The organism is Mycobacteroides sp. H003 (genome assembly GCF_001440135.1).
GTDB classification, from domain to species: domain Bacteria; phylum Actinomycetota; class Actinomycetes; order Mycobacteriales; family Mycobacteriaceae; genus Mycobacterium; species Mycobacterium gwanakae.
This window is the reverse complement of sequence record NZ_LJYL01000017.1, coordinates 1-56,303: the sequence shown is the minus strand read 5'-3', so window position 1 is coordinate 56,303 and position 56,303 is coordinate 1. Positions and strand designations below refer to the sequence as shown.

The window sequence follows — 56,303 nt, the reverse complement described above, 5'->3', positions numbered from 1 at the left end:
CACCGCCGCCCCACCGTCTCTCACCGCGACCGTCCCGACGGTCGCAGACCCGGTATGCGCAGAATGGGCGCCTGCTACGAGCAGCTACCTCGCGAAACAGAAAGGTTGGCTGAGTACAGACCCAAACATTCCCGCGGATCGCTGGTCGCCAGAGCAACGCGCCCAGGCGAGTGAAGTGATTCCTGTGCTGAAGTCCGAGGCGCAAGATCTCAACAGTTTCGCGGACAAGGCAACAAACCCGGTGCTGCAGTCATTGCTGAAGACACAGTCCCAGTACATCTCGTTGTTCGCATCTCGCCTTCCTACCTACGTCCCCGGTGACGATCGGTTGTGGCAGGCGGCGAATGACTTCGGGAATGCAATCAACAGCATGTGCTACGCATTGGCTCCCCGTTAAGGCGCGCGTGTGATTGAGAAGCCAGAGTCTCCGCATGATCTTGTTCCGTTTTGGCCCGATATCGATGAAACGCAGCTGGCGTCGATCGGGACGCAGTACGGGAAGCTGAGTGCCACAGCGACGCAAGCGTTGAATAAGTCGCGGGATGATTCGAAAGACCTCAACCGGGCTTTGGTTGAGGGTTTCGATACTCAGGTGAGCGGTGTCCTGCTTGTGGGCGGGCAACACTCGAAGATGACGGAATTCGGTTCCATGTCTGCAGAGGTGATCGCTGACGCGGCTGTGGCTTTCACCGAGGCGAAGACGCAGATCGTTGCGACAACCCACGCTTATGAGTCACTGATTTCAGTGCGGGAGTTCGAGATCCAGTTACTGACGGCCTCGCCAATGTTTGGAGCACTGGGCGGTGAGTATAAGCGAGCTCGTATCGACCAGCTCAAGCGTGAGATCGAGCAACTGATCAAGGCAGCCCGCAAGATGAACGACGCCCGATACGAAGGCATCTTGCCACCCGTGGAGCAGGCCGCCCCCGGCTTGACCCCGTTGAAAAACCACGCACCGGCTGGGCCATCAGACCATTTCAAGGTCAAACCGATCGACAACGGCCACCGCGACGGGCCAAAGTCCCCTGGAGACACTCACGCTCTCGACAGCCGCAGGAGCGGTCAGCGTGATCCCGCTGAAAAGAGCGGGCCATCGAAGGCCACACCAGAATCGCATGCCTGGGACAAGCAGCGGAACCCGGACTCGGCAGAAAAGAATTCAAATTTCGGTGCCCAGAAAACGCCCGGTGTGGGGAATGCTGCGTCTTCGGGTGATGTGATGGGTAAGGCGTCGTCGTTGCCGACGTCGCTGCCGTCGGCGCCCTCTGGTGGTTCAAATCCGGTGTCTAGTTTGGGTTCTGGTGGTGGGTTGACGTCGATGATGCCTAAGGGCGGGTCGTCGATGCCGAACATGGGTTCGTCGGGCAATATGGGTAGTGGTCTGTCAAGTATGGGGTCGGGTTCTGCAGGTGGGTTGAATCCGGCGCAACAGTTTCTTTCTGGTGCGGCGCAAGGGTTTTCACAGTCTTCGCCGTCGACGGCGTCGGCCGCTTCTGCTGCTGCGGCGCAGTCGTTTAAGCCGCCACCAACCTCGACGATGCCTTCGACTCCGGTGACTGGCGCTACGGCTCCGTCGACGCCTGCGGCGCCGGCTGGTCCGCAGACGGTAACCGCGGCGCCGTCGAATGTGGGTGCGGTTCCTCCGGCGGCTATGGCCGGTGGAGGGGTGCCGTTGACGGCTCCGCCTCCCGCGGGTGTGCCGGCGAATCCTGTGGTGCCGCCGTCGGCGGCGGTGGTTCCTCCCGGCGGTGCTGGTGGTGCGGTGGGTGGTCCGCCGCCAGTTCCGCAGCCCCCCAATGTCATGGGCATGGGGGCGAAAACTACTGCGATGAAAGCGTTTCAGCTCGGTCAGCAGGCCACGGGGGAGGGGTTGCGGGCCACTCCGGAGTTTTCGGCGGCGATGGCGTTGGTGTCGGCGTTGAATGATCCGGAGCGGCCGGCGGGCTCGCTGATTACTGGTGGCTGGTCGGTTGCGGTGTTCGGCGCAGGGTCAAACTCGGTGCGGTTCGTGGCCGCTGAGCGCCACGGATTGTCCTGGATTCCTGCGGGTGTGTACCTGCCGGCCGGGGTGTCGATCGCCCACCTGGACACCCGCGTGCCGGCTGATGTGCGTCACAGCTGGCGGGGTATGGAGCCGTCGGCGTTGGTGTTGGCCGAATATGCCAGGGCCATTGGTGAACAACCATCCATCGTTGTTGCGCGCGCTTATCATTCGGGTCTGCCTGGGTGGTTCGATCGGCAGGTTGTGGTTGTTGCCGATGAGACTGATCATGTGATCATTCCGAATCCGTTGCATGAGCCGAAGGGTCGGCACCGTCTTGAGATCGCGGCGCCGGAGCATTGGCAGTGGGTGATGAGTGTGCCCGAGGAGCACATTGAGGCTGAGGTTCGTGAGGTCGCGGGCTGGCTTGTCGAGCAGCATGACCACATGTTTGAGCAGTGGCCCGGCAACGATGAGATGGCCAAGCTACGGGCGGCGGCGTTGGCTCAAGTCGGCCGCGAAGGCGGCTCAACCGACGTCGCGAAGCTGCTGGCCGGCAAGATGGGCGAGTTGGCATCCCGGCTGATGGGCACCCCGCTGGTCGGGACCCCGCAATGGACAACGCACACCTACTCGGAAATGCAGTTACGCGGCTGGGAAACGCTTCTGCTCGGGCTGGGGGCATCATCGCGGACCGTCCTCGCCGATATGCAGTACGCGGCTCTGATGGCCACGCACCCGGTCCTGCCGCCCCTGGTCGAGGCCGTGGCCTAAAAAGCGTTCTGATGAGCCATAACGAGTCGCCGCCATCGGGCGACTACGCCCTGTACACGACAATCCCTATCCGGGACGCACCCTATCCACACGGTCTGGGAAAGCTCGACCATCAAAAGCTCCAGTTCTCGATGCAACGCTTACTGGGGGCCCGCTGGCAGAATCAGGCGGCCAACGAGGCCGCCTTCTGGACAGCGCCGTACCAAGAGTTGCTCGAGAAGTACTTGAAACCGTTTTTCGATCGCGAGGGCGATATCGTCGAAGCCGCCAGACAGGCCACGACGGTAGGGCGCCGGAATCTGCTTCTGGGACAACGGCTCTTCCACGATGCCGATCCGAATCCGCGCTCCCGGTACTGGGACGCGTGGCCAGATGCCGCCACCACAACCGAGCTTGCGCGAGTGATCAGGAGCTGGGTTATTTGGCCGCTACATTTCACGCAGTACTCCGACGGCAAAACCAGCTATGCCAATGGCCGGCACCGTATGAGCTTTCTGAGATCTCTGATCCAGCGACAGGACCCTGAGTTCGAAGTCTTAGTCAGGATCGATTACGTCGACCATCCCAAATACAGTTAGCGGCAAGGGATATCGTGCGACCTGTTCTTGGGGACAAGCTACGCCACACTCCGGGATGCATCGAACAACTCGAAAGTGAAGCCGCACATCCAGAAGACGCCACCGAGTTCAGTTGGACGAATCCCACCGACGACAACGAAAAGGCTCTCTGACGTACCGAAATCGGTTGAGCTGCTCGATATCGCTGATCTGAACCGAGCTATTGCGCAGGGTTCTGTACGCTCGCGCCGTCACCCTCGGCTGCCGCGGGACTGGCAGTGATGATCGCGGCAGTCGCGGTCGGCTTTATCACGCAGAGGCAGTGCACTGGGCGCTGCACTGTGACACTTCGAGGACGAAGGCCCTGGGGCTACGGGTCGGTCGTCTTGAATACAGCCATCGAAGGCAGGAAGGTTGATGGGTGAACATGAACGAGCAGACGGCATTGATTCCGGGGCAGGTTGAGATTCACACTGCGTCCATCTGCCCGCGTGGCGGCGTGGACCTGACTATCACAGTCCCAGATGAGATAGGCAGGAAACCTCTCGGTGAGCTGGGGTCGCCGGAAGGGCTGCGGGCGGTAGCTCGCGTCCTCACCGCCGCAGCCGACGAGATCGATCCGCGATAGGTACTCAACAAATGGAAGGCTAATGCCTGTGGACACAACGACAACAACAGCTGAGGTGCCCGATACATTGGGAGTGGTTTCTGCGCATCGGGCGGTGTTGATCGGGGCGTCGCTCAAAGGCCAACGACGTCAGGTTGTTTTCCATTTCGGAGAGGACGTAGCCACCGTTCATATTGCTGGTTACGGCCACGGGCCGTCTTCGTATGCCAGGGACGATTCCGCTTCGCTGTGCGTGTCTGGGGAACCGTCCAGCGGTGGCCTCACCGCCATTGAGGTGCACGCAACACAGGAGCAGGCCGACTATGCCCGCCGTGTGCTGACGTTACTTTTGCCGTACCTTCCCGACGAGAGCCACGGGTCCGGAACGTGGATCGGGGAGTGCGCGCAGACGTTTATCGCTGCACTGGCCGCTCGCGCTGAGCGACGCGTGTGGTGCATTCGAGCTGACACCGGACGCATTCTGCATGCCAGCGCTAGCGAATACAGCGACAGCGACTTCGATCACGCGGTTGATTGCCTCGAAATTGACGACATCGGAATCGAGGAGGACGACGACCGCGACGAGCACGTCCGGGTCGAGCGAATCCCGCAAGCTGACGTCCCTGACGACATCACGATTGATGGGGCGCGCTGGCTTCAACGCTAACGCCAGAAACGTCCGATAGACGAACCGAAATCCGAAGTGAGGCAATCTAATGAACAAGAAGAGTTCAAACGCAACAACAAGCGAATCTAGTGTGGTGCCAGACAAGTTGGGGCCAGTGTCGGTGACCACCTATACCGAGCCTCATGTGATCGGCGAGTACCACTACGGTGAGTACCACTGCGTGGTGATCGGTGCCGCCTTAGAGGGCGATAATTGCCCGGTGGTGGTCTTCGAGTATCGGGCTCACACCGCGACATTGCACATCTCTGCCACAGGGGAAGTGCGCCGCTATGACGCGGCCGGCCTCGATACCGTTCTGTTAATTGAAGATCTCAATGGAGGCCTCTACTCCACAGAGATGTACGCATCGCCTGGTCAGGCGGATTACTGCCGTCGAGTTCTGTCGCTCCTAATCCCGCACATGTGGGATCTCGATTACAGCGACGACCCTCCCGCTGTGGCCGAATGCCTTGTGCCCCGGCTGGTTGCTCGCGCGGAGCGTCACGTCTGGTGCGTGAGAGACGACCAAGAAGGCGATGTCATCCACGCGAGCGCTCAGGAGTACAGCGCTAGCGAGTTCGACCTCGTACGCATCGACTACGACGATGCTGCGCATGAGCGCTATCTGGATGCTCTCGGCGACGATGAGGACGACGTGTTTGAGCCGCAGGGCGAGCACCGCCTCAAGATTCATCGCGTCCCAGAATCGGATATTCCCGCACATGTCGAGATCAACGGCTGTCACTGGCCTCGCGATTTGAACAACGAGAAAGACCGCAGAGTCTCGGAACTCGCGAGCACGTCTGCATAACGTAGCCCGTAAGAGAGGCAGGCGAATCGTCGTAGCGCCGACCCGGCGAAGAGGAGGTGTCGATGGACGCATATGAGCGAGAACAGCACCTGCCGCTTTGGACCGATGGTGAAGTCCGAAACATCAACGATTTCCAGAGGTCGGGAGCTATACATCCGTATACGTGTGGCTGCGGCCCGTCAGATGATGACGGTTTCGATTGGCCAAACCGCGTTCTTGTCGCGCACAACGATGGACTGCACTGCCCGAACGACCGTTGCCCAGTACAGACCACCCACATCTACCAGGACATCATGGACGGCTCCCTGGTGCGCCAGGTGCAAGACGACTGGCGCGAAGCCAGGAAAGCGACGCAAGACATTCCTGAGCAAGATGATTGGGACTTCTGATGCGTGTACATCTAGGAGACTGGTGGACTCCCGACGACGACGGAAGAGTAATCGCGCACCGCGTCGGCGCAGTGTTCCCTGACTTACGGTCCGTGGAACCAAGCGATGACCGGCGACCGAAGCCGAGCGTGATGCTTGCCTACGACCACAGCTATTGGGTGCCGCTCTGCACGAGTCAAACAGCCGGATCAGCCACTGGGAGCGTCGGAATCCCCGCACTGTTCTCCACCTACATGCCCTGGGAAGACCACGAACGGTGCTCCGCATGCGAAGTACTCAGCCCTGCATTCGACAAATGGCTCAACGACGGTGAATCCCGGAGGAAACGATGAACAAACTCGCCCGGCTGGCCAGACGAGTTGCAGATTACCGCGGTCAAAGTGCAGGTGGGCGACTTCCTGGTGCAGCCGTGAACGGACCCGCATGGGCGGGGCGCGCACTGCGGCTGCCGGTGGCCCCGACGGCGGATCACGCCGCTGAGCTGGCCAAGTCTGCCGTTGACGCCGAGCAGAACATCTCCGGTATCGAGCTCGACTACACCCCGGCCTCGTTGAACCGGGTCGACGAGGTCTTAAGCAAGTTCCGAGAGCCCGGCTCTGACGCTGTCGCCGAGTCCATCTTCGTGTTCGGCTGCTACGTCGGTGAAGTCCTCGTCCGCAACGCGGGCTACGAGTGGGTTGACAGTTCCCCGGAGGTCGCGCGCTGGGGTGGTCAGCTCACGGTGTACCGCGACTCCGACAAAGCGCATGCGAGCCCGATTTGGAAGGCATTCAAGCGCGTGAACAACGGAGAGGTTGACAGTGTCGCCTACTACTACCAGGTGTGCGCCGTGCTCGGGGACGGCGCCCGGCCGACTTTCAAGGAGTCGTTCGCGGCACCGCCTGACACCACGAACCGGCCTAAGTGAGGCGCATTTTGAAACGACTGCCTTTTTTCATCGCGGCGCTCGCCGCGGCAGCTCTTGTGTGCAGCTGCAGCTTCCACGCAAGCATGGGCCCGAGCCACAGCATGCCCAAGCACGATCTCGAGGCCGGAATCGGGCGTGTTTTGGCGCGCTGGAATGTTGATACCCGCTCGGTCAAATGCGATGGCGATCTACCCGCGCAGGTCGGGAAGGAACAGACCTGCTGGGCCCGAATGAGTGACGGGTCGAACTTGAAGATGGTGAGTATCACCACGAAGGTCGACGGACAAGACATCAGATACGACGTCGAGGTGGACGGCAAAGTGGCTGAACCCAGGAGGGGCAGGAAATGAATAGTGCTGATGATGCGGTGTTGCATGTCGTCGCAGACGATCTCGACGGCTGGACCACGTTCGTAATTCCGCCCTCGATGACGGCGGTCAAGTGGCTCTTCTGCGCGTACGGGATGGTGAGCATCGCTGTGTCGATGGTCGACTTCATGGGTTGGTTCTGGGCGTCGCCATGGGTGGGCGCGTGCGCCTGGGCGGCTATTTGGTCTGTGCGCCTGGGCTGGACGGAATGGAAAGCGTGCCGGCACGACGACGGCCCAGCCATTGAACGCATTTACTCCGACTGACATAACGAGCAAAGGGAGATGGCGGCGAAAGTGGTTGTGGTGGAGGCATTGTCGATGTTTGGAGAAGTTCCAAGTTGGTTCGGCACCGTGGGCACGGTAGGGGTCCTCGTGGGGATTCTGCTGGCCATCGGGGCGGTTTGGTTGAGACACAAGTTTGCGACCGGCGTTGTTTTACTCGGTTTGATGTGCTCCGCGGCAATGGTATTGCTGGCATACACGCCAGGTGGCATCGACACAGTCCATTGATCGTACGAGCCACGGGGACAAGGAGGTTGTGGTGACTGAGCTGGTATTGACGTTGTCAGTGAACGGCGTGCTGGGCGCTATCAGCGATTGGGCGCCAGTAATCGGGGGCGTGATAGCGGTGGTCTTGGGTGTGGTCTATCTGGTGCCAGCAAGGAGGCGGGCGTCGGCCCGCTGCCGGTGGATTGGCGTCGCAGGGTTGGTTATGGGTGTAGGGCTGATTGTGTTGTCGCCAGTCATAGATTCCAGAACGAATATCACCGTGCCCGTTGAGCAGCGGACCATACATACTCCGGTTGTGTGATATCCGGGATTGCTAATCAGAAGAATGGAGACATGGGACATGAGCAACGGCCTACCAAAGCGGACAGCATCGATTCTCGGGTCGAGTCGAATCCACATGACATATTTCATTCCAGATAGAGGAGATTTACAGCAATGAGTGACCCCATACCTTCAATGAAGGACAGTTCCGAAGCCTGGGAGACCACCTCGATCGCACCGTTAGCGCCCGGTTTACGCACCGCAGGTGGTCACCCCGCGGTCGCCATCCTCGTCCAGGACCATCGATCTAACGGTAGTCAACGCGTCGTCCTCGGCTATGCCGATCACTTCGGTCGTGTATGGCCTATTGACGGCGAGTATGTCGAGTTCAGTGCAGCGTGGGTGCCCCCGGAGTTGCCACACACTGAGGGAGATGCGTCTTAGCGCGGTACCGACAGGAACAACGGAGAAGATGATGGCAGGTTTGGTGGTGCTGACCGGTGCAGGGATCAGTGTCGAGTCGGGGCTGTCGGCGTTTCGGGGCCCTGATGGCCTGTGGGAGGGGCACCGAGTTGCGGATGTGGCGACACTAGAGGGTTTCGCGGCCGATCCCGTGACCGTTCAGCGGTTCTACAACGGCTTGCGTCGGCGATCGGCCGAGGCTGAACCCAACACGGCTCATTACGCGTTGGCCCGCCTGGAGTGTGTGTTGGGTGAGAGCATGCACCTGGTCACTCAGAACATTGACGATCTTCACCAGCGGGCGGGGAGCAGCCGGGTGACGGCGATGCATGGGGAGGTCGGCAAGATTCGGAATGTTGAGACCGGTGAGGTCCTGGACTGGACGCACGATGTTCTGGAAACGGAAGTGTCGTGGCGGCCGCATGTTGTTTGGTTCGGCGAACGCACGATCGGGCTGGATGCTGTTGTTGAGAAGCTTTCTGCTGCTGAATTATTCGTTGCGATCGGTACTTCCGGGACTGTGCATCCGGCCAGTCAGTTCGCCATGATCGCGAAGGCGGCAGGCGCGACGACGGTGGAGATCAACACCGAGCCGACTGGCGGGCTGTTTGATGAATGTTGGACAGGTCCTGCCACGCAGCGTGTTCCCGAGTTGGTCAATCGGATTCTCGAGAACGTATCCAAGGGACCGCGGGGGCCGGTCGCGGGTGTGTCAGCTGGTCCAGGTGTGGGTGAGCAGGGCTGTGCGGGGGAGTAGTGATTGCGCGGATGGGCCTGCGGCCCAGGTGGTTCGGTCGCTGGTGTCGATGAGGTCCAGGGCGCTCATCAGGGAGCGTTGTTGTTCAATGTGCAGCTGCACATCGAACGCGGTCAAGGGCGCACCGTCGCGGACCCAGCCCGGGCCGAGGAGCGCGAATATGCGGGATCCGAGTTCCCGCACCGGGATAGGGCCGTGAGCGGCCAATGAGGCAGTGGTGAGTTCGGTGAGGACCGTTGTGAAGGTGTGGGGCTCGTAGAGGGTGCGTAGCCGGCGTACAACGGCCAGATCATTGTCGGCTGCCTTGGTGGGTGCCAGGACGCCGTGGCGTAGCTGCAGCAGCCCGCAGGTGCGCAGCACTCCGTGTAGAACCAGCAATGGGTACAGATCTTCTTCGAGAGTGGCGGGACGATCATCGAGCTGCCAGTGGGGGCGGTGCTGTTGCATGTGACGCACGATGGTGCGAGGCAGTCGGGCACCCGGAGTCAGTCGCACTCCGCCGGCTACGGCTTGCAGCAGGATGCTGACCGATTCTGGAACCGTGCCGACCACGTGTTTGACCCAGGTGTCGGTGGCTACCTGGTCGAAGGGGCGCAGCCTTGTACCGACCCATGTGCTCATGTGGTCGTGATCGGGGTGTCCGGGGTCGTAGAGGGCGTCGAGGAGCTCGGTGTAGCCTCCGGGGCCGCCGCAGTCCTCGGGCGGGCAGCTGCCGTAACCGTCCACACATCCAGGCACCGGGTCTCCGCGGCCTAACAGGGTGATGTGGTGGTTCCAGTTATCGCCGAAGTCGTACCGGTAGTTGAATGTATCGCCGAGGTCGGCCAGGGTGACTCGGTTTTCGTCACGCTGGTCCGGTGGGTCTACTTCCTGGCCTGGCAGGATCGGACCGTACACCGCGTCGGGGGTCTCGAACTGGTGCAGATGTGAGTCGGTCCATCCAAACCCGGCCTGCAACAGCTCGTGTAGCTCTGGCAGCGTCGTGGAGGCGGGCACATCCAGAACCCGCTGCACCGGCGGCACCACCTCGCGCAGAACCGCCTGTAGCCGTAGGGTCCTCACCGCGTCGGCCCCGGCCCGACCTGAGATGCCGCTTCGGATACGTTGTGGCGCCTTGCGCTGGGGAATGGGCGGCTCGGCGGAGCGGGAGTCTCGCGTAGCCACTGTGCCAGCGCTGCTGGGTCGTCCCATTCGACATCGGATACGGCCAGTCCGGTGGAGGTTGCGCCGAGCACTGGGCCATCGAGAATCGAGCAGCGCACCGCGGGGCGACCCGGCACTGCGTCTTTTTGCCGTCCCACGATCTGGACGCGATGGCCGCGCAGCGGTGCGTCGGGATTGCTGATGACGGTGCCTTGCAACGGTTTCATGCGCTCGGTCTCCTAACGCTGCCCTTTGCGAATCTTCATGACGGCCGTGAGGGCACCGGTAGCGATCTGACCATCGCTCGTCGCGATGGTCAGGCTCCGGCGTGCCGCTTGCGCGACGATCACCCGGTCGAAGGGGTCTTTGTGTGCCCAGTTGAGTTGACCGGCCATGATCGCGTCGGCGGACTCGATCGGCAGAGCGGAAGCGTTGATGGCCGCGAGCGTCTCATCCCAGGCCGACAGCAGCGGCCCACCGTCCAATCGTCCAATCCGAGTCTTGATCGCCACCTCCCACGCCGAGGCTGCCGAGACGATCAATTCGTTGGCCGGATCAGCCAACGTCTGTTGTGCAGAGGTGACGATCTTGTCCGGGGTAGAGACCAGCCACAGCAGCGCGTTGGTGTCCAGCAGGATCGCCGTCACGACGCCGGTTCCCACGCCGACAACTCATCAGCTGGAAGCGGATCATCAAATGTCTTCGGCACCACCAGGTTCGGGAACTGGCCGAAGGTGCGCGGCGTCGCCTGCGCGGGCGATAACACCGCGACGGGTCGGCCGTGGCTAGTGATGGTGACCGGCTCACCGGTGCGCTCCACTTCCGCCAACACCGCATTCAGGCGGGCCTTGGCGTCGGTGCTGGTAATCGTCTTCACACAACAACTCTAACTCCAATAGGACTAGTGCGACTAGTCCTAACTCATGATCGGATCGGGCCTGCATGCCCGAGCCCCCGCCGAGTTTCCAATTTCCAATTTGGAAATTGGCTTCTCGCTATTTAGCCAGAGGGGAGTGTCAGTGATTCTGTCGACGGATAGCGGGACTGTGCACCGACTGGCGGCTGTCAGCGCTACGTGTTCTTCGGCGGTTCTGCTCGAATGATGTTGACGCGCTGTCGTTTATCGAGCGGTTTGTCTGCGGGTCCTTTGGTGTGTGGCCACACGAAGATTAGTTTGCGTTTGCTGTTTTGCGGGCCGTAGGGCTGCATTTTGTAGTGTCCTCGTACCCACCACCGATGGTCGTGTTCCTTGCGGTTGCGTCGTGTCCAGTTGCCTGATGCTTCGCGTGGGGGCCGCAGTAGGTCGATCAGTATGACTTCGTGGGGTTCTGAATCGGGGCCGGGTGTGCGCACGACGCCGTCGCTTTCCTGGAGCACCTTCTGCGAGACCATGCGTGGCTGCCCGATCGTCAACAACACCGACGCGATCATCCGGGTGACCTCGAGGAGGTACTCATTGGTTAGCGGTCGTCCGTCATCGAATTCGGGCCCGCGGATTTCGGCTTGTGTCATGACTTCATCGAAGTCAACGAATAATCCGCCGACCCCGATGAGTGGGGATGTGGATCGTAGGACGCTGATTCGATCACGGACGTCTGTCATCCGTGAGAGCATGTCGACCGCGAAGCGCGGGGTGGGGCCGTCGTAGAGGGTGCCCCAGGCCATGGCATCCCATGTGACGTCCAAGCCGTCGTGCCAGGGCACCTTACGGATCGGTCTTTCGAAGCACAGAAAGCCGTTTGGGGCGATGTTGCCGCTGGCTAAGACCTCGGCAAGGGTGTGATCGGGTATGCCGTGGGCGGCTAGTCCTGCGGCCACCAGTACCGCCGATTTGTTCATCCAGTGCAGTGTCGGGGATGCGTTGAGCAGCTGCATTTCTCGCTCCATGCTCACGATCCCGGGGTGCTCACTGGTTGCCTTGAGTTCTTCGAGGTACGGCGCGGTGATCTCAGCGGTCCTCTGCGCTATCTGTGGAACCCCGTACGGTGTCCACTCTCTTCTTCTGCGGGTACTCATTTCGCGATCCCAGCGAGGTGGGCGGCTCCAATTCGAAGCGGCGGGTCGGTGTGGGTGATGTAGCGCCATAGCGGCGGCCGGCGGCGTTCATCATCGTCGACGCGTGCGGATGCGACATCTCCCGCAGCGTCTGTATGGAGCGCGATGATGGTGGCGAGGAGCTCTTTTGGTCCGGTGCCGCCGTAACCGCTGTTGTAATACCGGTTGTATCCGGAGGACGGCAATGCCCAGACGGCGCCGGTGCTGTCTTTGAAGAAGCCCCATGTGGTGTCTACGGCGAGTTCGGTGAGTGTGCCTGAGGCGGGCACCCGGGTGCCTACTGTCACGTAGAAGGCCTTCGCGTCTGTCTCGATGATCCAGGTTGTGTCGTCGATTGACCCGTCTGGCAGCGTGTGCCGCAGGTACCGCACGATCTTTTCGTCGTTGTGTACCGACTGGCGCGGGAAGCTGAATCCCAGTGCTGCCGTGTCGTTTTTGGCTGCGGGGATGCATCGGTTGAGCCATTCTCGGGCCAGTGGGTCCAGGGGTTCGCAGACTCGCATGACGTAGGCTGACGCGGTTTCCAGCGTTCGCACTGCCGGCAGGACATTGGCTGCGGCATTGGCGATCGTCGGGTCTGATACGGGCCGATTCAGCAGCCACAGCATCTCCTGCGGTGTGGGGTCTGCCGGCACCTCCTGCAGCTGGAAGCTGGCCTCGGCGGCCTGCACTAAACCGGGAGTTTCTTCACCCACTCCGGTGGGGAGCCCTGAATCTTCGAGCGGGTCCTCGATCAGTCGATTGACGCGATCGATGAGATTGGACAGCGTCGCGGTATCTGCAGCCGGACTGTAGGGGATGAGCCGTCGTAGAACTGATTCGTTGTATCCAACACCCAACGGCCGCACCGGTTGCCGCGGCCGCCCGGGCCGCCAGTTCAGGATGTCGCTCATATCGCGCAGATTGAGCGACCACCATGGGACATCTTGGCGCAGCAGGTTCGCCAGATCGTTCCAGCCGTACTCAAGCACATCCTTGGCATGAAGTGATTGCCAAGGCAGGCGCAGCGCTGCGGCGTCAGCGCCGCGCTGGGCGACTCCGAGTGCGGCTTGGAAGCCGGATCGGTCGCTGAAGGGCTGTATCTCGGCGGTGACGACCGCGACTGCCTCGACGTCGGGCAATTGGGCCAATAGTTTGGGCGCGTACCGCCAGGCTGGTTCGCCCAGTGGGGGAGGATATGCGACCGCGATAGGCCCCCGGGTATCGCTGGGTTGCCAGCGATGTACCGCGATGTCGACGAACTGTGCTTGGCCTTCCCACCGCTGCACGCTTTGGCTTTCGGCGAACAGGAAGATCGCTGGAATCATTGGGGTCAGCGGGCAATACAGCCGCGGTATGCGGTCCCGCAACTGCGGGCGCTCGGTGAGAATGAACTGGTAGATCTGATCGGGTGACCACTGGTTGCGGATTCCGTCCTTGGACGCCGGTATTGGAAAGCCTTCGGCGCCGCGGGCGGCATATTGGCGCACGGTCGTCTCTTGCACCCCCAGGATCGCCGCGACGGCTTTCGCGTCCAGCCAGGGGGTGTACCACTGGGTCTTCTGGACCCAATACTCGGGATCTACCGTAGACGCAGTCAACATAAAGATGACACTAGCAATACAAATTAGAGTTTGTATACGGGCTCGGTGTTTCCGCCACAGACAAGCTCGGCGCCGCATGAAGGCGAGGAGTCAGATCCCGCAACCGGCATTACAATTCGTGCCTATGGCGAACATGGTTCCACCGCACGCGCCCAACACCGAGCGAGTGATTGGCGAAGACGATCCGGAGCCCTATCCGGCCGCAACCCTGTATTACGCCGGTCGAGCGATCCCGATTTCCAGCGCCGACGCCCCTCGCGTGCGCGGCGCGATCGCCGCGGCCGCCAAAGACATCACCTCGGCCGTCGAGCTCGATGGTGGACTGCGAGTTGTCCAGGTCGGCCCCGGCATTGCGGCCGTTCTTGAGTGGGCCTCTTCCGGCCATTGAGAGCTGCTAACCCTGGCTTGAAGAAGTGGCCTCCCGACCGGCTTGTTTTCCGGTTTTGTGCATGAGAATGAGGTAGCCCGCGGTCTATAGCCAGTCGTCGAGCTGCTCGGGGTTGGTGACCATTGGCGGTTGGCCACGCCGCTGAGATTTCAGAGTGCGGAGGTAGCCGGTCAGCGCTGGTTTGGTCACCTTGTTTACTTTGTAGGCCAGGCGAAGCAGATCCCACGTGGTGACGACCTTGATGCCGTGGCGAATGGCCAGTTCGGTGGCGTCTCGATCATCGGTGAGGAAGAAGCCTTTGATGCGGCGGCGCGTGATGATGGCGATGGTTTCGGCTTCGCCGCGGTGTTTGGTGGTGGGGTCGCCGGGGGTGGCTATGTTGTCGCGCAAGACGAGTGCCTCTGCGTGTTCTGCGCGATCGGGGATCAGTGGTGGACCGAATATTGCGGGGGCTTGGGATAGATCGGGTTGGTAGGGCTGGGAATTGGCGCATTCGCGGGCGATGGATAGACACCAGCAGCCTCGCCCGTTGAGGAGTCCGGCGAGTAGATCCATGCGGCCAATGATGGCGAAGTTGATCAGGACGGTGTTGTCCGGCAAGAACAGCTGCGTCACTTAAAGGCCCAGGGCGCTGGCCAGTGTGTCGGTGCTCACGGGTTCCGGGGTGGGTGGTTCATCGACCTCTAAGGCGTCGCGGTCGATTCCAAGCATCCAGGCCAGGGTGCCTTTGTGGAGACGGCCTGCAGCGATGAGGTCGCTGTGGATCTCTTGGAGCTTACGGGGAAAGCGGCGGGTGGCCGCTTCGTCGATACGTTCGGTGATCTGATCGGGGCCATGGTCGTGTTGCCCGGACCAGTACCAGCGCAGCAGCTTCTGAGTGGACAAGGAAAGCGCCGCACGGATGTTGCCGGGGACGATGATGGCGAGCTTATCCAGGCGGCGAGTGAGGGCGTCGGTGGATACACCGAACCCCCATATGAGATCAGCGAGCTCTGTCTCGGTGATGCTGTCCCATGCGATGGCGCGAAGGGTGGTTTCTGGTAAAAGCAGTTCGGCGGCAAAGCTGTTCGCGTCGAGCTCATGGCGATCCCGTAGGGCATCGGTGAGGTTGTCGGCGTGGTGCCCGGCAGCGAGGTGGCCGAGTTCGTGGGCCAGGGACCAGTTTTCACGGAACCAGTTTCCGGTCGCCTGCAGCACAATGACTTTGCGTGACAACACATGGAAGGAATAGGCGGTCGATATGTCCGGAACGCGGATGACATCGACGCCCAGGTGGGTTTCCAGACGGTCGGCGAAGCGACGCACGAAACCGGCCCCAAGCGCCTGCCGAATCCCACCGACGGTGCCCGGCAGCGTGACCTGCGCTGGCACGCATACGACGAAAGCCTGACGATAGGCCAGGGCGATGTCATCAAGGACTCGCTGGTCGTCTTGGCGGCCGGGAACGTCACGGTATCCGGTTTCGTGGTCGAAGTCGTGGCGTGCGGCCACAACGAGACGGTGTGGGTCAGGCCGCCCAGTGATCAGCCAATGCACATCCACGTGCAGTACCTCGGCAAGCTGAGCCAACTCGACCGAGGAGAACGCTCGGCGGCCATTGAGAGACTTGGAGAGCTTCTCCGCAGACAAGCCGATCTGCCCAGCGACCTGTGCGTGGGTAGTGGCCGCCGGGATGCTTTCGGCAACGCGGCGCGCGATGTCGTCCTGGCTCATACCTTCAGGCTACGAGCAAAGATGCGAAAATCGCAACTCGGGCTCGGGGAAGATCATCCGACCCGCGGAACCGCCCGCTCTTGCCGCCTCCTCCGCCGGCCGGCGCGAATACGAGGCCTGGTGCTGGGTCGTTGTGAAGCCAATTTCCACACTGGAAACAAGCCGCCGGCCTGCTGGCTCGGCGTCCAAGCAGGTGGCCGCCCTGAGAGTGAATTGCCGGACCCTCAGTTCGCTCTTAGCATTTAGAACATGAGCCGAAATGATTTGCGCATGCAGATCGAAGACTTCGACGGATTCCTGGCCCGCGCCCGTGACGTTGCATGGTTGGTCGATGGTTCGCGTCGCGCCGACTATCTCAGGCGCCTCGATCACGTCGAGGCGGACGTGCGCACCGCGGCGAGCTCGACGGTGCTGGACACGCCCATGGGTGTGCGGGAGATCCAGCGGGCTGTGGGCTGGTCTCTGTTCGACTTGGGTCGCATCGTCCGGGAGTTCTTCCGGCGAGATACCGCGAACATCAGGGTGTGACGGTTTATTTGAACCGAGGGGATCCATGGTGGCCAAGGGCTATTTGGGTTACGGCGCAGTAATATTCGTGGTTTTGGCCTGTTCATTCGCGGTGGTGGGTGCGCCGGCGGCGACTGCGCAGACTGACGCCGACTGGGCATGGCCGGGAATGCAGTTCGACGTTTACAAAGGCGGTAGCTGGTATTCGTGCAGCGTCGGCTATCCCGCGTGGGATGACGACGGTACCCGGTACTTCATCACCGCCAGTCACTGCTTCCGCGATGAGGATGGCCGCCACTATCAGGACGACGACGGTACGACCCTCAAGATCTACTCCGCAGGGGATCATTCGCGGCCTGTTGGTTTCGAAGAGACTTTTCCGAAGCCCAAAGATGGCTGGTACACCGATATTTCGCTGGTGCAGATGTATCCAGGACGAAAGCTGCAGGGCTACAGTTGGCGCAACATTCCGGACGATCCCGCCGTGGCTGCGGTCGGTGACCCTGCATGCCTGATCGGACTGAACCACGATAATGCCAACTGCGGGAAGGTGACTGAAGTTGCCGCCGAGATGACACCTCAGGGCGCCGCAGCATCAGTCAGGACCACACGCGCCTCGTACTGCTCACACCCGGGCGATAGCGGAGGTGCGGTCTACAACCGAAAACTCGACGTTGCGCTCGGAATCAACATCACCGGAAATCGCAACCACAACGAGCCGGGCACGTCGGGCGCCTGCCAAAGCTCGTACATTCCAATCGGGAGGGCGTTGCGGTTCCTGCGTCAACGCCACCCGTCGCTAAGCATTTGAAATAGGCCGCACACACCCGCAGCGCGGCGACAGTCAGACCTCTGAAAACATTGATCCAGTCAAGGAAACGCCAGTCCGCCGTCCCTTGACTGGCTCAAGAGCGCGCAGCAACACTAAGCACCCGAGGCGAGTCAGCATCACCGCCTGGGAAATCATCGCTTGGGCTGAATTCGCATGGCGAAATCGCAAGAGAGACAAGGGAGTTGGCGAGCAATGTTGGTGACCGAGCAGGCAGTATTGGCCTACAACATCCGTCGGGATGCCGAATACACTCGCCGGCGGATCGAGGAATTTCTCCAGCACAGCCCAGATTCGCCGGCCTCACCCACGATTCTCGGTGCAGCCAAGGGGTTTGCAGCCTGGTGTGATGCGGCCGACGAATACCTTACGGAGAATCCTGGCGCCGATGTCGGCCAGGTTCGGGACGCCTGGCGACGTGAGGCGGTGCTCAGCGACATTCGATTCATCCCTCACGGCGATTTCGCTGCGCTGGCTTGCGTTGCCCTCGCCACGATGACAACGATCCTTGCAGCGATCGGCTATGCGTCAGCGACGGTGAGTACTTGTATCTATGCCGCGGTCTGCGGAGTGGTCGCAATCGGGGCGTTCGGTTACAGACGGTGGACTCCGTCACGGTTGGCAGTGGGCCCTGACGCTCAACATTCGACCCTGGCGGCTGCGTCCGCAAAGGAATTGCTGAACCGCAGTTCAAGCACGCCACCGCGGCGATACCAGCCCAGGTCTACACGAAGACGCGTCAGGTAACGGGGTTGCACGGGCCATCGGTGCGCCCCGAGGGGACCGGCGGCTTTAGCCATTGGGGGAATCGGGGCGGGTGACACGGTGCGGTTGGTGAGTTTTGTCGGCCTTTGGACGATCTAGTTGAGTCGCCGCTGCGTGAGATCACGACCGCGTTGTCGCTGCTGGGATTTTTCATCGCCGAGGCGCACGGGCCGTCGATCGCGTTGCCGTCGGCCTTCTTGTTTCGGGCCGCGCGTTACCTCGATACTGCTGCTGATCATCCGGCTGCGCCTGCCGAGCTGGGTGCTGCGTTGCGGCGCGAGGCGATGCGGCTTCGTGCCGCAGCAGACTAGAGGTCGATTCTTATCTGTAGGAGAGGGGTAGTCTCGGTCGCGTCGGCTCTGCTGTGTGAAGCTGGATCAGCTTAGGGTGCTGGGTGTTTCGGCTGTTTACCGTCGATTGGCGTGCAGTGGTTCGGTGGCGTGGTCGGCGAAGAACTGTTGCAGGATGCGGACGTGTTCGTCGGGTGGGTTGCCGTCAGTGTTGTCGAGTAGGTGCACGGTGATGGTGCTGTGGCAGCCGTTCTTGAGTTGGTCGGCTTCGGCGTAGAGCACGGGGGTGTTGGGGTCGCCCCAGCGGGTCATGACGAGGGTGTTGCTTTGCTTCGAGACGAACACGCACCGGTCTAGGTCGTAGAACGTGATGTTCCAACCATGTTGTTGTGCAGCGGTTTTGATCTGCTGGATCTCGGGTATGGCGTCCAGGAGCCCCTTCGCCGCTCGGCGGCGTTCGTCGTCGGGTTCTGCGAGATCGACTTGTGATGGGTCTGGCGGGTTCTGCCGGGCTTGCGGTATGAAAGCTGCCGCCAGGAATAGCAGGGACACGCTGGCGATGATGGCACCGAGGATCATCGGAGAATCTAGGTCCGTGTGACGTGGAAGATGGAGTGGTCGGTGTAGCCGATGCCGCTCCACCACCGTCGGGTGAAGCCAGCGGGGTCGGTGGCTCTGTTGCGGAATTCGATGTGTCCTGTGGCGCCTGCTGCGGATGCAGCGTCAGTGACGGTGAGGTTGGTACAGGCGACATAGGGGCTGGCGTTGCCGTCGTGTTGGATGCCCACGATTTGGTCGCCGGGTCGGAGGTCGCTGATTCCGATGGCGTGCACGTCGGGCGCTGGTTGAGTCATTGCTGATGATCCTACGCCGCGAGTAGACGGCACGCCGCGCTTGCTCACTTGCTAGCAAGTAGGTAAGTAATCATGCTTGCAAACATGTACACTAGTTTGATAGTGTTTCATCAACTTGACATGTGGTCATGCCTGAATAACAGCTAGATAGAGAGCATGTATGCGTGCCCTCTAGTAAATGCACTAGATAGCGAGTAAACATGCAAGAAAGCAAGCACACCGGGGCGGCACTCACCTCGGATCGCGAAATGAGACGCGCTGATGAGCAAGGACAACCAGGTCAGCTTCCGAGTCGATCCGGACCTCAAGCGCGAGTTCGAACTCGCGCTGGTGTACCGGTCATTGCGGATGAAGCAGAAGGCGACCGCCGTTTCGGTGCTGACCGAGAAGATGAGCGAGTTCATCACCGAGGAAAACAAGCTGCGGGACGAGCCGTGAACTGGGCGGCCGCGTGGGTGCGCGCGAGCGTGTCCGCGGTGATGCTCGTTGCGACCGTGCTGTGGGCACCCTCCGCTGCGGCGACCGGCGGATCTGTACTGGTGTATCCGGGGATGACGATCATCCAGGGCGATGCCAAGTGCACGCTGGCCTTCATCGATATGAGCTTGGGGATCGGGTACTCAGCTGGCCACTGCAATTCTGGGCGTACGGTCACTGACGAGTCCGGTGCGCCGATCGGGGTGGTGATGGTGTCGCGCAACAGCCGGGCCGGCATGAGCACGACTGGACCTGATGACTCGGTAATCGATTACGAGACAATCAGTTTGAACTCCAATGTCGATGTTACGACCAGGTTGGGGCCGGCGTTGGCGCATTCACTTGTCGAGCGGCCGGGCGTCGTTGCGCGGCCGGGGATGGTGGTTTGTCACCATGGGGCGACTACCGGTGCTTCGTGCGGTGAGATCGATGCGGTGCACGACGGGTGGTTCACGATGAGGCCGGGAACGTTGTCCAGCGATCACGGTGACTCGGGCGGCCCGGTGTACACGTACACCGACGCCGCGGGGTCGGCACCGGTGATCGTCGGTATTTTGCGAGGCCGCAATGGATCACGCACTGCGGCGGTGTCTTGGCAGAGCACGGTCCGCCAGGCCATGGTCGACGCGGCAGCTGTGCAAGGCAATTGATGCGCGTTCCCCTGCACAACCCGAGCTCTGGCATAGCCCCTCATGACGAGAGAAGGACGGATGAATGAGCTTGCAGCGGTCGACCGAGCAGTAGAGGCTGCGTACGGATATCTGGGTCTGCCTTATATGTTCGCAGGTGGCGACCTCACAGGGCCCACGGGCGGCGGCTTCGACCGCGCAGGGTTTATTCGGCGCGTGGTGTACGCGGCCGCCGGTACCGACATCGGACGCACGCTGGACACTCAACTCGACAATTGTGCTCCCCTCGCCTCAGGGGAGACGGCCGACCCGGGCGACGTCCTATATTGGGTCGACCCTTCGAGCCGTATGCAGAAGTGCTATCACCAGGCTTTCTATACCGGCCTCATGACGGTAATTAGCGCGGTGCCAGGGGATCTGGCAGAGCCTGGCACGAAGTTCGATGCGCGGCAGAGCCGGGGCATCCTCGGTGCGGTATTCCACGAGCAAGAGATCGACGTGGAACTTCTCACGGCGCACGCACCGGCCGAAAGTGGTCCGTACGTCATTATCGCGCGCCCGCCCTACTCAAATGTGGGCTAGCGTTCTAGCGATATCGTCGGGCTGCCGTTTTACGGCGTAGTGTGCTGTTGGTGCCTGGTCGAATACACACGCTGTGTGATGACGTGCGAGAGCAGCTTGCTGAGGCGGTGTGTGGGCAGATTGCGAATCGTGGCTGGACTCAGGCGGAGGCGGCGGCGCGGTTGGGGGTACGGCAGCCGCGGATTTCCCTGCTGGTGAATGGGCAGGTGGATCGTTTTTCTGTGGATGCGTTGTTGAATATGGCTGCGCGGGTTGGTCTTCAGGTAGAGCTGCGGGTTAAGTGACGCGCCTGGCGTCGTTATTCGTTGAGTTGGGCGATGTAAGTGCGTAGCCGGGCGGCAGCGTCGCTGTAGCCGGTGGCCGCGTGTTCGACGATGTCGATGGCCTGGTTGATGCGTTGTTGTGCGGCTTGCAGGAGTGCGGCTTGGCCCTGGGTGTTGGTGTCGTGGGTGTCCTTGTCGTGTTGCCAGTCGGTTTCGAGGGCGTCGAGTTTGTCGCGGGCGCTTTGTGCGATCTGGGCGGCGTCGGCCATGGCCTGGTGGGCGTTGTGGTGAATCGTCTGGATGTGGTTGAGCTGGTTGTCGATGGCAGTGCTGGTGGCGGTTGCGGCGTCGCCGGATTCACTGTCCCATCCGATGGGGTGGGCGACGACGGTTTCGGTCAGGGATGCGCCTTGGTGCTCAGGGGCGGGTGTGGAGCCCAAGAGTTGGCGCGCTTTGTGGAGCACGGCGTCGACGGGGTGCATAGTCAAAGTATCGCGCATCATCGCCGCTTTGAGGCCGGCGAGTTGATGTTCGAGCCGTTATACCTGGTGGCGGAATCGTTGATAGGCCGAGGGGGTTTTGACACCGAGTGTGTCTGCGATTGCGGCCCAGGTGGCGCCGCGGTTGCGGGCGTCGGCGACTGCTTGTGAGGGGTCTTTGCTGACGGCGTCCAGGAGTCGGACGACTAGTAGTGACCAGCGTTGTTCGAAGGGTTGTAGGCGTTCCCAGCGTGGGTCTGTGGTGTCTCGTTGCTGGAGCAGTTCGACGAGTGTTTCCGGGGTTCCGAGGCCTTCTGCGGGTCCGGAGGCGAGTCGGTCGGCGGCGATGAGGCGTGCTGCGTGAATTCCGGTGGTGGTGATGGTTGCGTGCGCGCTGCTGAGTTCGTCGGGGGTGAGGTCGTCGAACACGGTGTTGACGTTAGCGGTTTGTGGTGTGTAGGTGCAATGCCACCCTATCGGAAAATGAAGGACACACCTTGCATACCTGTTAGGCAGAGCCTAATATTTGGGTCGTGGCTGACGAGCGGGTCGCACCGCATTGGTGCACAGGGCAACGCGGGCCTGTTGAAAACCGCTATGGGCTGCTCGATTATTACCACATGAGTTCAGAACGCATTTCTGTCGACCCTGAGTCCTTGCGGGTGGCTGCTGGTGGCAACGCAGACGCTGCATCTGTGCTGGACGAGTACGGTCGAGCGTGCAAGGCGTGGATGGATGAGGTCGAGGAGGAGATCATTCGCTGCCACGGTCTGGTTTCCGCGCCGGTGGGTGCCGCGCTTCGTGATTTCTTCGGAGGCGTCGTCGATGAGGTCAGCGCGGCTGGTGGCACGCATACCGGGATGGATGAGAATCTGTCGGCGGCTGCGGCCCGCTATGACGAGGCGGATGCATCCGGTGCTGCTCGCGTCTCTGCCTCCGGCGGTGTGTTGTAAGTGGCTGCACTGCACGTTGATCCAGCCGATGTGGGCCCGCGTATTCAAGCGGCGCTGATGTCGGCTGCGGCGGCGCTGTCGGCGCCAGCGGCGATTGTGCCGCCTGAGCCGCCCGGCTCTGATCCGGTGTCGGTGGTGGCGGCCAACCGTGTGGCGGTCAATGCCGGCAAGCTCAGCGCGCAGCTGGTGGCCGGGATCGCCAAGATCGCTGCCGGAGAGAGCGCGGTGGCTGCGGCATTGCGTGGATATGTGCAGGTCGATGGCGAAGGCGCGGCCCGGGTAAGCGGAGGCGCAGGTGGGGCGGCCCCGGATGTGCCGTCCATGAATCTGGTGGTGCCGCCAGCGGTGCAGATCCCTGATTTGCCGTTGGACATGTTGGCGGCGCTGGCGACGATTCCTGGCGAGCCTGATGTCGTTGATCTTGCGCTGCAGGGTGGTGCTGGTGCTGCTGGCATGGAGGGGCATGCGGCCGCTTGGGATAACGCGGCGTCGGATTTGAAGCAGGCTGCGCAGTTGTTGCATGAGCTCGTGGGTTCGCTGCCGGCGTCGTGGCAGGGCCCCACGAGTGAGGCGTTGTCCGCGCGGCTTAATGAGTTTGGGCATTGGATGAATTCGGGGGCTTCGGCCGCTGGCGATCACGCCAATTCTGCGCGGCAGGTGTCGAGTCGGTGGAGCAGGGCTGTTCAGGATCATCCGCGTGCTCACGATTATGCCGAAGCGCGGCAGCGGTATTTGTCGGCCGCTGCGAGGGCCAATAGTGGTGATGTGGGTGCCGCACAGGAGGCTGCGAAACAAGAGGGATTGATGGGCCAGATGAAGACGTCGTCGTCTCAGACGATGTCTTCATACGGGGCCGGGGGCGGTGGGGCCGATGAAAATGTGAATGGTCCTGGGGATTCGCCGCGGATCGCTGATGGTGATCCGGCGTTGCCTCATCACGGCGTCAAGAAGATTGGCTCGGTTGACGGCGGCGGTGATGAGGATCTGTTGTCGGGGCTCGCCGATGACGGTAGTGATCCGATGAATCAGTCCGGCCAGGCTGCCGGTCAGATGCTGCAAACGTTGTTGTCGATCCCCACTCAGGTTGGTCAGGCGCTCGGGCAGGTGGCTGGACAGTTTGGGCAGCAGCTGCAGCAGGCAGGGCAGCAGGTTAGTCAGGTTGCCCAGCAGATTGGCAGCGGAATGAATCCGTCGTCAGGAACCTCGGGTGGTGGCGGCGGTACGCCCCGTAATCCGTTGGGTTCCTTGCGTTCCGGTGGGAGCAGTGGCGCCGGTGGCAGTTCGGGCCGCACGATGCCCGCGAGCTTGCCACCGCAGGCCCCCGCGCCGGCTCCTGTGCCACCGGCATCGACCAACGCGGTGCCGACCGGTTCGAGTGTGCGCGGCGGTGCAGGACCCGGGGGAGCGGGCATGATGCCGATGGGCATGATGCCGCCGGGCAGCCGGAACGCGGAGGACAAGGAAATCGACCGCAACACCGACTGGTTCCCCGATGAACAGTTGGTCAAAGACGATGTGGAAGTCAGTGAGCCGATTGCCGGTCAGCGCAAGCGTGACCGGCCGACGGAAACCTAGAAAAGAGGGCTGGCCGAGTGTCTTTCGATCCGATGGTCGAACAATTTCTCGCCGAATCGCGGCGCTTGAGTGAGGCGTTGGGTGCAGTGGAGGCAGCCGCGTTCACCGATCTTCGTGTGCGGCGTGCTGCCCCGAATGAACGCGATGTGATGCCCGAAGTCGATGGCTGGGGCACCCCGACCGACGTGTACTTCGGGGAGGGGGTGCTGGAACGGTACAACGCCCAGGAGCTGCAGCAGCTAATCATGGCGGGACTGCAGGAGTGCTACGAGGTCCTCGATGATCGCCGCCGGGAAGCGGCACGAGCGGCGGCGCCCGAACTGGATCCCGATTCGTGGTTCGGCGCCAAGCCGGCGGTCAGCGGTGAGGACGAACTGTCGTGACAGCGGCGACGGTTGCCCCCGCGGAGCTCGTAGCGGCGTGCCTAACAGGGGCGGTGCGCCGGCTTCTCGGTGGGGCGCATTCGATCACCGCGGCACGTGTGGTGGTGGTGCGAGTGGACCCGCAGTGGGTGCGGGTGCGGTTTTCTACGTCACCGGGGCGTTTACCGCTGCCGTGGGAACCTGACGAAGACGAGGGCTGGATGCGGGCACCTACCGGAACTGAGCCGGCGCTTAGGGATAGCACGGCTGATCCGGTGTTGGTGGTTCTCGGCGTGAGCGAGCGTGACGTGCTGGCCATCAACATGTTGGCAGTCGATGAGATCGGGGTGTGCTGCCAGGGCCGCGCGGAGCTGATCGACTCTTGGCAGCTGCAGGTACAGGTTCAAGGTGGCGATGGAGACGAAACGCTATTGGCGGGTGTACATCTGAGCACGAGCCCAGATGCCACAGTGGTCGTTGCCGACCCACTGGTCGACGGCTTCGAATCGGGATGGGTCGATGTACTCGCTGCGGGCACATCATGGCCTGTTCGACCTCTGCGTGTTCCCGTGCCAGCCATTAGTGATCACGAATCTGCCACTGCGGCAGCACAATTAGTGAAAGAGCATGAGCCGGAGATCGACGAGGAAAACGAGGAAAGCGGCGCCGCCCACGAGTTTGACAAATCAGAACTCGCCGAGGGCGAGTGTGCTGGCGATCTGGAGCCGCCCACGCAGGTCGTAGAGGCCGGCGGCGCGCAAATGACGGTGTTCGGGCGGTTCGAGGTGACCGGAGCTGATGGTGTTGCGCTGCAACCGATGCAACAGCAGATCGTCGGCGCGATCGCGGTGTGCCAGCCGATTCCCACCGCTAAACTGTGCCAGCTGATCTACGGCGTGGACCGCTACAAGGGTTTTCATGTGGCACTCAATAAGATCCGGCGCCGCGGCCTGGCGCCGGTGGTCACCGATGACGGCTACCGCATCGACATCGACGGCCACTGGAGTCGCTTTACCGCATTGACGGGCACTGATCCAGCGACCGCTGCCACGGAAAAGCTTTCACAGGCAGCCGAACTGGTGACCGGACCGTTGTTCGGCGGTGACGAGCAGCCCGGCTGGGCACTGCAAGCCCACATGAGCGATCTTGTGGCGACAGTATTTCGGGAGCTGGCGGCCCGCCACGTCGATGACCCCGCCCGTGCCATGGACTACGCGCGTCGCGGGCTCGCTGTGAAGCCCGGACATCAACAGCTCGGAGAGATCGTCTCAACGCTCGGTGGCGCGGGCTGGGAACACAACAGCGACAAGGACCTGGGGGGCCTGTGAACAACACAGCACCAGATATCGAAGAGTTCTACACGCGCGAATTTTCCGTCTACAACCCCCCAGGGTCCGTTGGGGTGAGCTGCAACGGCCGGGGTCTGGTCAGTGCAGTGATGCTCGATCAGGACGCGCTGGAGTTGGGGCCGGTCGAATTGGGGCAGGAGTTGGTCATGCTGGGACGTTTGGCGCGCGCCAAGTACCGAGTGGCGTTGCGGCTGTTCACCTTGGCTGCGGCCGAGGCCGAAGGACGCAACGTGGAACGCGCAGATCGAATGTGCCGGCGGGTACAGAAACTGCCGACGCCTGAAGAGTACGCGGACATGGAGTCAGCGCGGTTCGCGGATCGGTACCCGGCATGAGCGCGGCAGCGGTAGGGCATTTCGAGGCTGGGGTGGCCGCGTTGGGGGCCATCGACGGGTCGCCGTCCGATGAGCAGCAAGCGTTGAACTACTTCACGGCCGCTACCGATGCTGATCCCACAATGTGTGATGCCTGGCTTGGTCGGATTCGTTGTGGCGACAACGCTTCTGGCACCTTATATCGCGCGTGGCGCAGCCGCGACCAGATGGGTGTGCAGATCAACCGGATGGGAATTTCGGCGGCATCGCTGTGGGCTCGGTTCGAGATCGGAATGGGTCTGGTCGGTCTCGAGCAGCCGATCTATGACCAGTCGGCATTGGCCGCGGCGCTGGCCCGGTCCTTGGCAGAGCGCACCCCGCCGGATTGCGCCGAAGCCATCGACACGCTCTCGGAGGCCACCGCCAGCGCGGTCACCGAGTGGATGAGAGCAGCGATCTACTACCGGTGTGAACGCTGGCCAGATGTGATCGACACCGTCACCTCCGCGAAGCGGCTGTTCAACAGGGACGCAGCTCTCAAGAACGTCGCCGAGCTCGCGGCCGGTATCGCCCATGCCCATCTGGGGCAGTTTGAGGAAGCCGCAGAGTACCTGGACGCGGTCGAGAAGCAGAACGCCTTACCCGAGGCTGTTCCTGTGGCGCAATGGTTTACAGCGCTGATCGCCCGAGAACGTGGTGATGAAACCACCGCCAAGGACTTGATGGGCAAGCTGGACGCCTCAGCGCCGTCGCCGCAAGTGAAAGCAGCGCTCAACGATCCCGGGGTGCGGCTGCAAGTCACAACTGTTGAGGCGATCGCGGCGCGCACCGATCCCTGGGACCCGTCCACCGGGCCCAGCGCCGCGGACGTAGCTGCGGCGCGCGCCAAGGCGGTGCGTGAGGAGTTGTTGGCAGAAGCGACAGCCGACCTTGACGGGCATGTAGGCATGTCCGAGTTGAAGGATCAAGTGCGCACGTTTCGTTCGCGTATTCGCATGGCAGAGAAGCGTCGTGAACTCAATTTGAAGACGCCTAAATCGGCCAATCACATGATCTTCATCGGGCCGCCTGGGACTGGCAAGACTTCGGTGGCCAGGGTGATTGCCAAGATCTTGTGCGGGTTGGGGATCGTGACGACACATAAGGTAGTCGAACGATCCGGCAAGGATTTAGTTGGAGAGCATCTGGGCGATTCTGAGAAGAAACTGCGTGATGCAGTGGCCCAAGCTCTCGACGGGGTGCTGTTCATCGATGAGGCCTACTCGTTGGTCAGCGCAGAGAACAAGGGGTCCAACGCCGACGCATTCGGTAAGGCGGTGGTCGACACCTTGCTGACTTACATGGAAAACCAGCGGCACCGGCTCGTGGTTATCATCGCCGGCTACGAATCGGAGATCGACCAACTGCTAGCGACCAACGTGGGATTGCCGGGCCGGTTCGCGCATCGTTTCCGGTTCAATACCTATAGCACCGAGGAGCTTATCGCAATCGCCGATGTCCTTGCCTCTCACCGTGACGACACCCTGGCTGACGATAGTGTCGAGCTGCTCGGTGACACCTGCGATCAGCTCTCGACGATGACCACCGAGGCTGCCGTCAAGGACCCGGTCCAGGTCCTTGAGGGCGTGCTGACGCAACTACGCGCAGATCCGGACGCGCGCCAGCAGGCCGCTCTGTTGCGTTGGACGCGTGATCAATTGGTGGCGATGACTGCCACGTCAGCGCGTAGTGCGGTCGATTTGGTCGGTAATGGCCGGTTTGTGCGCAAGGTGCTGGAGGCGGCTGCAGATTTTCGTGATGTGCGCGTGGACGACGAATGCTCCGAGGAGGAGGTCGATGAGTCTGTGCTGATGACGATTCAGGGTGCGGACATGACGCGTGCGCTGCATAAGGTGCTGTCGAGTGAATCCACTTCTAACGGTATGGATTTGACGCTGGCGTTGAAAAGTAGGGGGATCTGATGCCGTTCTTGCCGACATCGAAGCTACAGGTCAGTGGCTATAAATATTTGGTGGCGCGGCTACACCATGCGTTGACGCGTCACGATACGCGGATGCAGTTGGATCCGCGGCGGTCCACGGGCATGTCGCAGATCGCTGGGGTGGCGTTGACTGCGGTGGTGCTGTTGGGGTGTGCGGCGTTGGCGTATTTCAAACCGCAAGGGTTGCGTGATAATTCGCGGATTGTGCAGGCACGGGAGTCTTCGCAATTGTTTGTCACGATCGATAATCAGATGCACCCGGTGCTAAATCTGGTGTCAGCACAGTTGATTGTGGGTAGTCCGGAGCAGGCGGTCCAGGTCAAACCGCAAGAAGTGCAACAGATGCCGCGGGGGCAGCTGGTGGGGATCGCTGGTGCGCCCGAGCAGGTATCTCAGCCCGCTGGCGCGGATTCTGTGTGGGCGGTGTGCGATGTGATCGACCATCCGGGTACGGCGCTGCCGTCAACGCACACCGCGGTGATCGCCGGTGATGAGCAGGCGACGTTGGCTGCTGATCCGTCCGCGGCCCGGATTGTGCAGGGCCCTGATCAGGCGACGTGGTTGCTCAACAACGGAATGCGTCGGCGCATCGATGTCAATGATGCGGCGCTGGTGCTGGGGTTGGGATTGCAGCGGTTCCCCGGCATTGACGTGATCAGCTCGGCGCTGTTCAACGCTATCCCTGCAGGTCGGCCGATTACCTCACCGGTGATTGCCGGTGCCGGTTCGCCGCCGACGTATCCCATTGGCGAAGGTGCCGTGATCGGCTCGGTTCTTCGTGTGCCGCAAGCAGGTTCGGTGAACTGGTATGTGGTGCTGGCCGAGGGGGTGCAACAGATCCCCGAGGTGATGGCTTCGGTGATCCGCAACACTGACGCGTTCGGTGCTGCAGTGCCTGCGACGGTGGCCCAGGATGTGATTGCGCGCATGCCGGCTGCCGCGCCGGGCCTGGACACGACGATGTTCCCGGACAAGCCGCTGCACGCGGCGACGTCGCTGGCTGCGCCGGTGACGTGCTGGCAATGGAGAAAAAACGCTGGGGAGCAACAGTCCTCGTATCGGGTGGCGTTCACGCCGGCGCTTCCGCTGACCGAGGATCAGCGCCGTTTGTGGCGTCACAATCTAGTGTCCAAGCCAACTGTGTCGATGTATGCCGCCCCCGGTTCGGGTTTCTACGCCCAGACCACCGGGGCTGATCCACGCTCGCCGGCCACCGAGACCCGTTGGTGGGTGTCAGACCGCGGTGTGCGTTACGGGCTGTCCGAGGAGGCGGCCGCGGCCCTAGGGTTGAAGTCGCCGCTGCCCTCGCCGTGGCCAGTTTTGGAGATCTTGGCTGCGGGGCCAGGGTTGTCGAAGCAGTCCGCGTTGGTCGCGCAAGACACCGTGCCGCCATCGCCTCTGGCGGTGGCCCTGAACGAAGGAGCAGCGGCGCGATGAGTGTCGAACCATGGATTCCGCCGAGGCTGCGCGCCGAGGTGCCCTCGACTAAGGACGTCACGGTCGCCACGGATGTTCCTGCGCCGCCGGAGGTCAAGGAAGTGGTTCCGCCAGGCAAGCTTCAGCGGGTACTGCCGTTGATTATGGTGGTGGCGATTGTCGGGATGCTGGGCATCTTCTTGGTCAGTGGTGTGCGGCGGATGACCAGCCCTATGATGCTGCTGTTCCCAATTATGTTCGCGTTTTCGGCGTTGGGAATGCTCGGCGGTAACGGTGGGCGGGGAGGTCCGAACACCGGTGAGATCAACGGGTTACGGCAGCAGTACCTGAAAATGCTGACCAAGCTGCGTAGCACCGTATATGCACGGGCGAACGCTCAGTACAAGTTTTTGGCGCATTTCGCGCCGCCGCCGTCGGCGTTGGCGGCGATGGTGGGCGGGATACGGATGTGGGAGCGAAACAAGCCCGCCAAGGACCCCACGTACTTTCTCGCCGCCCGAGTGGGGGTGGCGCGTCAGAAGTTGGGTGGCGGGATGCAGATGGCCGATGCGCCACCGGAATCGGTGATTGAGCCGGTATGCCGCGGTGCCGCTGAACGGTTTTTCCGCGCTCATCGCGCCGTCGAAGGCCTGCCGGTGGTGATCGACTTGAAGACGCACCGCAGTGTGCAATTTTTTGGGGATGGCGACTCTGCCGGGTTGATCCGGTCAATGCTGTTGCAGTTGACGGTGTTTCATCCGCCAAACCTGGTGCTGGTTGCGGTCGTGACCGACAATCCTGAGCAGTGGGATTGGATCAAATGGCTTCCCCACAACCAGAACCCGCATCGCATCGATGCGCTGGGCACCGAGCGCATGGTGTATCGGCCTGGTGAGGCTGCGGCCGCTTTGAAGGACGTTCTCGCTGGGCGCGGGGACTTCTCGGCTGATGCCCAATATCAGGGCGAGAAGCAGACTGATGAAGGGCGTCAGCCACTTCCGTGGCTCATTGTGGTCGCCGACCGTGTAGCCGTGCCGGGGTGCGGTGAGGGGATGGAGGCGGTCACGGTGCTGCGCCGCGGCGGGCTCGACGAAGACGGCCTGGAGGCATTCGGGGCGCGGGTGCACATCGGGGGCGACGGTTCGGCACTCAAGCGCCGGATGAGTGCTGATGATGCACTGACGTACTGGCTCAGCGCGGTGGACTGTGTCGATGAGCCTCATGCCCGGCAAGTGGCCCGAAAGATGTCTCGGTGGCGTGCTGCCACCGATCAGCAAGTGGTCGGTGCGCGTTCCGGCGGCGTTGTGGAGATGGAGCGTTCCTGGGCGAATCTGCACGGTGTGCCTGACCTTGGGTCGATGGGCACTAGCTTGTGGCGCGAGCATCGAGAGGGCGATCCAGACCGGATGCGGACCCCGATCGGGTGGGATCGCAACGGTGCGCCGGTGATGCTTAAGATCGCCGAAGAAGCTGAGCAGGGGATGGGGTCGCATGGACTGATCCTGGGCTACACCGGATCAGGCAAGTCGACGTTCCTTGTTCAGGTTTTGATGGGGTTGTGCAGTCGGTTTACCCCAGAAGAGTTGAACCTGGTGCTCATCGACTACAAGGGTGAGTCCACATTCGACGGGTTCGAAAAGCTCAAGCACACCGTGGAAATCATCTCTAATCTGAGTTCGCAGGACATGATCGATCGTCTCAGTGCGGTGTTGCGCGGCGAGGTTGAACGCCGGCAGCGGCTGCGTAGCGAGATGGGTATGAAGACGATCGGTAAGAAGTTCCGTGATGCGCGGCAGTATTTGAAGGCGCGTGAGCGGGGCGCCAAGATTCCTCCGTTCCCCACGCTGCTGGTCGTGACTGATGAGTTCACTGCGTTACTCAAGGAGCATCCGGAGTTCAAAGACGATTATGAACATCTTGCGCGGCAGGGCCGTTCGGATCGGATTTGCTTGATGTTGGCGACCCAGTCGTTAACTGGGGTGTCGGTTGGGCAGTTGTTGTCGAACTGCGGATGGAAGATCGCGATGAAAACCGCCAGTGGCACTGATTCGGCGGCGGTCATCGAAACCAAGGATGCATATCATCTGGAGCATCCGGGTGAGGGCTATTTGAAGGTCGGTGGCGCTGAGCCGCGGTACTTCCGGGGCGCCAGTGTCTACGACCCGTACTTTCCGGCCACCGGGCAAAGCGGCCCCGCCGGAAAGTCTCAGGAGGGCGGCGGGGTGAATGCGGTGGCGCCCTTTAGCGCCACACCAGTGCCGGTGCCTGGCCTCAATGAAGACGAGGAAGAGCACGCGCCGGTCGAGCACACCGCCGAGGAGATCGACAACGCACCCGAGGTGGGCTCGGTTGTGCTCACACAGCTGGAAAACAAGGGCCCGGACATCCACAAGATGTGGTTGCCGCCGCTGCTGCGGCCACGGCCGGTCGGCGAGTTGGTGGCCGCCAGTGGATTGGCTGTCGGTGATAGAGCCGTGCTCACCTTGCCGATCGGTTTGTTGGATGTGCCCTATCAGCACCACCAAGAGGTTTACGCCGTCGATCTGACCGACGCCAACTTGGCGATGCTCGGCAGGACCCGCTCAGGCAAATCCGTGGCGATGCAAACCCTGGCGGTCTCGGCTGCCTCGCTCAACAGCCCGCGACAGCTGCAGATTTACGGGCTTGACTTCAGCGCCGACGGCAAACTTCTGGGACTTGAAGGATTGCCGCATGTTGGCGGCGTAGCTATGCGCGGCAACGTCGACGAGATCAAGCGGGTGATCGCTGAGGTCGAAGAAGTCGCGACCAAACGCAAGGAGCTGTTCCGGGCCAGCCGCATCGCCGGCGGCATGGCAACCTACCGGAACAGGTTGGCTGAGAAGACCATTGAAGACGACGGCCTCGGCGATGTCCTGCTGCTGCTGGACGGATTCGATGCGTTCAAAGATGACCATGACGATCTGATCCCGCGCATCGCGGATCTGGTCAACAACGGTCTGGCTGTGGGTATCCATGTGGTGGTGACAGTGCAGGTTTTCTCCACTCTCGGTCGCAGCCTCAACCAGTCGTTCAGCAAGCGCATCGATTTCAAATTGAACTCGCCGGAAATGTCAGGCGTCGGTAACAAGAAGCTCGCCGAGGCAATCCCCGCCGATGTGCCGGGCCGCGCCCTCGATTTGTCCGTCGGCCTGCACCTGATGATCGGTGCACCTCGTCTTGATGATGTTGCAGCCGTTGACGATCAGGGGTTGGTCGCGGCGGTGGCCACGATTGCAGACAGGTGGAAGGGCCAGTCCGCCCGGCAAGTTCGCGTACTGCCGAGCCGGGTGGCCGCGTCCGATTTGCAGCTTGCAGCCAACTCGCGCCACTCAATGTGGACGGTTCCGATCGGACTCTACGAAAAGGATCTGTCGGCGGTTCCGATCGATTTCTTGTACGACAAGCACCTCAATGTGTTCGGTGGCCCCAAGTGCGGCAAAACCCATCTCCTAGCAGCAATGCAGGGGTACCTGACCTCCCGGTTCACCCCGGAGGAAGTCAAGTTCGTCGTGGTCGATTTCAAGGGCTCAAAGCTGCTCGACGGTCTCGACGAGGACTATCTGCTGCGGTGGACCGGCAAGGAGGCGGTCGCCAACCCCGATCACGACCCGCGGCAAGTGGGCTCGCCGGCCAAGATTCTGCGCGACGTGCAGCGCACCGGGTTGGTGACCAACCCGAGCGAGCTGGCGCCGGTCATGCTCGATATGGCCGCATCGATGGCAAACCGTCGCCTCAAGGGCGGCGAATCCCTGGAGGTCCGCAAGGCGCGGTCGTGGTGGGATGGCCCTGAGATATTCATCTTCGTCGACGACTACGCCGCGGTGCACAGCGCCGCGCCAGGTGCGTTCGCTCCGCTGGCTGAGACGTGGGCCAACGCACCTCAGGTGGGTATGCATTCGGTCGTTTCATGCCCCATGTCGATCGCCAACCGGGTGTTGGGTGCCACTAATTCGTTGATCAAGCTCAACAATGATTCGGGCAGCGCGAACCTGGTGATGGACGGTCTGCGCAACGAAGGACCTGTGCTGTCGATTCGGTTGGAACGCAAAACCACCGGCCGCGGGCTTCTGCTGAGCCTGGACGGCCAGGAAGTCATCCAAACCCCGGTGGTCGCGGCACTTGAGGATGAGCAGTGACCCCGGGCGGAATCGCCGCACCTATTAGCCAGTTTCAGGGCGACCTCACCCGGTTGATGCTGATGAAGTCGGTGTTGACGTGCGCACGCGAGGGGGTGCTCTCGCCGAAGTGGCGCCAGGAGATCCCCGCGGCTGTGGCCAGCGCACTGGGGCAAAGCGGCGAAGACTGCGTGAACACCGCTGCGGTTTCTGCGGTAGCCGCTATCGCGCCGGCAGCGTGGGAACCTGACACGCGTTCTGGGTGGCGGCGATCGCTGGATGAATGGTTCGAGGCCGTCAAGCTATGCCACCACGACATCGAATGCTCCGCGACCCACCTGGCCGACGCTGTGAAAGTCGAGCTCGGAGAGTGGGCGCCTGTCTCCGTGATCGAGGTGGACCTGGCTACGGCGTCCTACAGGGCAGGAATGGCAGCTGGGGGCCTGGATGTGGACTGGTATGACTGGCTGCTTGAGCGCGTCAACCACTGGCCAGATCCGGTACGCCGCGACTACCAGCTTGACCTGATGACGCTGGAGCCGGACTATCGCGCCACTGTTGAGCGTCTTCCTGAGTATTGGCGTTGATCAAGACGGTTCCAGTTGAGGAGATCTTCACGAAGGCACGGCCCGAGGCGGCTTTGCTCGAAGTCCTCTTGCAGGGTGTGCAGCAGCGTGGGACGCTGGTGAAAAGTGTGGCTCCATATTCCTAGGAAGGGGTGGGTTCAATGGTCGAATCATTGACGGTGAACGCGGAGGCGTTGCTGTCGGGGGGTGCGGCTGTTGCCGGTGTCACCGGCCAGCAGACCGCGGCCTCGGCGGCGGCGACGCCTTTGGTGGCGGGATTGGCGCCTTCGGGTATCGATACCGTCTCGATGCTGGCCTCGGTGGCGTTTAGCGCTGAAGGCGTGCAGGCGGGCCTCACCGCCCAGGAGGCGGCGGCGATGCTGGGGCTTGCGGCCGAGGGGATGTCGGCAGTCGGGGAGTCCTACGACGCCGTTGACCTTGCCGGCGCCGCGCGAGTCCTGTGACCTGTAGGCCACTCGATGGAATGGCATGGGCTGCCGCCAGAGGCCAATACTGGCCGTCTGATCGCTGGAGCTGGCGCTGAACCCTACTTGCAGGCTGTCGGTGGGTGGCAGGGGCTAGCTCTGGACTTCACGGCAGCTCTTGCTGCGCTGCGCACGGCAATCGCCGCAGTATCCGCGTCCTGGCAGGGTATGGCGTCCTCTGCCGCGCAAGCCGCGTTCGAGCCGTATCTGAACTGGATGGTGGCGACCATCGCGATCTTCGAGGCGCGTTCGGCTTCTGCCGCGGCCCAGGGTGCCAGTTATGGCACCGCCGTTGTGGCCACCCCGACACTGGGGGAGCTTGCGGCTAATCACTTCACGCATGGGGTGCTGGAGGGCACGAATTTTTTGGGATGCAACACCATTCCGATTGGCGTGAATGAGTTTGAATACCTTGTCGTGCTGTGGAATCGGGCGGCCGAAGCCATGGACGAATACTCGGCTGCTACCGGCGTCAACACGGCATTCGACCCGTTCACGATTGCGCCGAGCATTATGGCGGCCCCAGGGGCTCCTGAGTCTGGGTTGGCGGCGATTTTGGCTCAGGCCGCCGCTGCGCTGCCTGAAAGCGCCGGCCGGGACGCATTGTTGGCTGAGCTGCAGGTGGCCGCCACCGAAGGGGCAGCGCGCGGGCAAGCCCAGCAAGTGGCTCAGCTGGCCGCTTCCTCGGCGGGTGATTTCTCTGGTGGGCAGATCGCGCAGGACGGCGCTTCGCAGACATCGACCCAGAGCACCCAGATGATCACTCAAATGGTGTCGCAGGTGCCCCAGCAGGCGAGTCAGATGGGGCAATCCGTGGGGCAGGCACCTCAGCAGCTGATGCAAAGTGCCAGTCAGCCGTTGCAGCAGATCACGCAACTGTTTCAGGGGATGAGCGGCGGCGACTTGGCTAATCAGGGAATTACGCCGTCCGAGTTGGCGTCGCATTTCGGCTCACCAGAGCAGCTGGGCGCCTACGGTACTAGTGCGGTCGGTTCCAGTGGTGGAGGGTTCAGCGGGGCTGGACTACTTTCGGCGAGCTCCTCGAGTAGCAGCGCGCTGCGTGCCCCTGCGGGCTGGACGCAGCCCGTTGCGGCCGGGCCGACCGATGAAATGGTTCGGACCACCGCGACGGCGACCGGAAGCTCGGGGGCTGTGGGCAGTGGCACCGGAATGATGGGGCCGATGTCCGGAATGCATGATCGCTCGGAAGGCTCGGTGATCACTCTTGATGAACCGGTCGCCGAGGAGCGGGACGTGGTGACCACGCTGGGCTTTGAAGTGTTCGACGAAGACAGCCCAGCGCGCTGGTGATCGGTAGAGGGGGATTTCGGTGATCAAGCGGGTGGGTGGGATAGCTCGGTTGCCGAGAGCCCTGGTGGTTGATGGTCCTCTTGCGTTTGCCGCACGGATCGTTTTGGCTGGTACCAGAGAGGTGTTCGACAAGCTTCCGCGTCGCTGTCTCTGGGCGCGGGCCATCCCTACGGGGGTGGTTTGACCACGGAGACAGCGGATCAGAATGTACGGCTATCACACGAGACAACAAACTAAGGAGTGAGTATCAATGCTTCAGGCGCTCAGTACTGACACTGCAGCACAGAAGGCGGTCGCTGATTCGATCGCCTCGACCGCTGCGACCGAGAAGTCGACTATTCAGGCGTTCCTGGATGAGGTGCAGGCCCTGCAGGCCAGGTTCCAGGGCGAAACTGCCCAGGCTACGCAGACCAAGGCTACGCATCTGCACGAGGTGGGCATCATGTTGTGCAACCATCTCGAAAGCATCTCCGAGCGGGTCGGTCAGTCCGCCGGCGGCTACATCAATGTGGATTCCGACGGAGCTAACACCGTGGCGTCCAGCGGTTCGGTCGCCTTCTAACAACGCCATTCCCAATTTCTTTTAATAGATAAAGGAGAATTTTCAAATGGAACAAATTTGGGATTTCCAGGTCATTCATGCGGCGATCTCCGTATTGCGTGGCCATTCCAACACCATCCAGGGCCAGAATGAGGCACTCGAAGGCCACTTGGCGCAAGGGCAGTCGGTTTGGCAGGGTGAAGCATCGGACATGTGGGGTCTTGAGCAGAAAACACTCAATGACCACGGCAACGAATTCCGTACGGCGGTCGAGTCGTACCTGAACGCGGTCGAGGAGTCCACGCATCACACCCATGGTCAGGAGTTGACGAACGCGGGATCGTTTGGGTCCTGAACACACCGCCAGATAAATATATCGGCACGGGTATAAGATGCCCGTGCCGATATATTTTTTTCGGCATAGTGTGCCCATGTGATTTTCATTCAGGGGGTGTTACGGTCAATACATGAGCAATGACGACGATCCGTATCGGGGAGCATTTACGCAGCCGGGTCACGGCATCGAAGCACCGCGGCAGCCACCCGCGGCAAATCATTCGGCGCCAGCGCCGTACTCCAACCCTGGTGCCTATTACCGGCCGACTCATCAGCCCCCTTACGGACAACCCTCCTATCCTGCAGCGCCAGTGCAGCAGCCCCCAGCCACGGCATTGGTCCCGGCGCGCGGCAGTGACCATCACGTCGCGCTGGACAAAGCCGATACCCGCCGCCGGATGTCAGTGCCGGCCAAAAACGGCTGGCGAGCCGGGCTGAACGCCTTGCCCTGGGTGAGCATCGGCCCCGGCAAGGACGAACGCTACGAAATTTCGTTGAAGGAGAGGGTGGTTCGGCCAGTGCGCGCCACCTTCACTGTGTTGGTGCTCAACTTGAAGGGCGGGGTGGGTAAAACCGTTGCCACCAAAGTGCTTGGGTCGCAAATGTGCAGTGTCCGCGGCGATAAAGTGATCGCCGTCGACCTCGATGGCGATGCGGGAAACCTCACTGAACGCCACGGCCGCGAAACCGACTTGTCCATCATCGATCTGGTGTCCGACGCTTCGGTGAAGCGTTATCACGATGTGCGAGCGCATACTTCCTCGGACATGGTGTCCAAGCTGGAGGTGCTCGGTCAGCCGCGGTTCGCCAGTTCAGATCGTCTGGTTGGGCCCGATGACCTCGGCCGGACTATGGGGCATCTGCAGGAGTACTACTCGGTGGTGCTACTCGATTGCGGAACCGCGCTCAAGACCCCGCTGGTGAGTGCTGCACTCGGGCAGGCCGGCGCCTTGGTGATCGTGACGTCCGCTTCCGGTGATGCGCTGCTGCAAACCGATGAGACGCTGGAGTGGTTGCGGAACAACAACTATCAGAAACTGCTCGACAAAGTGGTGCTCATCATCAACCACACCGACACCGACAAGCCCAACGTTGTTGTGCCCAAGGTCGTCGAACAGTTCTCTCGCAAGATCCCCTTGGCGCGGATCTTTGTGGCGCCCTTCGATAAGCATGTGCACGAGGGCCGCGAAATCAATCTCGAATTGCTGTCGAAGACAACGCGGCGGCGCTACCTCGAAATCGCGGCGGCTGTCTCGGACATGTTCCCGAAAACGGCCTGACACAACATCTTCCGGGAGGGCACATTCATGGCGGTGACGCCGAACAGGACCGCGCTGTCACGGGTGGCTGTGTGGTATGCGGGCAGCGGTACCAGCACCCAAAAAGACCTGGTTCTGCCTACGCAGGCGCCGATCCACGAATACATCAGCGATGTCGTAGACGCTCTGAGCGCTGACCACGTGTTGGCCGCTCCCGTGGGCAGCACCTGGACGCTGGCCACCGTCTCTGGCCCTCTTGAGCCTGTGCAATCGCTCGCGGGTGCCCGGATTCGCGACGGCGTTGTTCTGGAGTTGCGCGCGGTCAGCTCCACTGAGCGCTATCGCACCGTCCGGGAAGATGTCGTGGATGCCGTTACCGATGCAGCCGCATCCGCGGGCGATCCCTTCGACGAGACTGCGGCCCGGCGCGCCGGGTTGGTGGCTTTGAGTGTGGGTGGGGTGGCCCTGTGTGCGGCCCAGTGGATGCAGTGGGTGGCGAGCGGCTATTCGTGGTGGTGGGTGCTTGCCGGGGGTGTCGGCACCCTGGTGGCGTTCATCGGCATGTGGTCGGCCGTGCACCGGTATCAGGCGCAGGACGCCGCCACCGCATGGATGGTGGTGTGGCTAGCAGCCGTTGCGTTCACAGGACAACTCATCCCGATCTCCGAACGCACCGGTGCGGTGGGACTGGCGCACCTGATGGTGTCTGCGGTCGCGGTGGCCGGGGCTGCGGTATGGGCGGCGCTGATCACCGGCCGGCATCTGGCCATCTTCACCGCGATAACCGCCAGCGGCTGCGCTGTTGCCGCGATTTGTGCCGTCGCGCAATACACCAGTGTGGCGCCTTCGGCGATCGCAGCCGCGGCGGTGATCGCCGGTCTTATCGGCTTGCAGAACGCGCCTGCGGTCGCGGCCAGCTTCGCGCGGATCACGCTGCCTCGGGTGCCTGCTGACGGCGAATCAGAGCCTGAGATAGGGGAGATCAGCGAATCCGAACTCGCCACAGTACGGCGCCGTGCTCGCCGCGCGGTGCAGATGACGACAGGATTGATCGTGGCGGCGACAGTGACTACCGCCGGCGCAGCAGTCTGGACCATGGATCCGCATTCCTATCATCACCGGATCGAGCTGATCATCGTGGCTTGTGTGGTGGTGATATTCGTGACCTGGGGTCGCACGTTATCCAATGCGCTGCAAGCGTATTGGATGTTCGCCGGTGCCGGGTTTGCGCTCTTGGGCGCGGCGACAAGGCTGCTGCTGGCCGACTCAGAAGGCTGGAAGCCTGTTGCGGTGGTCGGCGCCGTGGTGGCTGTGCTTGCGGTGCTGGTGGTGATCGCCATCCTAGTCACCCCCAACGGGGTAAACCCAAGAATCAGTCGGGCCGTGGAGATCTTCAGTGCCATAACGTTGGTGCTGGTGTATCCGTTGGCGGCCTGGGTGACCGGCATCTTCGCGTTGGTGCGAGATCTGCGGATCGGATGAGCATGCTAGTCGTGCGGACAGCTGCGGTGTTCGGTGTGGTCGCGTTGGTGGTCGCCTCAGGCGGCGGCGGAACAGCTGCAGCGATACCGCCCCCGATAATCGATGCTGGCGCGGTGCCACCCGATACGGTCGGACCTGAAAGGCCGATGCAACAGCGCGTCCAGTGCCAGACACCCGGTGTGCTGCCCGCCTCGAATTTCGCGGACCCTCCACCGGGCTGGCGGCTGTTGAACCTTGAGGCCACAAGGCCTTTCGCCACCGGCGCCGGGGTGGCGGTGGCCGTCATTGACACCGGTGTGACCCCCAACCCTCGGCTGCCACACCTGCGTCCCGGCGGGGATTACGTGATGGACGGTGACGGACTGTCCGACTGCGACGCGCACGGCACGTTAGTGGCCGGAGTTATCGGAGCCGCGCCAGCACCGGGTGATGCGTTCGTGGGTGTGGCGCCCGAGGCGACGTTGATATCCATCCGACAATCCTCAACGCATTTCAATTTGCAGAACCCCACTCAGTCCGATGACCCAAACGACAGCGAGACCGGTATCGACCTGCGTGCTGAGGCACGTGCCGTGGTGCATGCGGTGAATCTGGGGGCCTCGGTGATCAACATTTCGATGGTCTCGTGCCTCAAAGCAGTCCGGCATGCCGATGACAGTGCTCTGGGAGCGGCGGTGCATTGGGCTGTCAATGAACGCAACGTGGTCGTTGTGGCCGCCGCCGGTAATACTGGCGGAGATTGCAAGCAGAATCCGGCGCCTCCGGGCACCGATCCTGGGAGCTGGGCCAATGTCGTGACTATTTCCTCGCCGTCGTGGTGGGCCGACGATGTGTTGTCGGTTGGATCGGTCCAAAATGATGGGGCGCCGTCGTCGACAACACTGCAAGGCCCGTGGGTAGATCTTGCAGCACCGGGGGAGAACGTGGTCAGCGTGGGGAACTTCCCTGATGGTCGTCTTGTGAACGCTTTACCGGGTGAGGACCAGGTGTTGGTGCCGTTGTTCGGGGATTCGTACTCGGCGGCCGTGGTCACCGGGGTAGTTGCGCTCGTGCGTCAAAAGTTCCCTGAGCTGACCGCTCGCCAGGTCATGTATCGGCTCAAGGCCACCGCGCATGCTGGGCCAACCACCCCCGATCCTGCAATAGGTTGGGGTGTGGTCGACCCGCTGGCCGCATTGACGTGGAATGTTCCGAATCCTGCCCCGATGCTCCCGGTCAACAGTGTGATCCATCCGGCACCGCCGCCTCCGGGGCCTGACTACCAACCGCGCAGGTTCGCTTCCTATGGACTTGGTGGTCTAGCTGTGGTGGTCGTGCTTGCTGGCGGCGCATGGGCTGCGTTACGCAGACGGGACCGAAAAGTCCGGGGGAAGCATTCATGAGCGCCCAATCAGCGACCACAACAACTGGGTTCACTAAGCCACCGATGTTCGGGTTGCGATTCAGTACGCCCAGGATTGTGACGGTGTGCTTGGTCTCGATGGCATGGCTGGCTGCCACAGTCGGTCGTTTACACCCCGCCGCCGTGGTCGTCGTGCCAATGGTGTTGTCGGTGTTGGTGTTCGTCACTATCTACCACGTCGCGGTGACTCACTGGACATTGACGTGGTGGGGCTGGCGTCAAAGCCGCACACAGATTCCCTCGGCTCCGCCGCTTGCTGTCGACGTCTTCATCGACGACACGGCCATTGGTGTGGTGGAGGAAAACGAGCAGATGGTGACTTTGATTGAGTTGCACAGTGATCCGCTGGCACCAGCGGTGGTCACCGACACTGAAGAGCGCACGGCCAACAAGTTGGCAATGGCTGATCTGGCGGAAATCATTAGCGAGGTCCTGGACGTTCGCATCGATACCGCAGACTTTCTCTGCAACGGATTTCGAGCCGCTGGCGGTTTCGCCGGTCTCTATCAGCAGATGACCGGGCCTACCGTGGGGCCCGCTCAGCGGCGTAGTTGGATCATCTTACGAACCCAGCTACTGAACAATCTCACGGCAATTGACCGCCGCGGCGGTGATGCAAAGGCGGCACGAAAGGTCGCTGCCGCAACATGTTTGCGTGTTGCCGACACCCTGGCACGTTCTGGTATTGATGCCCGCCCCGCGGATGCGGCAACGATCGACGCGGTCAACGACGAACTGCGAGACGACCCGCCGGCCGCCGATCATTGGTCACATCTGGAAAGCCGCAACAGCTTTACTGGTGTGTACCACGCCGACCCAGACCACGTGGATGTCGATTCCCCGCAGTGGTGGACTTGGTCTGTGTCCCAGGAAGTTACGACCCTGGTGAGGCTGACTCCGTCCGCCACGGACACCACTCGGATCGCCGCGCTGGTGAGGTATCGAACCAGCGCCCCCACTCCGGCGCCCCCGGTGTCGCGGCTCGGTCCTCTGTACGGTGTGCAGTCCGCGATGTGGCAGCAGTTCCGGGTCGGGTATCTGCCGACGGTCGCCCCGATCCCCTCGGCGGCTTTGACTAGCAAAAATCCGAAGCTGCCATTCGGGCCGGCCGGACCCCTGATCGGCCAAATCGGTGATCCCCTTGACCACAGCTATGCCCATCTGCCGCTGGCCGGCCCCATCACCGTGCTATGCCAGAGCCCGACGCTGCTCAAACAGATCGCGTTGCGCGCCACTACGACCGGAAGACCCCTGGTGGTCGTTAGCGATGAACCCGAGGCGTGGCGACCCATCGTGTCGATGGCTACCTCCGGGGTCATCCTCGATCGATATCCCGCGCATTGGCGGGCCATCGAGCCCGATGATGACGACTCGGCTGCTGATGGCGATACCGCCACCTCCGCGCCAACGCCCGGGCCCGACATCGATCCACGAGCCATATTGGTGATCGATACCGACGAGGACTGGCCAGAGAACCTGCCACAAGTCACGATCCTGACCGGTGACGAAGCATGCGATTCCGATGTCGAGTTGGTCGATACCGACGATAAACAGGGTTTTACCCTGAAAATCCGGACGGGCATGACCGCGCGAGTTCGCTCCGCACCAGCTCATGAGGAACGACGCATTCTGGGGGTCAATCCGCCCACCACGCCGATTTCCGTCAGCCCGCCAGCGCCGCGGCCACCAGTTGAGGCGCCGCGCGACATCAGCCCCGTATCCGACACCGGCGGCCACCTCACTGCCGAAGCTGCCGCACAAGAACAGCCAGCTTCATCCATGACCACCTCGCAGCACAGTCCGTCGACGTCGGACCGCGTTCAACACGAGCAGATCAGCGATCAACAACCACATCTACGGTTCGAACCCATCGCGAAGGACGACACATCAGACACAGGGCCGTTGCCTCAACGGTCAGCGCCAACACCATCGAATCCGCCTCAGGTACAACCACATCAAAGCGCAATCCCCCACACGCCGGCTGCCTCTCCGGGTCAGAAAACTGATTGGGCTAGCGCCGTGCAACGCATGCGCCGGGCCAATGGCCGCCATCGCGCACCCGATGATCCCGAACATCACCCCTCAATAACAGAGGAACCCATACCCAGGCCGCAGCCCGCTGATACTCAGGCCCCGACCCGTCCCAACGACCAATAGTCAGCCCTTTCCCGTCTTTTCACGCAGTCAGGACGTCATGGCCAAGAAAGTGACCGTTGAACTCGTCGATGACATCACCGGCGAATCAGGTGCTAGTACAACCCAATTCAGCCTGGACGGGATCGACTATGACATCGATCTGAACCCCAGCAACGATCAGAAGTTGCGCGCGGTGCTGGCCCCATGGATCACCAAAAGCCGCCGGACCGTCAACAGCGACGGACGCGGGACCGTGCCTTCGAGCACCAACGGTAGCTGTGGCCGGCCCGACATGCATCACATCCGAGTCTGGGCGGTGGCCAACAACATGAAAGTCCCGGCCCGCGGGAAGATGCCGACCGCAATCATCGCCGCCTACGACAGCCGATAGCACCCAGGGCCCCTGGTTATCCTTCTTGCGCGCCCACGGCAGATCGGGTGGTCTTGCAAACGGGTGTTTCGACGACAACCGTTGAACGCATGGCGGCTACACCCGACGCGACATATACCCCTGCACCTATTGGGCACAATCCGAGTAGAGACCAGAAGCCACAGCGCCGAACCTTTTGGGCCATTCTGGTTTTCGCCACTATCACCTCCATCACCGGTAACGTCACCCACGCACTGTTGAACGTGCAGGAACGTTCGACGCTGATGCTCACCGTGGCGGCCGCCGTCGCCGTGATTCCCCCCACTGTGCTGCTACTCGCAACGCACTCCGTCGGGCTGCTCGTGCGCTCGATCAACTCTGGCTGGGTCTACAAGGCTGCCGTCATGATCACTGTCACCTTGGCGGCGTTCGCGTTCCGGCTCAGTTTCGATGCTCTCAAGGAGCTCGCGATCCATGCCGGAGTGCGCAACTCCATCGCCTGGCTCTGGCCTCTCACTGTCGATCTGAGCATCGGTCAAGCCACCTTGGCGCTGCTGTCCTTGGATCGCCCCAAACAGCGTCCACACAGTCAACAGACCCCCGAAGAAAACGGGGCTGCTGCGGGGGAGTGTGACATCGAAAGCGTAAACATTGCGCAGCTAGGTGACTCGTCGAACAACACCCGCGATGGTCTGAGGCCAGAACTTCACATCACTGCCGACTCTGCTGTTCCCGCTACAGGTGGGCGAGCGGACTTGTGGTCGGACGTCGCTGAAACCCTTGTCCGTGAGAAGGTGACCTCCAAATCGGTGGAAAAGACCGCCGATGTGCTGCGTCTGTGGGATCAGCACATCCCGCCCACCACCATTGCTTCACGCACTGGCATTCATCGCGACACCGTCAGCAACATCATCAGTGGCGCCGAGGACCTGCTGTCCACCGCAGACCGGCTGCACGCGTAAGGGAAGGGGCCGTCCGTGAGTACCGTACACCGTCGCAGATAGGGGCCGTTCGCTGTCGACGAGGCCGAAGACAGCCCCTTTCCCGCCTTGGCGCCGGGAGCCGCCTACAGCCATGACCAGGTTGTGCACGGAATGAGCACCATCACCTATCTGCGGATGCGGTACCGGGCGTCGGCCACACGCACGCCACGGCACCGTGCGGATACCAGCTCGACCCGGGCGACCCCGAGCAAGCCCACCACACGCGAGGGAAAGCCCCTCGTTGCACGGCCCGCTCACACAGCCGCGCCCTATTTCCAGCCCGGCGCAACAACATTGAGGAACCGGGATGCACCAAAGACGGAAACCATCACAGATGATCATCCTCATATCCCGCCGCCTACCACACGGAATCCATTCCAACGCAAATACTCTCGGAAGGAATCAGCCTCATGCCCACCCGCTATGACATCGGCCTTATTGTCGGAATCGACCTGTTGACCGTCGGCGCGATTGCGCTGCTGCTCACCCTGATCATCTCTAGCCGGAAAATCCTGGCCACAGCAAGACAAGGACACGTGACAGCGCCAGCGCTTATCACTACCGGGCTGCTGCTGCTCACAATGATGTTGCTGAAAACACCACTATCAGCACAGCCTGGGCTTCACTGGTGGAAAGAGCCAATCACCGACAGCTGGGACCTCAACCTCACCATCGGCGCGGCACTCTACCCAGTCATTACGACGCTGATAGGCATCGCTTTCGCGGTCAGCGCCGCGCCGCTGGCCATTTCGATCCGGCAGTGGCTCGATGCGGCACATTCAACCACCTCACCCGAGCTCACCAACCGTCAAGATCTGCGCCGCCGATACAGAATGTCACGTACCGAAGCCCAGCTCGCAGGCGCGATCTCCCATTTCCTGCTCACATCCGAAGAGGGGCGGCGCACCGGAACCATCGTGTGGGACCGATACATTGGGAAAGACTCTGCGACAACATGGTTCATTGCCGATCCGGTTCAAGACAGCCTGGAAGCGGTCTCTGCCAGCTTGCAAGAACAGTTCGCGGACACGGCGCGGATCGCCGAAATCGCCGTCGACTCCAGTCCTGAGTGCGTACCCAGGATCCGAATCGACTGGAATCTGAGCGAGCTCGACGCCGAACGGTACGAACCTCACGGGCACCGATCGTTCGGCTATGGCCCATTGCATAGGCTCTTTCACCCGACCCCCTTGGTATCGCGGCCGGCAAGAGGTCACTGACAGGTGGTCGATGCATCCGCGGTGGTCCTTGCGGCAGGTTGGGGATATTCCGGTGATCCGGACATGCTTCCGCCGCACGCAGCCGATCTGGAGTTGTTCAATTTCCTTGCGATCACACTGTGTGTTCTGAACGTAATGTCCCTGGGCACGGCTATTGCACATCGCTCGCTGGCAGCGACATTGCGTCGCACGGTTCTGCCTGCCGTCGTGGCCGTCGACGCCGCGGTGCTGGCATTGTGGTCATCGATCGCCACCGCGGCCCAGTCAGTCATTCATGAACAACCCGAATACCAGGCACACGACCTGTGGGTAGCCGCGTCGTCATGGCTTCTACCAGCGGCGCGAATTCTGTTAATCGGCGTCGTAAGTATCTGCATGCTTTGTGCGGTTATCCAGGCACTCTTCACAACTGCAGAGCTGCTACATGATTGGGTTTTGCGGGATCGACGGGCCCGCGATCAGTTAACTGCCACGAGTCATGAGGCTATGGGCTGACGCCGTTATGCAGCGTTCGGTCCGAAGCGTGCGGCTTATTGGTCAAGGCTTCCGGGGTGGCCGGGGGTCGTCAATTGGCCGATTGCTTCGTCCTGCAGGTCGTAGGCGAGACTGAACTTCTCGGCGCTGGACCGGAACTTCTGCGCACCGCGTCGGTACTTGGTGAAGCCTTCGTCTATGTCGTGGAACGCCGCTCGGTAGTCGGCCAGGGCGGCATCATTGGATTCTCGTGCCAGTCGTAGGAGCCGCACTGTTTCGCGTTCGGCGACCAGCTCGGCGTGAAGATCGGATTTTTCTGCTTCGAGTTGGGCAATGCGGTCGAGAGCTGAGGCCAGGACCGGGTCGAGAGACGGCGTCCCGATTTCGCTTGGTTGGGAGCTTGGCGCGGGGCTGGGGGACTGCTCAGGCTCGGGGGGATAGAAGTAGTAGTAGTCGCGGCCGCCGGTGCTGCTGTGTTCGACATAGCCCGGCAGAGTGTCGTTCTTGATGCGTTTGATGGCGGTGCGCGGAGTGATCCCGAGGTATTTCATCGCGTGGGCCGTGCTGATGCCGCGATTCGAGCTGTCGTGCTCGTCGTGTTTCGCCATCAGGTGGACCTTCGCGTGCGGATCGGGGTTTCGCTGATCTTACCGCGGAACGATGCTTTGCCTAAACTATTCTCTACCTGCTGTTTTGTAGTTCAAGTGTCATTCCGCGACCTGGTGTTTTGTAGTTTGAACGTCAACACGCCCAGATTTGACGCTAACCTATCTCTCAGATTCGTCTATAGTTGGTCCCAGATGGACGTTTGAACTACAAAACTGCTGATCACAGACTTGTATTTCGAGGGTACATCGACAATACGAGGTCCTTTCCCCGGTTCCTTCTGGAGGTCTGCCCCCAAACCCACCTCTAGTGGTGGGACCTCTGAGCCGCGCCGGCTCTAATGCCGGGTGCGCGAGCGCTTCTACGGCGTTCCTGCACCCGGCATTTGTCGTCTCCGGGTTTCCCATAAGCCTCATGCCTCACCCCCTCTCTGCGGTGTGTCTCCCCAGTCAGGTGCGGTCCGCGTGCGAACATCCCCTTGGGCAGATATCTCACGAAAGAAGTGAAGGGGAAAGGAGTCCATGGTGCGAACCATCACCTGATCGTCGTTTCCGCGTCGCGGGCAACGCATCTCGTTGCCGACCACGACGATTCTGTTTAAGCGCCTCCCCTGATCAGGAGTAGCTGCTTAATTCTCGTAAATGCTTGCCAGTCAGGTGTTTTCAATCGCAAGGCGTGACAAGACAAAGCCCCTCTGGTTGTTGTCGTTGGTTTTGTTGTACCTGCACTCGGGTGTGCGGCGTCTTTGTTGTGCTCTCTCCGGTACTTGCGGTCTGATTCGAAGGGATTGCTGTCACCCAAATGACAGAGCTGATGATTTGTGCTACCCAAGATGCGGGTATAGCGCCAATTACCGAGCGCCCCAACATGGTTGCGCTCACCTTGGCGCCGAACCTTGAATACAACGAGTCTCTGGCTGCTATCACGTGGAAGACGTTGGCGCCGTTGATGGCCGCGCAGCCCACGATGCGGTTGTGGCAGCCTGCCGTGCGATTCGACGAATCCAGTGACCTGACAAAGGCATTGCCTGATAAGCCGGCGGCGGTACCGATCTTCTGGATGAAACGCACGGTGCTGATGGCGTTGGACCTGGACGCCAAACAATGGGGCGCATCGGCGGTCCTCGATGACCTTCATGCACTGCTGCAGCTGCTCAAAGATTGCGGCGCCAGGACGGTCGTCGACTATTCGGTGAGCGGCGGCGCCCACATCCTGGTGCCCTTGCAGCGGGCTGTCACGCGCACCGAACTCGACCCGGTCATGAATGCCTTGGCTGCCCGGTTCGCAACACTCGACGTCAAGCCGATGCAGGGCGACACCGGATACGGCTGCATCACCGTTCCTGGATCACGGTGCAGAGAAGGCGGATTCCGGGTACTGAAAGGCTCGTTGGCCGCGGCGACAGAAGCCTTCCGGCTGCCGAACCCGCCCGAAGTGCTGCAACACTTGGCCGCTGAAATCGGCGCAGACACCCCGGTGCTCGGCGACCCCGCTGTCGTCGAGGATTCGGCCGAAACGTCGATGTTCTTTGAGGGCGCCGGCGCACGGTTGCGGCTGCGGCCCACCTACCGCCTGGGCGACGAGATGCCCGACGTGGTCGCGGTGTTCGCGTCCACCGGGAAGCTGGCCGCCGACCAACGCTGGCCCTCCGCATCGGAGGCCCGGCTCGCGGTTCTCTATCACGCCATGGGCCGCGGAATGTGCCTCGCCGATGTCATCGACCGCATGACCGGTCGCGGGCCTTGGGTCAAAGGCCTCGGCGCTGCGTTCTCCCGCTACAGGTACGACTGGGCGATCTCCAAGGCGTTGAAGAAGGACTGGGACAAGGCTTTTCGGCATCATCGTGACCGTTGCAGGATTTTCCACGCCCGGACACACAAGACACTGCACACGGGGGGACCGCTAACCTCCGCACACCACAAAGCGTGGCTGGCGCACGCGATCTGGTGGTGCGACATCACCCTACGCTCCGACTCTCGGCGGTGGTCGGCGGCTGCGGTGCTGCAGGCGTTGGCGGTCGACTCCTTGCGGGCCGGGGAGGTGCTGAACGGGACGCCCACTGTCGCTATCGGAGTGCGGTCACTGTCTTTGGCCACCGGGCTGCTCAGCAAGGAGACGGTGGCCGCCGGTTTGCAGCTTCTGCGCGAGTACCCGGGATCGCCTGTGCTGCTGATCCAGGAGGGTAGCTGGCTCATCCCGGACGGCTATGCCTTGGTGACCCCCGACGTTTTGGACCCGGACCCCGATACGGTCGGCCGACCCGAGCTGGCTGACGTGCACGACGCGTGGTGGGTGATCGGACATCACCATCGTCGAGTGTTCGAGCTGGTCCAAGCTTTCGGTCAGGGTCGGGCGGCCGAGCTGGCGCAGACTGCACGGATGTCGCTGAGCGCCGTGTACGACAGTCTGGCCGAGTTGTGCCGGCGCGGTCTGCTCGTCAAGGACCGCAGCTGCTATCGGCTAGGTGAAACCTCTCTGGATGACATCGCTGAACTGTGGCGGGTCCCCGAGGAACGCCAGCGCCGAATCGAGACGTACCGCCGTGAGCGCAGAGAATGGAAGGAGTTCGTCGACACCGTTCGAACGCAGTCGACCGACTCCTCGTACCAGGTACAAGTGCAGCTAACGGCAGTGGACGTAGTGCTGTCTCGCAGCGAAGAGGACGACTACTTGAATTCTGTGATGGCAACTGGTCCGCCAGTTAGAGACGATGAAATGGCTCCACCGTTCCACCGTCGCCTCGCGGGTGATATCGCAAATAGGTAACTCATCCGGTCTCCTCGTAGCGGGGTCTTGGTCCGTCGAATCGTGAGACGGTTCCTCTATCAACCCTTAAGCATGAGGGCTGGGTGATGAGTGATCGTTCCTCGGACAGCAGTCCGGCAATTCTCACCGCGCGGGGTGTCTGCTGGGCGTACGTGATGCTGGATGCAGATAGGGCGGCCGGATAGGAGCCTCACCGGCAGGGCCGGTCCGCAGCTCAGCAACGTCCTGAAGGCAGCGCAGAGGGGCTGTGCGCCCAAGGATGCCGGGCTCATGCTCGTGGCCGGCGGACCACCACGGAGTGTCGGGAGCGTCAGTGACCGTCCACTGCGACACCACGCCTTCCCCAGTGCCTCGGTGCTTACCGATCGCCGGCAGATCCTGAAGGAGATCACGGATGAGCTCGGCATCACCGACGGCATTCCAGGTCAATTCAGAGCATGGACGCGCCAGCACCGGAATGTACTTGCGTTGATACCGGCCGCGGCGATCGGACACCGCGTACGTACCGATCACGGGTACGAGTTGTTGCAGTCGTGATCGGTTGGTGTGCGCAGTCTGTAGCCGCAGATCGATGATTTCCTCGTCGAATCGTGGAAGCCGGTCAGCGAAGGTCGCCATCCAATGCCAGTCCGGAGTCTCTGCATCGCCGCAGCGCGCTAAGGGCAGATCCAGGTCCTCGGGCACTTGGTCGGGTTGAAATATTAAGTAGTCGTTCGACTCCCGGGCCTCTCTTTTGCGTCGGTGCCACAGGACGGAGGACAAAAGCCCATCGAGGGCCACACCCCAGGGCCGGGAGGACACCACACCGTGAGGCATGGTTGCGGTGATGGTAAGGGCTTGCATGTTCGCTACGTGAGGTTAGACAGTGCTTCAATGGCTTGTTCGCGTTGATCGGATAGCTCGCTGGCCCAATCGATCTGGCGGAGTTCGTCCCAGGTGAAGTCGGGGCCGCGTTCCACGCGGGTGTTGATGGTTGCGGTGACCTTCCCATGGCCATCTGCGATCCTGCCCCCGAGGTGGCCACGTTCGGCGAACACTGCAAGAACATTGGCGAGAAACCCGATTTGGGACCGGGTGGCATCGGTGATCCTGGCTCCAGTCTGCAGACGAGTGCCAGCTGGGAGGGTTTCAATCTCGAATCGTCCCAGGGGGCTGGTGTGTTTAGTGTCGGTGTCTGCGCGAGGAGGTTGCGTGGTGGTTGGTCGATGGTCGTTGAGGTGGGCATAGAACTCGTCGGCCATCCCCAGGGTGGCTGGGCGGGTGGGTCCGTGCGTCGGACGGTCTAGTAGATGGGCAACCTCGTCGAATTCGGGCACGACTCGCTCGACGGCGAGGGCTCCAGACATGATGCGCCCTGATGCCGACCCGCCGAAGACGCCGATCTGGGGGATCAGGTCTTTGAGCTGGCGTTCCTGTTCATCGGAGAGTGGTTTGTTTGTTTTTGCCAGCCGGCCGCCGTTGGTGAGTAGATGTGCTGCGGGAATCGGCAGTGTGCCTTCGTAATTGAGGACGGATGCGGTCAATTGCTCGCCGATACGGCGTAGGGTGCCCCGGAAACTGCTGCCGGAAATCATGGGAACGAGAACGTCCCGGCCCTCTGCGCTGATGATTTTCTCCCGCCGAAACAAGGTGAATGTGTCCGGGCCCGAGGAGGTGTAGTCCTCGCGGTGGATGATCGACGATTTGGCAAGCACGTCGATATCGAACGAGATTGTCGACAAGATGGTCACTGCTGGTTGCCTTTTCGTTGTCTTTGGACTGTCTCGGCGATAATGCGCACGCGCAGTACCAGCGCTGGCAGATCACGCTGGAGCCAGTCGATCACCGGCAGGGGTGGGGTTCGGAGCAAGACGGCTAGTTCGGTGCGGCGATCGCGTTGCCGCGGAGCGGTGGCACCCAGGCTCACCGCAGCCAGCGACCACCAGCTATCGAGGGAGTCGGCGCGGTAGGCGGCGCGCCGAACCCGGCTGGGCAATTGTTCGTCCCAGTACGTTATGCGGTGATCTTTGACCCAGCTGGTATTCCAGTCGATGCTGTGATGCAGCAGCAGCAGAAGTCGTTCAGCGGTGTCGCCGGCGTCATCGAGCCGGCCGAGGTCGGGGACCAATTCCTGCCATGCCCGTGTAGGGGTGACGTCGCCGGTCATGGGTTTGAGGGTAACGGCGCAAGCAGCTGGCGCCGGTGAAGTTAAGGCTTGGGCGGTGCCGTGAGACTGCGTGCGGCATCCCACAGGGGAGGAATTCGTCGCCAGGGCTGCAGCTGGGTCCAGGCGGTGAGGATGCGCGGCCAACTTTGGTGCGGCCGGGTGGTGATGAGTTTCGGCTCTGGGGCCGCGCGCTGCAGCTGGCTCCAGGACGCGCCCACGCTGTGCCGCAACCAGGCCAGATCTGCCAGCCGCTGTGCGGCGCCGGTGTCCCATGGAAACAGCAGGGTGTCGGTGGCCAGGTGGGCCCATTGGGTGGTCGGCAGGATGTGGTGTCTGCGCCGCAGCTTATTGAAGGCGGGGACCACGACCGCGGAGTTGGCCGGCAAGGCGCCGGCGGTGAGCACCTCACAGAGGTGGCTGGCGTCGCTGTACTCGGTGACCGTGTCGGTGGTGATCAACAGGGGTTTCGCGTCGGCGGGCCGGTTGGTGTATCCCCAGGTGCAGGGCACGCACAGCCTTCGTGATCCGTATGGCCAGGCCTCAAAGCCGGTGAAAAACTCGCTGACGATCCGGGAACTGGCGACTGTGAGGTCGGTGGCGCCGCACCGGCCGCACTTCCCCAGCGTTGGTGGTGGACCCTCTACGGTCGGCTGGCCAGCAGCACGCCAGGCTGCGGCGGCGGGATCAGAAAGCATCTTGGGGCCCAGGATACGACGAATTGCCGGTACCGTAGAGGCCACGAAACGCATGTAGGGCTTGGGTGAGAGTCTCACTCGGGGCGGCTCGAACAGCATCACCACGCTGTCCGAGCCGCCCCGACCCCTACGTTCGCCTGGTAAAAACACCGTCGGTGAACCGTGCTTTCCTCAATGCCTGGCTCCTACACTGGCTAAAAGGGTTGCTCGCCTCCTCGTGGCAACAACGCCAACACCGGACAGAGGGCCGAAGAGCATTGGGTGCCAAAACAACCAGGCCGAACCAAGAGCCCCGCGTGGTTCTGGACATCGAAGCTGGCACCATCACTGCTCGAGACATCAAGGCGGCCCGTGAGATAGCCGCCGACACGATGACCGACCGCGCTTTTCAGCGACTGCGCAACCGGATCGCCGACGAAGCCCGCGACGAGAACCCGGTCCTGACACGCGCCACCCGCGATCGCGACCGGTCTACGCCCCGAGACGTGAGCCATGTGGAATCCGAGCGGCTTCGCGGCGACCTGCCGGAGCCTGAATCGTTCCGCAGTGCCCTGAGCGCTCAGCAGCGCAAGATCCGTTCGGCCCTGAAGAACAGGGTGCTCTCCGCGGCTCCTGCGTCGCAACTTGATGCTGTTCGAACGGTCTTGACCGACGAGGACTCCGCATCGTGGCGGAAGATCAACCGGCGGCTGCATCGGGCTGCCGGAGATGTTCACCAACTCGACGAGGCAGAGCGGAAAACCGTTCAACGTCTGGATCGGGCCATCCAGTCCTACGAACGACTTAACGATCGCTCACACACCGTATATGTGTCGGTGGAGCTTCCAAGCAATCATCGAGATGTCCGCTCCGACAGAGACTTACCGGCGAGCCTGTTTCCCGGCGGGCGAGTGAGTTTCGATCAATTCACGGTTGCTCGTCATAGTTTGCATGAAACGCCGGGGCATGACAGCCGCCGCCATGTCATGTTCGAAATCTCGACGAGCCGGGGTATGTATTTCGGTCGCTCTGACACCATCGAGGACACCACCCATCTGCTCCCGCGTGGCATGAATTTTCAGGTGGTTGCCGTGGATAGCGCACCTTACGAGAGTGGTCCGCACAGTTTCAGCGAACATCCCGTGGTCGTCCAATTGAGGGAGATCTGAAGTGGCGCCGAATGAATGGATTGTGCATCCGAACCGGTCAGCGCTCGGGCCAGATCAACCCGGCCACAACGGTCATTACCGCACTGTGGGCCGCGCCCCAACATTGTCGCCGCAGCATTGCCAAGTGACGATCAGGCTGCCGATACCGCTACAGAAATACGGTGATTCAGATGGGACGGTGACGTTCGACGGTTCGAACTGGAGGTTTGTTGTGGCCGCGGCGCGCAGCTTCGCCGTTGACTATTCCGAAGACGAAGTGTTGGCGCCCTTTGGTTTTACCAGTAAGGGGCGATGGTGGTGGTGGGATGGTTCCACCACCGACTACTCGATACTGGACACTTCCGACGCCGAAGCTCATGTTCGGCGTTATCTCGAGGGGCTTTTTCCGGCGGCGGTGATTGTTCAGATAGCCGATTTACGGTGAATGCACCGCGTGATCTGCACGCGCTGCGCCAAATCGCGGCGCAGCGCCGCGGGCCGCGCACCTACGACCATCTACTTACCCGCATCGGCGAACACCTCGATGCTTACGACGGATTCGTCTCCTGGAGTGGAGGCAAGGACAGCACGTGTGTGGTTGATTTGGCCCGGCAAGTCGACCCGCATGTGCCCGTGGTGTGCTTCGATTCGGGGCTTTTCTTCCCCGAGACCTACGAGTACCTCGAGGACCTCGCTGAACGGTGGGACCTGAATTTTCACGTCGTGCCCGCCGAGCCGGATCTTCTGACCTTGTTGATCGCCACCGGCGGCTTCGACCATGGTGCACCCGACCGGCGGCTGCCCCGGGATCTTGCCTATTACATGATCACCGAGCCGGCACGGATGGCACACGAGAGATTCGGACCCGGCTCGTTATGGGGTGTGCGGGCAGCAGAATCCCGCGACCGGCAACTGCTGTACCGCGCACGGTTGGGAGTAGAAACCAGGGCACACCAACAGCTTTCCCGGCAAGAAGTTCGCGCGCGACACGGCGGAGTGATTCGCCGGGTGGACGGCACGATCACGTACGGCCCGATCTGGGACTGGCAGCGCAGTCACGTCTTCGACTACTTAGCCGGCCGCGGCATCGAACCAAACCCGCTGTACCGCAAGTTCGCCGAACTCGGCGCGCCGGAACACCTAATTCGTGTCGACTCGATGATCGACGCCTCGAAGCTGGCGAACGGCCACATCGCCCTGCTCGCGGCCGGCTGGCCAGATGAGTTCGATCGCCTCGCCACAGCCCTGCCGAGGCTGCGGGATTTCACCTGATGTCAGAGTGTCGGCGCTATCATTGAAGCTCGAGGGCACGCCACAAGGGTGCGGCCCGGTGAACTTCCAGGACAGGGAGGTTGAGAAATGTTGACGCCGGAAATTGCCGCAGGCCTGCAGTTCAGCAGGAACGATCTTGGCCCCACCTACAGATCCTGCGATCTGCTTGCATATCGCGACGCCCTCGCGCTACGCCGTGAAGAGCTCGCCGACCTGCTACGGGTCGCGGTGGATAAACAAGGCAAGCGTGAACGGGGAAACAGTGACGTCGGCCTGGACCTGGCCGCCGAGATGCAAGCCATCGAAAACCTCGTCGAGAACATCGCCGGCGAGGCGGTCACAGCGGCGCTGACCGATCAGCCCACCCCTGTCGAGAACGAATCGGTAAAACTCACAGTGGCGGCCGACCAGGACGAATTCGCGGCCCTCTACCCGGGCGCGCGCACTCTCCAGGACGGATTGGTGTACCCGGTGTCGTTGCAGTATGTGGCGATCGGGCGGGCGGCCGCGGACCTGACGCGACGGGGTCACCAGGTCGAGGTGTACCGCGCAGATCGGCGCGTTGACCTGATGGTCCGGCGCGCTTCGGCCGGCCTGTTCAAGAACGAGACCGTTGATCTGTTGCGTGTCGATAAGAAACACTATTACCGGTGGGAACTGGGGCAAAGACCTCCGCCGGCCAATGCGCTCGCCGAGCTGCAGGCCGTCAACGATTTCATCGCAGCAACAGCCAGCAGACTCGAGGTGCACGCCTACGGTGACGTCGAGGTTCTCCAGACCTATGACGATCGCGATCAGCACCGTTTCGAGGCCGACTACCCGCACGCGCGCACGCTGGTCGGCACGGCCGCCTATCCCGCCCGGATGCATCGGGTTGCAGCTGCTCGCCGAGCACACGAGATGATCCGTGCCGGCAGGCCGGTGCGCATCGCCATGCCCCGCTAGAACCTGAGCGAACGAGCGAACGACCCACCTGGAGCTTTCGTGGCTGTCGGTGGCTATGTCGGCGTGTCGTTCATGCGGCACGCGATCGCAGGCTCTGTGCGTGCACGCTGGGCACCTAGAAATGCCCGCACGTAGGAACAGGGGAATCTATGTCCGTTGACAACACAGCGCCGGCTGCATGGCGAGGGGTGAGCGCCGCGTTTCTCGCACGGGTGCTCGACGATATTGCCAGAACTGGCGGTGACCACGATGTTCCGGATCGGCGTTCGACTGCCGATGCGGTAATGCCGTTGTGGCCGTTTCTCATCGGTTTGGTGGAGCTTAATTGCTTGCCGGGCAACGAGCTGCACCGTGGCGTGCGGCCGATGTATGCGCGGCTGCTGTCATTGACTGCTGACCGAGTGCTTATCGGGGATGCACGGTATGTCGCGTGGCTGGCCGGCGATATCAGGGTTGACGGGTTGACTCGGCGGCGACATATGCGG

The 56,303-nt window shown here is 61.9% G+C and carries 63 protein-coding genes and 1 pseudogene (1 of these 64 running past the window's edge); 47 read left to right on the top strand and 17 right to left on the bottom strand.

The genetic code is table 11. From position 1 onward, the window contains the following. The 12 genes from AOT87_RS12530 to AOT87_RS12470 form a co-directional block, all read left to right on the top strand. Positions 1–397, top strand: partial view of a hypothetical protein gene (locus AOT87_RS12530; RefSeq protein WP_057970039.1) — the 3' portion only. The gene continues 422 nt to the left of window position 1, outside the view; 397 of the gene's 819 nt are visible here — the last part of the coding sequence; its start codon lies beyond the left edge, outside the window; the stop codon is at positions 395–397. A gap of 9 nt (positions 398–406) precedes the next feature. Further along, positions 407–2,755, top strand: coding sequence for a hypothetical protein (locus AOT87_RS12525; protein WP_057970038.1), 2,349 nt, complete (start codon positions 407–409; stop codon positions 2,753–2,755). 11 nt (positions 2,756–2,766) lie between these two features. Continuing rightward, positions 2,767–3,333 (top strand): hypothetical protein, encoded by a 567-nt coding sequence (locus tag AOT87_RS12520; protein WP_057970037.1) that lies wholly within the window; start codon positions 2,767–2,769, stop codon positions 3,331–3,333. Between the two features lie 14 nt (positions 3,334–3,347). Beyond that, on the top strand, positions 3,348–3,485 hold the full coding sequence (locus AOT87_RS28830; RefSeq protein WP_157859012.1) for a hypothetical protein: 138 nt from the start codon (positions 3,348–3,350) through the stop codon (positions 3,483–3,485). A 254-nt stretch (positions 3,486–3,739) separates the two neighbouring features. Further along, positions 3,740–3,940 carry a hypothetical protein gene (locus tag AOT87_RS12515; RefSeq protein ID WP_057970319.1) on the top strand — a complete coding sequence of 67 codons (201 nt, stop codon included), beginning with the start codon at positions 3,740–3,742 and terminating at the stop codon, positions 3,938–3,940. 22 nt (positions 3,941–3,962) lie between these two features. Next, complete coding sequence (locus AOT87_RS12510) at positions 3,963–4,586, top strand: hypothetical protein (RefSeq protein ID WP_057970035.1); 624 nt, start codon at positions 3,963–3,965, stop codon at positions 4,584–4,586. Between the two features lie 49 nt (positions 4,587–4,635). Next, positions 4,636–5,397 (top strand): hypothetical protein, encoded by a 762-nt coding sequence (locus tag AOT87_RS12505; RefSeq protein ID WP_131727584.1) that lies wholly within the window; start codon positions 4,636–4,638, stop codon positions 5,395–5,397. Positions 5,398–5,459: 62 nt separating this feature from the next. After that, complete coding sequence (locus AOT87_RS12500; protein WP_057970033.1) at positions 5,460–5,786, top strand: hypothetical protein; 327 nt, start codon at positions 5,460–5,462, stop codon at positions 5,784–5,786. Between the two features lie 409 nt (positions 5,787–6,195). Beyond that, positions 6,196–6,693 (top strand): hypothetical protein, encoded by a 498-nt coding sequence (locus AOT87_RS12495; RefSeq protein WP_198528442.1) that lies wholly within the window; start codon positions 6,196–6,198, stop codon positions 6,691–6,693. After that, a complete protein-coding gene (locus AOT87_RS12490) occupies positions 6,690–7,043 on the top strand; it encodes a DUF4333 domain-containing protein (protein WP_346425708.1) in 354 nt (117 codons plus the stop codon). Before AOT87_RS12495 ends, AOT87_RS12490 begins: the two co-directional genes overlap by 4 nt. Continuing rightward, the gene (locus AOT87_RS12485; protein ID WP_057970032.1) at positions 7,040–7,327 is read left to right on the top strand and encodes a hypothetical protein; all 288 of its coding nucleotides are present in this window, start codon (positions 7,040–7,042) and stop codon (positions 7,325–7,327) included. The genes AOT87_RS12490 and AOT87_RS12485 overlap by 4 nt, the downstream gene beginning before the upstream one ends. Before the next feature lie 940 nt (positions 7,328–8,267). Further along, on the top strand, positions 8,268–9,053 hold the full coding sequence (locus AOT87_RS12470; RefSeq protein ID WP_240483289.1) for an NAD-dependent deacylase: 786 nt from the start codon (positions 8,268–8,270) through the stop codon (positions 9,051–9,053). Here the strand turns inward: AOT87_RS12470 and AOT87_RS12465 are convergent. The 6 genes from AOT87_RS12465 to AOT87_RS12440 form a co-directional block, all read right to left on the bottom strand. After that, on the bottom strand, positions 9,009–10,115 hold the full coding sequence (locus tag AOT87_RS12465; RefSeq protein ID WP_057970029.1) for a plasmid pRiA4b ORF-3 family protein: 1,107 nt from the start codon (positions 10,113–10,115) through the stop codon (positions 9,009–9,011). The genes AOT87_RS12470 and AOT87_RS12465 overlap by 45 nt on opposite strands. Further along, the gene (locus AOT87_RS12460) at positions 10,112–10,423 is read right to left on the bottom strand and encodes a hypothetical protein (protein WP_057970028.1); all 312 of its coding nucleotides are present in this window, start codon (positions 10,421–10,423) and stop codon (positions 10,112–10,114) included. The genes AOT87_RS12465 and AOT87_RS12460 overlap by 4 nt, the downstream gene beginning before the upstream one ends. Before the next feature lie 12 nt (positions 10,424–10,435). Further along, positions 10,436–10,843 carry a type II toxin-antitoxin system VapC family toxin gene (locus AOT87_RS12455; protein ID WP_057970057.1) on the bottom strand — a complete coding sequence of 136 codons (408 nt, stop codon included), beginning with the start codon at positions 10,841–10,843 and terminating at the stop codon, positions 10,436–10,438. Then, positions 10,840–11,073: a type II toxin-antitoxin system Phd/YefM family antitoxin gene (locus AOT87_RS12450; protein WP_057970027.1), complete on the bottom strand. Its 234-nt coding sequence runs from the start codon at positions 11,071–11,073 to the stop codon at positions 10,840–10,842. The genes AOT87_RS12455 and AOT87_RS12450 overlap by 4 nt, the downstream gene beginning before the upstream one ends. A gap of 194 nt (positions 11,074–11,267) precedes the next feature. Continuing rightward, positions 11,268–12,212, bottom strand: coding sequence for a hypothetical protein (locus tag AOT87_RS12445; protein ID WP_057970026.1), 945 nt, complete (start codon positions 12,210–12,212; stop codon positions 11,268–11,270). Continuing rightward, positions 12,209–13,834: a helix-turn-helix domain-containing protein gene (locus tag AOT87_RS12440; RefSeq protein WP_057970025.1), complete on the bottom strand. Its 1,626-nt coding sequence runs from the start codon at positions 13,832–13,834 to the stop codon at positions 12,209–12,211. Before AOT87_RS12440 ends, AOT87_RS12445 begins: the two co-directional genes overlap by 4 nt. A 124-nt stretch (positions 13,835–13,958) precedes the next feature. Between AOT87_RS12440 and AOT87_RS12435 the strand changes: the two genes are divergently transcribed. Then, positions 13,959–14,222: a hypothetical protein gene (locus tag AOT87_RS12435; protein WP_057970024.1), complete on the top strand. Its 264-nt coding sequence runs from the start codon at positions 13,959–13,961 to the stop codon at positions 14,220–14,222. Between the two features lie 84 nt (positions 14,223–14,306). On the opposite strand, the gene AOT87_RS12430 is transcribed toward AOT87_RS12435, so the two are convergent. After that, positions 14,307–14,837: a hypothetical protein gene (locus AOT87_RS12430; protein ID WP_198528441.1), complete on the bottom strand. Its 531-nt coding sequence runs from the start codon at positions 14,835–14,837 to the stop codon at positions 14,307–14,309. Further along, entirely contained in the window at positions 14,838–15,935 is a 1,098-nt protein-coding gene (locus AOT87_RS12425; RefSeq protein WP_057970023.1) for an XRE family transcriptional regulator, read from the bottom strand. It lies immediately after the preceding gene. A gap of 249 nt (positions 15,936–16,184) precedes the next feature. Here AOT87_RS12425 and AOT87_RS28825 point away from each other — a divergent pair, with 249 nt between their 5' ends. The 3 genes from AOT87_RS28825 to AOT87_RS12405 all read left to right on the top strand — a co-directional run bounded on the left by AOT87_RS28825 (position 16,185) and on the right by AOT87_RS12405 (position 18,347). Continuing rightward, positions 16,185–16,463 (top strand): hypothetical protein, encoded by a 279-nt coding sequence (locus tag AOT87_RS28825; protein WP_057970022.1) that lies wholly within the window; start codon positions 16,185–16,187, stop codon positions 16,461–16,463. Between the two features lie 25 nt (positions 16,464–16,488). Further along, on the top strand, positions 16,489–17,253 hold the full coding sequence (locus tag AOT87_RS12415) for a trypsin-like serine protease (RefSeq protein WP_057970021.1): 765 nt from the start codon (positions 16,489–16,491) through the stop codon (positions 17,251–17,253). An 869-nt stretch (positions 17,254–18,122) separates the two neighbouring features. Next, positions 18,123–18,347 carry a hypothetical protein gene (locus AOT87_RS12405; protein WP_057970019.1) on the top strand — a complete coding sequence of 75 codons (225 nt, stop codon included), beginning with the start codon at positions 18,123–18,125 and terminating at the stop codon, positions 18,345–18,347. A 96-nt stretch (positions 18,348–18,443) separates the two neighbouring features. On the opposite strand, the gene AOT87_RS12400 is transcribed toward AOT87_RS12405, so the two are convergent. Both AOT87_RS12400 and AOT87_RS12395 read right to left on the bottom strand, forming a co-directional pair. After that, on the bottom strand, positions 18,444–18,878 hold the full coding sequence (locus AOT87_RS12400; RefSeq protein ID WP_131727585.1) for a hypothetical protein: 435 nt from the start codon (positions 18,876–18,878) through the stop codon (positions 18,444–18,446). 35 nt (positions 18,879–18,913) lie between these two features. Beyond that, positions 18,914–19,180, bottom strand: coding sequence for a hypothetical protein (locus tag AOT87_RS12395; protein WP_131727586.1), 267 nt, complete (start codon positions 19,178–19,180; stop codon positions 18,914–18,916). Positions 19,181–19,441: 261 nt separating this feature from the next. On the opposite strand from AOT87_RS12395, the gene AOT87_RS29070 reads away from it, so the two are divergent. Genes AOT87_RS29070 through AOT87_RS12380 form a run of 4 tightly spaced genes read left to right on the top strand, consistent with a single transcriptional unit; the run spans position 19,442 to position 21,152 of the window. Continuing rightward, entirely contained in the window at positions 19,442–19,618 is a 177-nt protein-coding gene (locus AOT87_RS29070) for a hypothetical protein (RefSeq protein WP_165589987.1), read from the top strand. After that, complete coding sequence (locus AOT87_RS12390; protein ID WP_240483288.1) at positions 19,615–20,307, top strand: S1 family peptidase; 693 nt, start codon at positions 19,615–19,617, stop codon at positions 20,305–20,307. Before AOT87_RS29070 ends, AOT87_RS12390 begins: the two co-directional genes overlap by 4 nt. 60 nt (positions 20,308–20,367) lie before the next feature. Beyond that, positions 20,368–20,868 carry a C40 family peptidase gene (locus tag AOT87_RS12385; protein ID WP_057970016.1) on the top strand — a complete coding sequence of 167 codons (501 nt, stop codon included), beginning with the start codon at positions 20,368–20,370 and terminating at the stop codon, positions 20,866–20,868. A gap of 41 nt (positions 20,869–20,909) precedes the next feature. Beyond that, entirely contained in the window at positions 20,910–21,152 is a 243-nt protein-coding gene (locus AOT87_RS12380) for a helix-turn-helix transcriptional regulator (RefSeq protein WP_346425707.1), read from the top strand. 14 nt (positions 21,153–21,166) lie between these two features. Here the strand turns inward: AOT87_RS12380 and AOT87_RS12375 are convergent, their stop codons facing one another. Both AOT87_RS12375 and AOT87_RS12370 read right to left on the bottom strand, forming a co-directional pair. After that, positions 21,167–21,613 (bottom strand): hypothetical protein, encoded by a 447-nt coding sequence (locus AOT87_RS12375; RefSeq protein ID WP_057970015.1) that lies wholly within the window; start codon positions 21,611–21,613, stop codon positions 21,167–21,169. Positions 21,614–21,670: 57 nt separating this feature from the next. Continuing rightward, complete coding sequence (locus tag AOT87_RS12370; RefSeq protein ID WP_057970014.1) at positions 21,671–22,039, bottom strand: hypothetical protein; 369 nt, start codon at positions 22,037–22,039, stop codon at positions 21,671–21,673. A gap of 191 nt (positions 22,040–22,230) precedes the next feature. On the opposite strand from AOT87_RS12370, the gene AOT87_RS12365 reads away from it, so the two are divergent. The 21 genes from AOT87_RS12365 to AOT87_RS12265 all read left to right on the top strand — a co-directional run bounded on the left by AOT87_RS12365 (position 22,231) and on the right by AOT87_RS12265 (position 46,282). Beyond that, a complete protein-coding gene (locus AOT87_RS12365) occupies positions 22,231–22,563 on the top strand; it encodes a type VII secretion target (protein ID WP_057970013.1) in 333 nt (110 codons plus the stop codon). Further along, on the top strand, positions 22,564–24,138 hold the full coding sequence (locus tag AOT87_RS12360) for a PPE domain-containing protein (protein WP_057970012.1): 1,575 nt from the start codon (positions 22,564–22,566) through the stop codon (positions 24,136–24,138). 17 nt (positions 24,139–24,155) lie between these two features. Continuing rightward, a complete protein-coding gene (locus tag AOT87_RS12355) occupies positions 24,156–24,521 on the top strand; it encodes a hypothetical protein (RefSeq protein WP_070953324.1) in 366 nt (121 codons plus the stop codon). Continuing rightward, a complete protein-coding gene (locus tag AOT87_RS12350; RefSeq protein ID WP_057970010.1) occupies positions 24,518–25,828 on the top strand; it encodes a bacterial transcriptional activator domain-containing protein in 1,311 nt (436 codons plus the stop codon). Before AOT87_RS12355 ends, AOT87_RS12350 begins: the two co-directional genes overlap by 4 nt. Then, positions 25,825–26,184, top strand: a complete 360-nt coding sequence (locus tag AOT87_RS12345) for a hypothetical protein (RefSeq protein ID WP_057970009.1) — start codon at positions 25,825–25,827, stop codon at positions 26,182–26,184. The genes AOT87_RS12350 and AOT87_RS12345 overlap by 4 nt, the downstream gene beginning before the upstream one ends. Further along, positions 26,181–28,124, top strand: a complete 1,944-nt coding sequence (gene eccA, locus AOT87_RS12340) for a type VII secretion AAA-ATPase EccA (RefSeq protein WP_057970008.1) — start codon at positions 26,181–26,183, stop codon at positions 28,122–28,124. The genes AOT87_RS12345 and eccA overlap by 4 nt, the downstream gene beginning before the upstream one ends. After that, positions 28,124–29,581, top strand: a complete 1,458-nt coding sequence (eccB, locus tag AOT87_RS12335; RefSeq protein WP_057970007.1) for a type VII secretion protein EccB — start codon at positions 28,124–28,126, stop codon at positions 29,579–29,581. The genes eccA and eccB overlap by 1 nt, the downstream gene beginning before the upstream one ends. Further along, positions 29,578–33,717 (top strand): type VII secretion protein EccCa, encoded by a 4,140-nt coding sequence (eccCa, locus tag AOT87_RS12330; RefSeq protein ID WP_057970006.1) that lies wholly within the window; start codon positions 29,578–29,580, stop codon positions 33,715–33,717. The genes eccB and eccCa overlap by 4 nt, the downstream gene beginning before the upstream one ends. Next, a complete protein-coding gene (locus tag AOT87_RS12325) occupies positions 33,714–34,283 on the top strand; it encodes a hypothetical protein (protein WP_057970005.1) in 570 nt (189 codons plus the stop codon). The genes eccCa and AOT87_RS12325 overlap by 4 nt, the downstream gene beginning before the upstream one ends. 140 nt (positions 34,284–34,423) lie before the next feature. Beyond that, positions 34,424–34,726, top strand: coding sequence for a PE domain-containing protein (locus tag AOT87_RS12320; protein ID WP_057970004.1), 303 nt, complete (start codon positions 34,424–34,426; stop codon positions 34,724–34,726). A gap of 15 nt (positions 34,727–34,741) precedes the next feature. Next, complete coding sequence (locus AOT87_RS12315; RefSeq protein ID WP_057970003.1) at positions 34,742–36,058, top strand: PPE domain-containing protein; 1,317 nt, start codon at positions 34,742–34,744, stop codon at positions 36,056–36,058. Between the two features lie 250 nt (positions 36,059–36,308). Further along, positions 36,309–36,620 carry a WXG100 family type VII secretion target gene (locus AOT87_RS12310; RefSeq protein WP_057970002.1) on the top strand — a complete coding sequence of 104 codons (312 nt, stop codon included), beginning with the start codon at positions 36,309–36,311 and terminating at the stop codon, positions 36,618–36,620. A 46-nt stretch (positions 36,621–36,666) separates the two neighbouring features. Beyond that, positions 36,667–36,954: a hypothetical protein gene (locus AOT87_RS12305; protein ID WP_057970001.1), complete on the top strand. Its 288-nt coding sequence runs from the start codon at positions 36,667–36,669 to the stop codon at positions 36,952–36,954. A gap of 112 nt (positions 36,955–37,066) precedes the next feature. Then, complete coding sequence (locus AOT87_RS12300; RefSeq protein WP_081344343.1) at positions 37,067–38,215, top strand: MinD/ParA family protein; 1,149 nt, start codon at positions 37,067–37,069, stop codon at positions 38,213–38,215. Between the two features lie 27 nt (positions 38,216–38,242). Beyond that, positions 38,243–39,676, top strand: coding sequence for a type VII secretion integral membrane protein EccD (gene eccD, locus AOT87_RS12295; protein ID WP_057970000.1), 1,434 nt, complete (start codon positions 38,243–38,245; stop codon positions 39,674–39,676). Beyond that, positions 39,673–41,058, top strand: a complete 1,386-nt coding sequence (gene mycP / locus AOT87_RS12290) for a type VII secretion-associated serine protease mycosin (protein WP_081344344.1) — start codon at positions 39,673–39,675, stop codon at positions 41,056–41,058. Before eccD ends, mycP begins: the two co-directional genes overlap by 4 nt. Then, the gene (gene eccE, locus AOT87_RS12285; protein WP_240483287.1) at positions 41,055–43,235 is read left to right on the top strand and encodes a type VII secretion protein EccE; all 2,181 of its coding nucleotides are present in this window, start codon (positions 41,055–41,057) and stop codon (positions 43,233–43,235) included. The genes mycP and eccE overlap by 4 nt, the downstream gene beginning before the upstream one ends. A gap of 37 nt (positions 43,236–43,272) precedes the next feature. Next, positions 43,273–43,605, top strand: coding sequence for an Lsr2 family protein (locus tag AOT87_RS12280; RefSeq protein WP_057969997.1), 333 nt, complete (start codon positions 43,273–43,275; stop codon positions 43,603–43,605). Between the two features lie 89 nt (positions 43,606–43,694). After that, positions 43,695–44,546 (top strand): DUF2637 domain-containing protein, encoded by an 852-nt coding sequence (locus tag AOT87_RS29065; protein WP_057969996.1) that lies wholly within the window; start codon positions 43,695–43,697, stop codon positions 44,544–44,546. Positions 44,547–44,977: 431 nt separating this feature from the next. Continuing rightward, on the top strand, positions 44,978–45,787 hold the full coding sequence (locus tag AOT87_RS12270) for a hypothetical protein (RefSeq protein ID WP_057969995.1): 810 nt from the start codon (positions 44,978–44,980) through the stop codon (positions 45,785–45,787). 3 nt (positions 45,788–45,790) lie between these two features. After that, complete coding sequence (locus AOT87_RS12265) at positions 45,791–46,282, top strand: hypothetical protein (RefSeq protein WP_057969994.1); 492 nt, start codon at positions 45,791–45,793, stop codon at positions 46,280–46,282. Positions 46,283–46,317: 35 nt separating this feature from the next. Here the strand turns inward: AOT87_RS12265 and AOT87_RS12260 are convergent, their stop codons facing one another. Further along, positions 46,318–46,869, bottom strand: coding sequence for a hypothetical protein (locus AOT87_RS12260; protein ID WP_057969993.1), 552 nt, complete (start codon positions 46,867–46,869; stop codon positions 46,318–46,320). Between the two features lie 811 nt (positions 46,870–47,680). Here AOT87_RS12260 and AOT87_RS12255 point away from each other — a divergent pair. Further along, complete coding sequence (locus AOT87_RS12255) at positions 47,681–49,633, top strand: hypothetical protein (RefSeq protein ID WP_131727588.1); 1,953 nt, start codon at positions 47,681–47,683, stop codon at positions 49,631–49,633. Positions 49,634–49,756: 123 nt separating this feature from the next. Here the strand turns inward: AOT87_RS12255 and AOT87_RS12250 are convergent, their stop codons facing one another. The 4 genes from AOT87_RS12250 to AOT87_RS12235 are packed head-to-tail and all read right to left on the bottom strand — an operon-like array spanning position 49,757 to position 52,474. Further along, the gene (locus AOT87_RS12250) at positions 49,757–50,476 is read right to left on the bottom strand and encodes a hypothetical protein (protein WP_057969991.1); all 720 of its coding nucleotides are present in this window, start codon (positions 50,474–50,476) and stop codon (positions 49,757–49,759) included. A 5-nt stretch (positions 50,477–50,481) separates the two neighbouring features. Next, positions 50,482–51,363: an RAMP superfamily CRISPR-associated protein gene (locus AOT87_RS12245; RefSeq protein WP_234796401.1), complete on the bottom strand. Its 882-nt coding sequence runs from the start codon at positions 51,361–51,363 to the stop codon at positions 50,482–50,484. Continuing rightward, on the bottom strand, positions 51,360–51,779 hold the full coding sequence (locus AOT87_RS12240; protein ID WP_057969990.1) for a hypothetical protein: 420 nt from the start codon (positions 51,777–51,779) through the stop codon (positions 51,360–51,362). The genes AOT87_RS12245 and AOT87_RS12240 overlap by 4 nt, the downstream gene beginning before the upstream one ends. A gap of 41 nt (positions 51,780–51,820) precedes the next feature. Beyond that, positions 51,821–52,474, bottom strand: a complete 654-nt coding sequence (locus AOT87_RS12235; protein ID WP_057970052.1) for a hypothetical protein — start codon at positions 52,472–52,474, stop codon at positions 51,821–51,823. A gap of 296 nt (positions 52,475–52,770) precedes the next feature. On the opposite strand from AOT87_RS12235, the gene AOT87_RS12230 reads away from it, so the two are divergent. The 5 genes and pseudogenes from AOT87_RS12230 to AOT87_RS29060 form a co-directional block, all read left to right on the top strand. Continuing rightward, on the top strand, positions 52,771–53,622 hold the full coding sequence (locus tag AOT87_RS12230; RefSeq protein ID WP_240483286.1) for a hypothetical protein: 852 nt from the start codon (positions 52,771–52,773) through the stop codon (positions 53,620–53,622). Positions 53,623–53,746: 124 nt separating this feature from the next. Continuing rightward, positions 53,747–54,046 (top strand): hypothetical protein, encoded by a 300-nt coding sequence (locus AOT87_RS12225; protein WP_240483285.1) that lies wholly within the window; start codon positions 53,747–53,749, stop codon positions 54,044–54,046. Then, positions 54,043–54,873: a phosphoadenosine phosphosulfate reductase family protein gene (locus tag AOT87_RS12220; protein WP_057969987.1), complete on the top strand. Its 831-nt coding sequence runs from the start codon at positions 54,043–54,045 to the stop codon at positions 54,871–54,873. Before AOT87_RS12225 ends, AOT87_RS12220 begins: the two co-directional genes overlap by 4 nt. Before the next feature lie 87 nt (positions 54,874–54,960). Then, complete coding sequence (locus AOT87_RS12215) at positions 54,961–55,818, top strand: hypothetical protein (protein ID WP_057969986.1); 858 nt, start codon at positions 54,961–54,963, stop codon at positions 55,816–55,818. Positions 55,819–56,006: 188 nt separating this feature from the next. Next, positions 56,007–56,303: pseudogene (locus AOT87_RS29060) on the top strand (hypothetical protein); the annotation flags it as partial.

Coding starts and splice junctions, on each gene's coding strand:
- AOT87_RS12305 (WP_057970001.1), top strand. CDS start 36,667: ATGGAACAAATTTGGGATTTCCAGGTCATTCATGCGGCGATCTCCGTA.
- AOT87_RS12250 (WP_057969991.1), bottom strand. CDS start 50,476: ATGCAAGCCCTTACCATCACCGCAACCATGCCTCACGGTGTGGTGTCC.
- AOT87_RS12515 (WP_057970319.1), top strand. CDS start 3,740: ATGAACGAGCAGACGGCATTGATTCCGGGGCAGGTTGAGATTCACACT.
- AOT87_RS12415 (WP_057970021.1), top strand. CDS start 16,489: ATGGTGGCCAAGGGCTATTTGGGTTACGGCGCAGTAATATTCGTGGTT.
- AOT87_RS12315 (WP_057970003.1), top strand. CDS start 34,742: ATGGAATGGCATGGGCTGCCGCCAGAGGCCAATACTGGCCGTCTGATC.
- AOT87_RS12385 (WP_057970016.1), top strand. CDS start 20,368: ATGAATGAGCTTGCAGCGGTCGACCGAGCAGTAGAGGCTGCGTACGGA.
- AOT87_RS12435 (WP_057970024.1), top strand. CDS start 13,959: ATGGCGAACATGGTTCCACCGCACGCGCCCAACACCGAGCGAGTGATT.
- AOT87_RS12270 (WP_057969995.1), top strand. CDS start 44,978: ATGCCCACCCGCTATGACATCGGCCTTATTGTCGGAATCGACCTGTTG.
- eccA (WP_057970008.1), top strand. CDS start 26,181: ATGAGCGCGGCAGCGGTAGGGCATTTCGAGGCTGGGGTGGCCGCGTTG.
- AOT87_RS12375 (WP_057970015.1), bottom strand. CDS start 21,613: ATGCACCCCGTCGACGCCGTGCTCCACAAAGCGCGCCAACTCTTGGGC.
- AOT87_RS12255 (WP_131727588.1), top strand. CDS start 47,681: ATGATTTGTGCTACCCAAGATGCGGGTATAGCGCCAATTACCGAGCGC.
- AOT87_RS12470 (WP_240483289.1), top strand. CDS start 8,268: ATGCGTCTTAGCGCGGTACCGACAGGAACAACGGAGAAGATGATGGCA.
- AOT87_RS12280 (WP_057969997.1), top strand. CDS start 43,273: ATGGCCAAGAAAGTGACCGTTGAACTCGTCGATGACATCACCGGCGAA.
- AOT87_RS12310 (WP_057970002.1), top strand. CDS start 36,309: ATGCTTCAGGCGCTCAGTACTGACACTGCAGCACAGAAGGCGGTCGCT.
- AOT87_RS29070 (WP_165589987.1), top strand. CDS start 19,442: ATGAGCAAGGACAACCAGGTCAGCTTCCGAGTCGATCCGGACCTCAAG.
- eccD (WP_057970000.1), top strand. CDS start 38,243: ATGGCGGTGACGCCGAACAGGACCGCGCTGTCACGGGTGGCTGTGTGG.
- AOT87_RS12520 (WP_057970037.1), top strand. CDS start 2,767: ATGAGCCATAACGAGTCGCCGCCATCGGGCGACTACGCCCTGTACACG.
- AOT87_RS12510 (WP_057970035.1), top strand. CDS start 3,963: ATGCCTGTGGACACAACGACAACAACAGCTGAGGTGCCCGATACATTG.
- AOT87_RS12235 (WP_057970052.1), bottom strand. CDS start 52,474: ATGCTTTCTGATCCCGCCGCCGCAGCCTGGCGTGCTGCTGGCCAGCCG.
- AOT87_RS12440 (WP_057970025.1), bottom strand. CDS start 13,834: ATGTTGACTGCGTCTACGGTAGATCCCGAGTATTGGGTCCAGAAGACC.
- AOT87_RS12505 (WP_131727584.1), top strand. CDS start 4,636: ATGAACAAGAAGAGTTCAAACGCAACAACAAGCGAATCTAGTGTGGTG.
- AOT87_RS12365 (WP_057970013.1), top strand. CDS start 22,231: ATGAGTTCAGAACGCATTTCTGTCGACCCTGAGTCCTTGCGGGTGGCT.
- AOT87_RS12320 (WP_057970004.1), top strand. CDS start 34,424: ATGGTCGAATCATTGACGGTGAACGCGGAGGCGTTGCTGTCGGGGGGT.
- AOT87_RS28825 (WP_057970022.1), top strand. CDS start 16,185: ATGAGCCGAAATGATTTGCGCATGCAGATCGAAGACTTCGACGGATTC.
- eccE (WP_240483287.1), top strand. CDS start 41,055: ATGAGCGCCCAATCAGCGACCACAACAACTGGGTTCACTAAGCCACCG.
- AOT87_RS29065 (WP_057969996.1), top strand. CDS start 43,695: ATGGCGGCTACACCCGACGCGACATATACCCCTGCACCTATTGGGCAC.
- AOT87_RS12500 (WP_057970033.1), top strand. CDS start 5,460: ATGGACGCATATGAGCGAGAACAGCACCTGCCGCTTTGGACCGATGGT.
- AOT87_RS12485 (WP_057970032.1), top strand. CDS start 7,040: ATGAATAGTGCTGATGATGCGGTGTTGCATGTCGTCGCAGACGATCTC.
- mycP (WP_081344344.1), top strand. CDS start 39,673: ATGAGCATGCTAGTCGTGCGGACAGCTGCGGTGTTCGGTGTGGTCGCG.
- eccCa (WP_057970006.1), top strand. CDS start 29,578: ATGAGTGTCGAACCATGGATTCCGCCGAGGCTGCGCGCCGAGGTGCCC.
- AOT87_RS12240 (WP_057969990.1), bottom strand. CDS start 51,779: ATGACCGGCGACGTCACCCCTACACGGGCATGGCAGGAATTGGTCCCC.
- AOT87_RS12395 (WP_131727586.1), bottom strand. CDS start 19,180: ATGACTCAACCAGCGCCCGACGTGCACGCCATCGGAATCAGCGACCTC.
- AOT87_RS12425 (WP_057970023.1), bottom strand. CDS start 15,935: ATGAGCCAGGACGACATCGCGCGCCGCGTTGCCGAAAGCATCCCGGCG.
- AOT87_RS12445 (WP_057970026.1), bottom strand. CDS start 12,212: ATGAGTACCCGCAGAAGAAGAGAGTGGACACCGTACGGGGTTCCACAG.
- AOT87_RS12260 (WP_057969993.1), bottom strand. CDS start 46,869: ATGGCGAAACACGACGAGCACGACAGCTCGAATCGCGGCATCAGCACG.
- AOT87_RS12300 (WP_081344343.1), top strand. CDS start 37,067: ATGAGCAATGACGACGATCCGTATCGGGGAGCATTTACGCAGCCGGGT.
- AOT87_RS12215 (WP_057969986.1), top strand. CDS start 54,961: ATGTTGACGCCGGAAATTGCCGCAGGCCTGCAGTTCAGCAGGAACGAT.
- eccB (WP_057970007.1), top strand. CDS start 28,124: ATGCCGTTCTTGCCGACATCGAAGCTACAGGTCAGTGGCTATAAATAT.
- AOT87_RS12460 (WP_057970028.1), bottom strand. CDS start 10,423: ATGAAACCGTTGCAAGGCACCGTCATCAGCAATCCCGACGCACCGCTG.